Origin of the sequence: Streptomyces sp. NPDC048584 (genome assembly GCF_043199595.1) — a bacterium.
Lineage (GTDB): Bacteria > Actinomycetota > Actinomycetes > Streptomycetales > Streptomycetaceae > Streptomyces > Streptomyces edwardsiae.
In genome coordinates, this window is the sequence record NZ_JBICWF010000023.1 from 1 (window position 1) to 57,671 (window position 57,671).

Here is a 57,671-nt window from a genome sequence, read left to right on the forward strand (position 1 = left end):
AGTACGAGGCTCTGGGGCCGGCACACCGAGAGCACGCACCTGACGCCGCGCGGCCGCCCTTCGGGCGACGACGCGAATTGTCAGACAGGCCCTAGTCGAAGAGGTCGGGATCGGTGCGCGAGATCTGTTCGAACAGGGGCTGGAACTGGAACCAGCCCGCCAGCTCGAACCCCACCTGCCCGTACGTCAGCTTCGCTTCCGCGGGCGGGATCAGGGTGGTCTCACCGGCCGCCTTCGCGGCGAGCTGGGCCTGGGCCGACCGCTCCATGGTGATGAACCACCAGGCCGCCGCGTCGACGGAGCCCGCGCCGGTGAGCAGCCCGTGATTGCGCAGGATCACCGCCTTGTACGGGCCCAGCGCCCCGGCGATGCGCCGGCCCTCCTCGGGGTCGTCGGCCACCCCCGAGTAGTCCTCGTGGACACCGTGGTCCTCGTAGAAGGCGCACGCGTCCTGGGTGAGGGGTTCGAGTCGCTGGGTGGTGGCGGACAGGGCCTTGCCGTACACCGAGTGGCTGTGGGCGGCGCCGATCACGTCGGGGCGTGCCGCGTGCACGGCGGAGTGGATGGCGAAGGCGGCCCGGTTCACCCGGTGGCGCCCCTGGACGACGTCGCCCTCGTGGTTGACGAGAAGGAGGTCACTGACCCTGATGTGCTTGAAGGACATGCCGAACGGGTTGACCCAGAAATGGTCGGGGAATTCGGGGTCACGCGCGGTGATGTGGCCGGCGACCCCCTCCTCGAAGCCGAACCGGCCGAAGAGGCGCAGCGCTCCGGCGAGCCGTTCCTTGCGGTGGCGCCGCTCGACGGCAGGGTCGGTGAACGGGGTGGGGAGCCGGAAGATCAGGTTCTCCTCCGGGATCGGTGTCAGGTCCTCCCGGCTCAGCGGTTCGGCGACGACGTCGTCCTTCTTGACGGTTCCCTGGGTCACAGCTCGCTCCCCGGACGCGTACGGTCCTTGTTCCTCGCGGAGTCCGTCGTCACGTCCGCGGCACCTCGAGGGTGGCCAGGGGGACGTGGTGCTGGCCGGCGTGGATGTCGCGGTCGCGCACGCCGGCCTGGGTGACGGGGCGCGGGAAGGAGATCTTCACGACGTTCAGCGAGGGGATGCGGAAGAACTGGACCTGGGCGGCGTCGACTCCGTACAGGTCGGCGATCACCTGCTCGTTGAGGAAGGTGTCGTCGGCGGCGATGGCGTAACCGGCGCTGTCCTTCATGAACGTCTCCATGGTGACCCAGAAGGGTCCGGCGTTCTTGGACCGCACCTCGATCGCGAGGTCACCGAGGACGGACGGGGCGGGGGTACGGTCAGACATGGGTGTCCTCGTGGGCGTGGTGGGTGCGGAACATGCTGGTGGGTGAGTCCACGTCGACGGCGTGGTTGAGGACGAACTCGTAGGCGGGCCCGCGCTCGGTCTCCGCCGGGGAGGTGGCGAAGGCGAAGCTCGGCAGGTACTGCATCTCGGGCAGCGGCAGGTGCAGCATCAGCGGGTTGGCGACCTTGGCGATGGCCGTGGCGGTGGCCTGGGAGGGGGCGTTGACCAGCAGCATGACGCCTACCTCACGGGGCGGGGTGGTGTCCGGGTCGCTGTCCTCGAGGATGGCGTTGTGGCCGTAGAGGCGGATGTCCAGGGCGTAGTCGTCGTCGCTCAGGCCGAGGGTCTGACGGACCCGGTCGGTCACGATGGTGCGCAGGAGTGCGGCCCAGCGGTCGATATGGGCGGTGATGTAGGGGTCGCGGATACCGGTGAAGGACACGGTCTCGTAGCCGGTGACGCGGGCGCCCTCCAGCTTGATGGTGTGCTGGGCGGCGGGCTCGAAGCGGGAGCCCTCCACCCGTACGCGGCGGTGGTCCAGGGCGGTGTAGGTGGCGTCGGAGACGTCGAGGGTGCCGGCCGGTTCGCGCATGCGGAAGGGGTTGGCCGTCTCGTAGAGCATGTGGGCCGCGACGGATGCGGGGGTGCAGATGTTGGCCGGGTCGAGGGGTTCGATGACGAAGCCGTCGGCGTCGATGGTGGCCAGGACGCCGCCGGCCCGCGGGTCGGTGGTGCACTGTCCGCCGCATTCGACGACCTTGGCGGCGTGCCAGGTGGGACCGGCCGGCATGCCGCGCATCAGCGGGACGGCGGCGGCGAGCGCGGTGTCGGTGGCCCGTCCGGCCAGGACCACCTGGGCACCCGCTTCGATGGCGTCGGCGAAGGGTTCGTGGCCCATCATGCCGACGATGTGCGCGCAGCTCTCCAGGGTGTCGGGCTCCAGCGGTCCGTGCGGGGCCAGCGGCCGGATGCGGCCGGCGCCGAGCTCTTCCTTGAGGAAGGCGGGGTCCTGCTCGCTGTAGACGCGGGCGATCCGCAGATCGAGGCCGGCCTCGGCCATGACGCTCTCGGCGATCCCGGCGACCCAGTCGACGCCGGAGTCGGTGCCGCTGGTGCCGCAGGAGCCCACCAGCAGCGGGATGCCGGCGTCGGCGGCGGCCCGCAGCAGAATGTCGAGGTCCCGGCGGACGGCGGCCGCCGTGGTCTTGGCGACGCCGGCGCCGAGGTAGTACGGGCCGGAGTCGGTGGAGCCGCCGTCGATCGCGATGACGTCGGGGTTCAGGGTCAGGCCGTACTCGATGGTCTCCGGGGCGAACCCGGCGCCGAGCATGCCGCTGGGTGACAGGACCCGGACCTGCGGGGCGGGGTCAGTGGACGGAGGCATGCGGGTTCTCCTCGTGCGAAGGGGCGTCCTCGGGGACGTCCATGGGGGTCTCCTCGGGGAAGACACGGATGTCCTCCGGAGGGAGGCTGATGGTGAGTTCGCCGCCGGCGACGGGGCGGGTGGTGGTGACCGTGACCGGGGTGGCGCCGACGCGGACGGTGTAGCGGTAGTGGTCGCCCAGGTAGGCCCGGTTCTCCACCGTGACGGTCAGCGCGTCCGGTGGCGTGCTGCCGGCGGCGCCGGGACGGTGGATGTCGATGTTCTCGGGCCGGATACAGACGCGTGCGCCGCCCAGGTGCCTGCCGGTGTGCGGGACGCGCAGCGGCCGGCCGATACCGTCGACGCGGATCAGGGCGTGGCTGCCGTCCGCCTCGGTGATGGTGGCGGTGAGGATGTTGGCGGTGCCGACGAAGTCGGCGACGAACAGGTCGGCGGGACGGTCGTAGATCTCTTCGGGGGTGCCGACCTGGTGTACCCGGCCCCGGTTCATGACGGCGACACGGTCGCTGACCGACAGGGCCTCGTCCTGGTCGTGGGTGACGAAGACGGTGGTGACGCCGACCTGGGACTGGAGGTTCTTCAGCCACTGGCGTGAGCGGTCGCGGAGCTTGGCGTCCAGGTTGGAGAACGGCTCGTCCAGCAGCAGCATGTCGGGCGGGTGGGCGAGCGCGCGGGCCAGGGCGACCCGTTGTTGCTGCCCGCCGGAGAGCTGATGGGGGTACGCCCCGGCGTGGTCCCCCAGTTCCACCAGGTCGAGGACCTCCCGCACCCGCCGCTCGCGCTGCGCCTTCGGTGTCTTGCGGAGCTTGAGGGGGTAGCCCACGTTGGCGGCGACCGACAGGTGCGGCCAGATGGCGTACGACTGGAACACCACGCCGCAGTTGCGGTGCTCGGGCTCGGTGTCGACGCGGCCGTGGTCGAAGACGACGCGGTCGCCGAAGGCGATGCTGCCCGAGTCCGGCCGGTGCAGCCCGGCGATGGACCACAGCGTGGTCGACTTCCCGCAGCCGCTGGGTCCCAGCAGGGTGAAGATCTCACCGTCGTGGACGGTCAGCGACAGTTCGTGCAGTGCGGTGTGCCGGCCGAACCTCTTGGTGAGGCTGTTCAGGTGGAGGTCAGGCACGCGGACGCACCCCCAGCAGGGCGCGGCCCGCGCCCAGTACGACCAGCGTGATGACCATCTGGATCACTCCCAACGCGGCGACACTCCCGCCGATGCTTGTCGCTGCCAGTTGCAGCATGGTGAGCCCGAGCACGGGCGTCTCGTCGGTGACGAGGAAGACGGCCGGTTCGGCGTCGTTGAGCATGGCGACGAACAGCAGCACGAAGGAGGCGCCCATCGCGGGCGCGACGAGGCGGAGTACGACCGTGCGCATGGCCGTCCACCAGGAGGCACCGGAGGTACGGGCGGCATGGTCCAGGTCGGCGCCGATACCGGCGAGTGCCGGGTAGAAGGCGCTGTAGCCGAGAGCGAGACTGCGCACGGCGAAGGCGATGCCGATCCCCCACAGGCTGGCCCGGATCGCCCCGGACCTGTCCAGCAGGGCGAAGCTCCAGAAGAACGCCATGCCGGTGACCAGGGCGGGCATCATGCGCGGCCACAGCATGCCCTGCTGCAGCGAGCCGCGGAACCGGAACCGCGAGCGGTGCGCGACGACGGAGAGCACGGCGATGACCAGGGTGGTCAGGGCGCCGCCGACGCCGGCGATGAGCAGGCTGTTGACGATGGAGTCGGTGTACAGCGAGTTGTCGAGGACGGCGGAGAAGTTGTCCAGCGTCAGCACGCTCCACGGCGAGATGAAGGGCGAGAGGATGGAGGTGAACGCGGCGAGCACCACTCCGGCCAGCGGTACGACGACGAACACGGCCAGGAACAGGGCCAGTACGCCGCTCATCAGCCAGCGCACCGGCCCGAGCCGCAGTACGCGGACGCCGGTGGGTTTGCCGGTGGTGGTGGTGAACCGGGCGGTGTCGCCCACCAGTCGGTTGCGCAGGACCAGCAGCGCGGCGACGGCCACGAGCAGGAACACGGCACCGGCGGAGACCAGGCCCTGCTGGGAGTCGTTGGTCCAGTGGTCGTAGAGGTAGGTGGAGATCAGGCTGATCTCGCTGGAGAAGCCGAGGACGAGGGGAAGGCCGAGGACCTCCATCGACAGGGCGAAGACCAGCAGGGCCGCGTTGGTGATCGCGGGCCGCATCAGCGGGAGGCTGACGGAGAGCAGACTGCGCAGCGGACCCGCGCCGAGGGTGCGGGCGGCGTCCTCCAGGGCGGGGTCGATCGAGAGCAGGGTGCCGCGGCACAGCAGGAACACCGTGGGTGAGGCCACCGTCATGCCGACCATGGCCATGCCGGGGATGCTGTAGAGGTTGACCGGCATGCTCAGGAACGTGTGGGTCTCCAGCCACGAGGACGCGAACCCGGCGGGCGTCCACATGGCCGCCCAGCCGATGATCAGCACGAGTCCGGGCAGCGCGATCGGCACCAGCAGCAGCGTGGTCAGGGTGCGCCGTCCCGGCAGGTCCGTGCGGGTGAGCAGGACCGCGCAGGCGACCCCCACGACGATGGATCCGGCGGTGTTCAGTGCGGCGAACAGGACCGAGTTGCCGACCGCCGTCCACCAACCGCCGTCGGTGAACAGCGCGTCGAAGTTGTCCCAGGTGAAGTGGCCGCCGGACTCGTACAGCGGTGTGGACCACAGGGAGGCGGCGACGACGGGCACGATGGGGCCGACGATGACCAGCAGTGCGAGCGCCCACAGGACGTAGTGGCTCGCGTTGGTGGACAGCGGCCGCCGGCGGGGTTTCACGGGTGGTGGGGGGCTGTACGGCCGCAGTGGGGTGGCGGTCACCGGCCGAACGCCTTCTTCCAGCGGGCGACGATCGTGTCCTTGTTCTCGACGATGTCCTTCGGGTAGCCGCCGAGCATCAGGTTGTCGGCGCCGACGACCGCTTCGACGGCGGGAAGTCCGTACGCGCACTCCACTCCGTCGCGGTACGGGGTGAATCCGCCCTCGCAGGCGGCCTCCTGTCCCTCGACCGACAGCAGGAAGTTCACGAACAGCTTGCCGGCGTCGGGTGAGCTCGCCTTCCTGGTCACCGCGACGGCGCGGGGCAGCAGCGGTGTGCCGTCCGTCAGGTACGTGTAGTTGAGGACCTTCGCCGCGTCCTCGCCCTCGATCAGCGCACGGACCGAGCCGGCGACGAAGTAGGTCGCCTGGTACTCGCCCTGGGCGAGCTTCTGCATCAGGTTGCCGTTGCCGGACTCGACCCCGGTGTTGGGACCGAGGGCCTCGATGTTCTTCCAGCCCGCGTCGCCGTGCTCGGTGACGTAGCTGCTGACGGCGCCGAAGGACTGCGGATTGCCGATGTCCGTGGTGCCGACCTTGCCCTTGATCGACTGGGAGAGTTTCGCGAGGGAGGCGAGGTCCGCCGGCTGCTTGTCCTTGGGGATGAGCGCGGTGTTGTAGACGGCGACCAGCGGATCCTCGGACATGGCCACGACGCCCGGGGCGAGCCGGGCGTACTCGGGAAGGTTCGCGAGGTTGGGGTCGGTGTAGTCGAGCACATGGCCGTCGCCGACGAAGTTCAGCATCCCGACGGCGTCCGTGGCCATGACGACGTCCGCCGTGCGGACGCCGGTGGCCGTCTCCGTGGCGTAGCGCTGGAACGTCTGCGGGTCGTTCATGTTCAGCACGCGCAGCTTGATGCCGGCGTACTTCGCCTCGAAGGCCTTGGCGATCGGTGCCATCTGGTCGGCGTCCGCGTTGGTGTACAGGAGCACCGACCCCTGCTTCCTGGCCCGGTCGACCGTCGCCGCGTCGAGGGGCGTGACGGACGACGCCTTGCCCACGTCGACCGACGCCGTAGGGGTCGCCGACGCTCCCCCGCCGGAGGAACCTCCGCAGGCGGTCAGAGCGACCGCGCAGGCAGCGGCCAGAGCGCATGCCTTCGAAAGCGAGATCATCGTCGATCCTCCACTATTTGCTATAGCTCGTTGGGCGGAAAGCCGGGCAGCTTTCCGCGCCGCGCGTCCGGCGGTGCCGGGCACAGGTTCTTGGAATGCACCACCCCCGCGCGGCGATACGCGCAGCACATCAGGTAGGTGAGAGAGGTCCGCAGGGATTCCGGGCGGGTCGCGGGCTGCCCGCCCGATCTCTTGAACGGGGCTTGCGATGCTCGACACGCCCAAGAGGAATGGTATTTGCTACAGCGTCACTGTCAACCGGTTGCGCCGAGGTAAACCCGGGTCCGGTCGGGGTGGGTTCCGCGCGTCCCCGGGTGCGGCTCGCCGAGCCGGGTCACGAAGGGGTGGACGGGGGTCGTGCCGGGCTGCACGAGCCCGTGTTCGTAGGCGAAGGCGATGGCGTGGCCACGTCGGTGCACTCCGATCTTGGTGAGCAGATTGGCTATGTGGGTCTTCACGGTGAGGGGGCTGATGCGCAGTGCGGCCGCGATGGCGGGCCCTTCGTGGCCGTCGGCCAGCAGGGTGAGGATCTGACGTTCACGCAGGGACAGCGTCCCGGTCACCTCGGGTCCCGCCGTCCGGCGCTGGTGTGCCGCGAGGACGGGCGCGGTGCCGAGCACCACGACGAGGCCGCCGCGCAGCACCGTCTCCAGGGCCGCGACGAGCTGTACGGCGGTGATGTCGGCGGCGAGGACGCCCGTGGCGCCCGCTCGCAGACACGCGTCGGACTCCCCCACGTCGGCGACACCGAGGACGATCGTCCGGGCGGTCGCCGACACGGCGGAGACGGTCTCCGCGACGTCGGTGATGCTCCGGCCGGTGCGGTCGAGCAGGACGACGTCCGGCCGGACGCCCGCGGGGAGTCCCACACCGGGCCGAGCCGTGTCGCCGGCCTGGGCCACCACGTCGAAGAGCCGGCTCGCCTCGATCACCCGCGTGACGGCCGTGCGCACGAGGGCGGGTCCGCCGGCCAGGACGACGGTGGTCATGACCGGTCCCGCTCGCGTGGCAGCCGGATGGTGACGGTCGTCCCCACTCCCACGTCCGACTCGACGTCCACATGCCCGTGGTGGGCGTGGACGATGGCTTCGACGATGGCAAGGCCCAGGCCGGAACCACCGTAGGCGCGGCTGCGGCTGGCCTCGGCCCGCCAGAAGCGTTCGAAGACCCGCGGCAGGTCCTGGGCGGAGATGCCGGGGCCGTCGTCGGCCACGCTCAGCCGTACGTCGTCGCGCATGGGGGTGATCTCCACCAGGACGCTCGTCCGCGCGGGGGTGTGCTGGACCGCGTTGCCGACGAGGTTGCGCACCACCTGCTGCAGCCGGGGGGCGTCGCCGACGATGCGGGCGGGCGCCGCGGGTGCCATGGTGATGCGGCGCCGCGGGTAGATGATCTGGGCGTCCTCGACGACGGCGGCGGCCAGGGCGGTGAGGTCGAGGGGGTCCTGCTCGACGGGCCGGCCGGCGTCCAGACGGGCGAGCAGCGCGAGGTCTTCGACGAGCAGGCGCATGCGCCCGACCTCGTTCTCTATGTGCTCGAGCGCGGTCTCCAGGCCCGGTCCGGTGACACCGCCCTGCCGGTGCAGGTCGAGCCAGCCGGAGATCGTGGCGAGGGGGGTGCGCAGTTCGTGCGAGGTGTCGGCGGCCATGGAGCGCACGGTCGCCTCCGCGCGGGCCTGGGCGTCGAAGGCGCGGTTGACGGCCTCGGCGAGCAGGTCGGTCTCGCTGCCGCCGCGGCGCGTGGGCAGCCGTTCGCTGAGGTGGCCCTCGGCGATGGCGTCGGCGGTGCGTGCCATGCGCGCCAGGGGCCGCATGCCGAGCCGCAGCACGAGCGTCGCGAGCGCCAGCAGGGCTAGTAACGCGACTCCCACCAGCGCGAGTTGCCGCTCGACGAGCACGCGCGTGGTGCTGTCGTCGATCGAGGTGTCGATGGCCAGGATGAGAGCGGCCGGTTCCCTCGTCTCGGTGCCGGGCGACCGGTCGACGATGGTGAGTCCGGGGCTCGGGACCCGGACGGCCGCGAGGCCGTGCTGGTCGTCGTGCCCGTCGTAGGTGACGATGCGGCCCGCCGGCAGGCCGGTGCTGAGTTCGGCGAGTTCACCGGCTGCCGAGGTCGCGGACCCTGTGCTCTCCAGGACCCTGTTGTCCCCGTCGACGGCGACGATGCCCAGCGGGGGCCCGAGCAGGGCGGCGAGCTGGTCGGCGTCGGCGCTCTGCGGACCGCGGGCGATCACCTCGGTGAGCTGGCCGGCGCTCACCCGCAGGGTGTTCTCGTAACGCCTGTCGAGGAAGTCCTCGAGGAGGAAGGCGCTGGTGACGGTGCTGGCCGTGAGACCGAACACGAGGAGGACGGCCAGGCCGGCCAGCAGGCGCAGCCGGACGCTGGAGCGGGACCAGTTGGTACGGCCTTTCGGGCTCACTTGGCGGCCCGCTCCCGGAGGGTGTAGCCGACGCCGCGGACGGTCTGCAGCAGCGGTGTGCGGCCGTGGTCGATCTTGCGGCGGAGGTTGGAGACGAACCGCTCGACGACGACGGTGTCCCCGCCGAAGTCGTACTGCCAGACCGCTTCGAGGATCTGGGCGCGGGAGAGGACCTGGCCCTGGTGGGTGAGCAGGTAGTGCAGCAGCCGGTACTCGGTGGGTGAGAGTTCGACGAGGTCGCCCGCGCGGCGGACCTCGTGGCGGGGGTCGTCAATCTCCAGGTCGGCGCAGCTCAGCCGGGCGGTCTCCTCCGGGGCGGGGGCACCGCCCCGGGCGCGGCGGAGCAGGGCCTGGAGGCGGGCACCGACCTCGACGACGCTGAACGGCTTGGTGACGTAGTCGTCCCCGCCCAGGCGCAGTCCCCGCACCCGGTCCTCGACGGCGTCCCGGGCGGTGAGGAAGAGGACCGGGACGTCGACGGCGCGGGCCCTGAGCAGCTGGAGGATCTCGAAGCCGTCGGCGCCGGGCAGCATGACGTCGAGGACGACGACGTCGGGGGTGCGTCGGTCGACCTGTTCCAGGGCCTCGGTGAGGTCGCCCGCCACGTCGACGTCGAAGCCGGCGAAACCGAGGGCCGAGATCAGCAGGCGCCGGATGCCGGGATCGTCGTCGACCACGAGGACGTGGTCGGTGGTGCGGGGTGCCTCGACGGCGTTCATACGTGCTCCTCGTGCGGGGGCCGCACATTCCTCATCGGGTGGTGGCCGATGCCTTTGACGCTGGTGATGCTTCCGAGCGGAGTTGACGGCCCGCCCACGGCGAACCTGACGGTTTCCTGACGGTCCCCCGCCGGCCCTCCGGTGCTTGATGCGGTGTTTGATTCCGGACGCTGTAGCAAATACCATGCACGGTATGGGCCAGCTTCCTCAACTCTCTTCGCCGGTGACTCTCGGCGATCAGGCGTACGCCGCCATCCGTGAAGCGATCGTCTCCGGCGTGCTGAAGCGCGGGGAGAAGGTCACGGAGCGGGGACTGGCCGAATCCCTCAGCATCAGCGCGACTCCCGTCCGCGAGGCGCTGCGGCGTCTGGAGCAGGACCGGCTGGTGGAGCGGACGGGTCCGCGGTCCGTGCGGATCGCACAGTTCGGCAAGGAGGAGCTCCGCGAGTTCACGATGATCGAGGACGTGCTCCGGGCGCTGTCCGCCCGGCTGGCGGCCGAGAAGTCGACGGCGGCCCAGCGGCGCGAGATGGCCGCCTGCCTGGACCGGGCGGACGCCCTGCGCGGCGAACTGCGCGACGAGGCCGCCGGAACGGACCGGGAGCGGGACCTGGTGCTGAGGATCCAGCACCTCATGGCGGAGTTCCACGCCCTCGTGGACGAGGCCAGCGGGAACGCGACCCTTGTCCAGATGCTCCGCACGGTGGACGCGTTCGGTTCACAGGAGCGCCGCGACAGCACCCTGTCGCAGGTACGCAGCGGACACGCGAAGATCGTCGAGGAGCGCTACCGTCAGCACCGGGCCATCTTCGAGGCCATCGCCGCCGGCCATGGCGACAAGGCCGAGGACCTGATGAGGGCCCACAGCCACACCTCGAACACCTCGCGCATCAGGACGCGCTTCCCCGGAGCGTGATCACGCCCGCTTTTCGCCGCATGCCAGGGCGGGGTCAGCAACCGCCGTTCCACACACCGGTGTTCGTGTTCACCCACCACGCGCGGGAGCCGCGGCCGATGGCGGGCGGCACCACGTTCCGCTTCGTCACCGACGGCATCGGACCGGCACGGGCGCGCGCGGCGGCCGGCGGAACCGACGTCGCCGTTCAGGGCGGTACGACCACCGTCAACCGGTACCTGCTCCGCCGGACCGGTCGACGAGTCGCGGCCGCACCTGACGCCGGTCACGCTCGGCCGCCGGAACGCGGCTGTTCGTCGGCGCCCCGGCCGGAGCAGGTGAGGTCGCGGCCGGCGAGTCCGGTCACGCAGGTGACCCACCGGGCACCGCGCTGAGCACGGCGCGCGTGAAGCCCCGCGCCGTGCTCATCCCGCACGACCGCCCCGGCCGTCGGCGCGTCCGCGTCACCGACGGCCGGGGCAACCTCAGTTGACGTAGACCTCGGCCCGGTCGACGCTCACGAAGGACGCTCCGGACTGGGAGTTGTGCTCTCCCGTCACCCGGACCCGGAGGGTGTGGCCGCCGTACGCGAGACGTGGGCTGGTGTACTGCGCCGCCTCGCCGATCCGGATCGAATGGTGGAAGTCCACCCGCTGTTCGGGCCCGCCGTCGACGCTGACGGCCGCGTAGCCGTTGCCGGTGTCCTTGACGGACAGCAGGACGATACGGGTGCCGGTGAAGGAGAAGGTCGCCGTGGCGCCGGCCCGGTCGCTCCAGTGGTCGTCGCCCCAGAAGCACTGGGTGGCGCAGCCGGTGCCCGAGTTCCAGGTGCCGCCGTAGGTGACACCCCCCGGGCCGCTGGAGCGGCCGTCGTCGTTGATCCAGTAATTGCCGGATCCGGGGTCCCCCGACGGCAGGTCCTGGGTGGCACCCATGGCCAGCGGGCGGCCGAAATCGGGGCTGCCGTCGGCCCGCCAGGTGAACTTCTGCGCGCGGGTGGTGCGGTTGCTGTAGGTGTTCTGGGACGTGGTCTTGGCGTGGTAGACGATCCAGTCCTCGGTGCCGTCGGGAGAGCGGAAGAAGGCGTGGTGGCCCGGTCCGAACACGCCCCGGTCGTCGACCCGGGAGAACACGGCGCCCTGGTGCTGCCGCCAGTTGCCGGGCACGAGCGGGTCGGCGGTCAGCGGCATCGACATCATCCAGACCTGGTAGTCCGGCTTGCCGGTGTCGCACGCGGAGTAGGTCATCCACACCCGGCCGCCCCGGTACAGGAACTCCGGTCCTTCCCGCACCTCGGGGCAGCCCCCGGCGGCGTCGAGGGCGACGGCGTTGCCGGAGACGGTGTACGGGTTGGACATCGGGGCGATGTTGAGCCCGTTGTGCTGGTACTGGTTGATGCCGCTGTACGCGAGGTAGAGCCGGCCGTTCAGCTCCAGGATCCCCGCGTCGATGGCGAAGTCGTTCGCGTGGTTGGGCGGGGCGAGTTTCGCCTTGAAGCGGTACGGGCCGGCCGGGTCGTCGCGCTCCGACTCCAGGACGTACAGGCGGTGATGGTCGTCGACGCCGTCGTCGGCCGTGTAGTACAGGTACCAGCGGTCACCGAAACGGTAGAACTCCGGGGCCCAGATGTTGCGGTTGCGGGAGGGGTCGGAGTCCGTCCACACCGTGATCGGGTCGGCCGTCGCCAGGGTGCCCAGGGACGGGGAGCGCCACATCCTGATGCTGTTGCCCTGGGTCGTGGTCAGGTAGTAGTTCCCGTTCCAGTGGGTCATGAACGGGTCGGGTCCGGTGTTGAGCGGATTGCGGAACGTTCCGGCCGCCGCGGCGGCGGCCGCCTGTTCGCGAGCCTTGGGTGAGGCCGCGGTGGCCGGTCCGGCGGCCAGGGGCAGGAGGCCCAGGACGAGCCCGAGGAGGGCGGCGAAGAGCGGACCGAAGCGTAGGCCGGGACGCGGGAGGAGCCTGGAAGACATGGGGGGTCCTTTCCGGGAGCGGATCTCGGCCGGAAGGCCATGGGGGCGTGGAGTCGCTTTTTACATCGATGTAATGACGGGGCGCCATGCTAGGGACGGCATCCCTCCCCGTCAATGGCTGTCGCCCCGTGCCGAGTTGACCGCAGCCCCGTCCGGCACACCGCACTCGTATGGCGTGACGTGCCGCATGGTGGGACCCTGGAAATGGTGCTGTGTGCCGCTCCACGCTCCCGCGAGGAGGGATGGTCATGGCCAAGCGTCTCGTCGTCTGCTGCGACGGCACATGGAATTTCGCGGACCAGCCGAGCAAGACCAACGTCGCCAAGGTCGCCCTGTCCGTGCTCCCCGGGTCCGCCGCCGGGAAGGAACAGCGTGTCTACTACCACAGTGGGGTCGGCACCCTGCGGCGGGAGCGGCTGCGCGGCGGCGCCTTCGGTGCGGGGCTGTCCCGGAACGTCGTGGACGCCTACCGGTTCCTCGTCGAGACGTACGAGCCCGACGACGAACTGTTCCTCTTCGGCTTCAGCCGTGGCGCGTTCACCGCGCGCAGCCTGGCGGGGCTGGTTCGCAACAGCGGCATCCTGCGCAGGGACCACACCGACCGGATCCCGGAGGCCTGGGCCCTGTACCGGGACCGGTTGGAGCAGCCGAACGGCGCGGCCGCCACGCTGTTCCGTCGCTCCTACGCCCGCGAGACGGAGATCCGGTTCGTCGGGGTGTGGGACACCGTCGGCGCCCTGGGCATCCCGGTGCCCGACGCGAAGTGGCTGCGGCCGGCGGCGAACCGTTCCAACCGCCGCTGGGCGTTCCACAACACCGAGCTGAGCGGCTGGGTCGGGGCGGCCTTCCACGCACTGGCCGTCGACGAGCAGCGATCGGCGTTCCGGCCGGCCCTGTGGCATCGGCAGCCCGGTTCCGCCGCACGGGGCCAGGAGCTGAAGCAGGTGTGGTTCGCCGGGGCGCACAGCGATGTCGGCGGCGGCTACGAGGAGACGGGGCTGTCCGACATCGCCCTGCTGTGGATGGTCGATCAGGCCCGCCGGCACGGGCTGGAGTTCGACACCGTCGCGCTCGGCACGGGCGGGCCCCGGGTGATGGCACCGCAGGGCAGCGTCGACTTCCGCGTACGACCGGACGGTTCGGGCGCCCTGCACGTCTCGCGGACGGGCATGTACCGACTGGCCAGGCCGCTGCACCGGCCGCTCGGCGGGGCGGTGGACGACAACGGTGAACCCGACGGCGACGAGTTCCTGGCGGTGCCCGCCAAGGAGCGCTACGACCGCGACACGGACTACCGGCCGGCGGAGCTGGAGGGCTACCTGGGCAGGCAGGACCGGGTCCGGCTGGAACCCGTCCTGCTGCCGGACCTCGCCGCGGGCCTGCCGCCCATGCCCCGGGCGGCCGGCGACCGGGACCGGCTCCACCGCACCCCGTGACGCCGGCGGGCGGCCATATCCCTTTGCGCGGCCCTGCCCGGCCTGGTTGGCTCGCGCCCATGAACTGGCTCCCGCACGACTTCGTCCACCCCCTCCACGTCGGCATCCCCGACGGCGGAGGCCACCGGCTGCGCCCGATCAGCGGTGCCGACGCGCCGCTCGACTATCCGACGGTGATGGGGTCGCGCGAGAGGCTGTGGTCGGTCTTCGGTCCCGCGTGGGGCTGGCCGTCGGAGACGATGTCGTACGAGGCGAATCTCGCCGATCTCGAGCGGCACGCCCGGGAGATCGAGGCGCACGAGTCGTTCAACTACACGATCGAGACACCGGACCGCACCGCCCTGCGCGGCTGCGTGTACATCGACCCGCCGGAGAAGCAGGGGGCCGACGCGGAGATCTCCTGGTGGGTGGTGGACGACGAGGTGGGCAGTGCGCTGGAGCGGGCGCTGGAGGCGTTCGTGCCGCGCTGGATCGCCGAGGACTGGCCCTTCGATCGGCCCCGCTTCATCGGCCGGGACATCGCCTGGGACGAGTGGCTGCGGCTGCCGGACCGTTCTTGACCGCTGCCCGGATTCACCCGTGCGAGTGTGCGCCTCGCCGGCGCGGTGGGCAGTCATGTCCCGTACCGGCGTACGAGCAAGGGGGCACAGGTGACGCGGAGCATCGCCGACGCGGTGGAGTCGATGGAACAGCTCGCCACGGTGTGGCGTGCCATGGTGCTGGACCGGAGTCCGGACGCGGACGTACGGGATCTGCCGGGCCTCGCCGTGCGCTGGGCGGAGAGCCGGTTCGGCTTCTGGAACTGCGTCACGCTCACCGAGACCGGGGCGGACGCGGCCCTGATGGAGAAGCGGCTGGGTCAGGTGGCGGACCTCATGCGGTCGAAGGAGCGCACCGGTTTCCTGTGGGTCTTCGAGGACCTGCTCCACGACGGGGCTCGCGCGAGCCTGATGGAGGCGGCCGGGCGGGCCGGCCTGGAGCACGCCTTCTCGGGCACCGGTATGGCGGGGGACCTGCTGCCGGTCCCCGAACCGGCGCACCCGGAGCTGACGTTCGTGCGGGTCGGCACGGACGAACAGTTGCGGGCGTACGCCGATCTCAACTCGCGCGCCTACGACATGCCCCTCGAGTCCGGCCGCGACGGTCTCCTCGGCTCCCGGCTGTGGAAGACGGGGGTGCACGCCTATCTGGGCCTGCGCGACGGCGTTCCCGTGACCTGTGCCGGGACCGTGGAGGCGGAAGGCCGCCTCTTCGTCGCTCTGGTGGCCACGGACCCGCGGTGGCAGCGCAGGGGATACGGGGAGGCGGTGACCCGCAAGGCCCTGTACGAGGGTGCCCGGGCCGGCGGACCGACCCGGGCCACGCTGCACGCGACCGCCGCGGGAGCACCCGTGTATCCACGGATCGGCTTCGAGCCGAACTCTCCGCTGCACTTCTTCACCCTGGGCGGCTGAGACCGGGCAAGGAGCGTGCGTGCGTCATCCCTCCGTCAGGGCAGGGTCCACTTCTGGTTGGCTCCGGTGTGGCAGGTCCACAGATGCACGGGGGTTCCGTCCTCCCAGGTCCCGCCCGAGGCGTCCAGGCACTTGGCCGACTGCGGGTTGCGCACCGTGCCGTCCGACTGGGCCGCCCACTTCTGCGCCCCCGTCCCGTTGCACGTCCACAACTGGATCCGCGTACCGTCGGCGCTCCCGCCACCGGACACGTCCAGACACTTGCCCAGCGCCCTCAGCGAACCGTCCTCCGACACCGTCCAGCGCTGCGCCGCCGACGAGTTGCACGTCCAGACCTGCACCTCCGTACCGTCCGCCGTGCCCGCGTTGTCCACATCCAGACACTTCCCGCCGACCCCCTTCACCTCACCCGTACGGGGGCCGGTCGGGGGTCCGTTCTGCTTGATGCGGATGTTGCGGAAGGCCACGTCGTCGCCGTCGCCGTGGTTCTGCAGGCCGATGTGGCCCTGGGCCAGGCCGCGCGCGGGGTCGGTGTTGGTGAAGTCGTTGATCCTGCTGCCGTTGAGGAAGATCTCCAGCCGCTCCCCGGTGACCCGGATCTCGTACGTGTTCCACTCCCCCGGCGGGTTCAGCGCGGCGTCGCGTGCGGGCAGGTCGGCGGACCGGAATCCGTACACGGAACCCGTGGTGCGGTCGGCCGCGTCGGTGGCGTCGATCTGGATCTCGTAGCCGTTGTCCACCGCCGACCAGGGGTCGTCGGATGCCGGGAAGCCCACGAAGACACCGGAGTTGTCGTCGCCACTCGCCCTCCAGTCGAGCTTCAGGGAGTAGTCACCGGTGAACTCGCGGGCGTCGTACCAGAGCAGGCCGAGTCCGCCGTGGGAGGTGAGGGTGCCGTCGGCCAGGGTGAAGCCGCCCGGTCCCGCCTGCTTCCAGCCGGTGGTACCGCTGCCGTCGAACAGGGGTGTGTAGCCGGTCTCCGGGCGGCAGTCGGCGTTGACGGTGCCGGCGGCCCAGCGGATACCGCCGAGCAGATGCCTGCGGAAGGCGGGGTCCGCGTAGGACTCCTCGGTGTGACCGCCGCCGGTGTAGAAGGCGCGTCCGCCCGCGTAGTCCTTGCACCAGGCGATCGGATGGTCGCCGGACATGGTGCCGCCCGAGTAGCTGGACTCGTCGAGTGAGGCCAGTACATGGGCGGTGGTGCGGGGGTTGCTGCGGTAGTTGTACCACTCGTCGGTGCGCTGCCAGGTGCGGGCGAGATGCGCGGTGGCGTCGTGCGCCCGGTCCTCCACCTTGACGGTGGCGGGCTGGATGGCGGGGTGGGACTGGAAGAGGGCACCGGCCAGTCCCTCGTAGAAGGGCCAGTCGTACTCGGTGTCGGCGGCGGCGTGGATGCCGACGTATCCGCCGCCCGCGCCCAGGTACTGCTCGAACGCGGTCTGCTGGGCGGGGCCGAGGACGTCGCCCGTGGTGGAGAGGAAGACCACGGCCCGGTACTGGGCCAGGTTGCCGGTGGTGAAGGTCGCCGGGTCCTCGGTGGCGTCGACGGTGAAGTTGTTCGCCGCCCCGAGGTCGCGCAGTGCGGTCACGCCCTCGTCGATCGAGGAGTGGCGGAAGCCGGCGGTCCGGGAGAAGACGAGGATCCTGTACGCGGGGTCGGCCGCCGCGGACGGCGCGAGGTCCGCGCCCTGGTGGGCCGCCGGCGCGGCGCCGGGGAGAGCCGCTGTCTGGGGTGTCAGGCAGAGCACGGCGGCGGCGGACAGGCCGAGCGCGGTCTTGAAGAGGGTACGCATCGTGGGTCGCCTCCTTTCTACGGCAGGGTCCACTTCTGGTTGGCTCCGGTGTGGCAGGTCCACAGATGCACGGGGGTTCCGTCCTCCCAGGTCCCGCCCGAGGCGTCCAGGCACTTGGCCGACTGCGGGTTGCGCACCGTGCCGTCCGACTGGGCCGCCCACTTCTGCGCCCCCGTCCCGTTGCACGTCCACAACTGGATCCGCGTACCGTCGGCACTCCCGCCACCGGACACGTCCAGACACTTGCCCAACGCCCTCAGCGAACCGTCGTCCGACACCGTCCACCGCTGCGCCGCCGACGAGTTGCACGTCCAGACCTGCACCTCCGTACCGTCCGCCGTGCCCGCGTTGTCCACATCCAGACACTTCCCGCCGACCCCCTTCACCTCACCCGTACGGGGGCCACCGGTGGAGGTGGTGAAGGAGAACTCGTCGACGTCGAACAGGGCGCCGCTGCCGCCCTTGAAGACGAGGTAGAGGGTCGTCGTGCCGGCCGGCCGGCTGCTCAGTGCCGCGGTGACGTCCTGGAAGGTCTCCCAGTCGCCGGTGACCGGTGCGGTGGCCGTGCCGAGCAGGGTGCCGGTCGGTGAGCCGGCGCGGACCTCGAGGGTGCCGCCGGTGCCGGCCGAGGAGACTCGGGCGGTGAAGCCGGTGGTGTTGTCGAGGCTGTACGGCGTGAAGGAGATCCAGTCGCCGTTCTGGATCTCGCCGACGGTCTTGCCGCCGTGCGCGGCGGTGTGGTTGATGACCTGGACGCCGGCGGAGTCGCCGTAGTGCTCGGCCTGCCGGTGGCTCGGCTGGGTGATGTGCTGGTCGTGTGCGGTGAGCGCGGGCTGGCCGTTCGCGCCGTTGTCGGTGTACTCGGCGTCGAGGACGCCGAAGATGTTGGCGTTGGGGTCGTGTTCGCCGTCCGCCAGGGTGTGCAGGGTGCCGGTGCAGCCGGTGGCGGAGGTCTGCGGGTGGCCGTGGCTGTCGTGGCCGACGATGAAGGTGACCTTCACCTTGGCGCAGTCGACCGTGCCGTCCTCGGGGTCGGTGACGGTGACCTTGAACGGGATGGCTGCGCCGAAGTCGTAGATCCGTCCGTCGGCGGGTGTGTCGAGCCGTACGGTGGGTGCGGTGTTGCCGACGGTGATCTGTACGGAGGCCGTCGCGGACTTGCCGGTGGGGTCGGTGACCTTCAGCGTGGCGGTGTACTGGCCGTTGGCGGTGTAGGTGTGGGACGGGTCTGCGGCGGTGGAGGTGCTGCCGTCACCGAAGGTCCAGGCGTGGGTGAGCGCGCCCCCGTCCGGGTCGGAGCTGCCCGCCGCGGAGAAGTCGACGGTCAGGGGTGCCTTGCCGGAGGTGGTGTTCGCCTCGGCCTGGGCCAGCGGGGCGCGTCCGCCGGTCACGTGCTCGATTCGGTAGAGAGCCGAGTTGGCGTCGCCGTTGAAGTAGCCGGTGCCGTAGTCGAGGACGTAGAGGGCACCGTCGGGGCCGAACGCCATGTCCATCACCTGGGTGCCGGTCCAGGGGAAGGCGTTGATGGACTGCACGGTTCCGTCGCCGCCGGTCTCGATACGCTTGATCCAGCGGCGGCCGAACTCACCGGCGAAGAAGTCGCCGTCGTACTCGGCGGGGAACTTCACCTCGGACGCGGAGTTCGCGTCGTACCGGTACACGGGTCCGCCCATCGGTGACTCCGATCCGTTGCCGAACTCGGGAACGGATCCGCCGTCGTAGGGGATCCAGGCGGGCTGGACGGGCGGCAGGTCGGTCAGGCCCGTGTTGCGCGGCGAAGTGTTCCTCGGTGCCGAGCAGTCGAAGGCGGAACCGGATGCGCCGGTGGCGAAGTCGTAGTCGACGTAGGCGTCGTTCTTGCCGGTGCAGTAGGGCCAGCCGAAGTTTCCGGCCCGGGTGATCCTGTTGAACTCGACCTGTCCGCCGGGCCCGCGGGAGCCGTTGGCGGTACCCGCGTCGGGGCCGTAGTCGCCCACGTGGACCGTGCCCGTGGCCTTGTCGACGCTCATCCGGAAGGGGTTGCGGAAGCCCATCGCGTAGATCTCGGGCCGGGTCCGGGCGGTGCCGGGCGCGAAGAGGTTGCCCGCCGGGATGCCGTAGCTGCCGTCGGCGTTCACCTTGATACGGAGGATCTTGCCCCGCAGGTCGTTGGTGTTGCCCGAGGAACGCTGGGCGTCGTAGGCGGGGTTGCGGGAGGCACGCTCGTCGATGGGGGTGTAGCCGTCCGAGGCGAAGGGGTTGGTGTCGTCGCCCGTCGACAGATACAGGTTGCCCGCCGCGTCGAAGTCGATGTCGCCGCCGACATGACAGCACAGCCCGCGGGAGGCGGGCACGTCGAGGATCTTCTTCTCGCTGCCCGTGTCCAGGGTGCCGTCGGTGCGCAGGACGAACCGGGACAGCCGGTTGACACCGTCGAACGGGGTGAAGTCGGACGCCGTTCCGTCGGCGGGTGCGTCACCGGCCGGGGTGTCCGACTGGGGGGCGTAGTACAGGTAGACGAAGCGGTTGGAGGCGAAGCCGGGGTCCGCGGCGACGCCTTGCAGGCCCTCTTCGTCGTGGCTGTAGACGTTCAGCCGGCCGGCGACGGTGGTGGTGCCGGCCGCGTCGGTCCGGCGCAGGGTGCCGTCACGTGAGGTGTGCAGTACGGAGCGGTCCGGCAGGACGGCCAGGGTCATGGGCTCACCCGTCTCGGCGACGCCCTTGGCGAGGGTGACCTGCTGGAAGTCCTCGGCCGCCGCGGCGGCGCCGACCGGTGTGGCCGGGGCGTCGGGCGTCGCGGCGGCCGGCCCCGTCGGCAGCGCCAGGCCCATGGCACACGCCAGGGCCGTCAGCAGTATGCGGACACGTCTGTGTCCGAGCGGTCTCGTGCGCACGAAGGTCTCCAGGATATGGGGGGTGGCGGCAGGCCGCGGGGCCCACCGTGTGGAGTACGGGCGCGCGCCGTCGCGCCGTGGGACACCGGCCCGTCACCCCCGACAGGGGCATGACCGGTTCATTTCAAGGAAGTTAGCGGGCCTCGCGGGAACGCGTAACCCCTTTCGCGCAGAGTCCCGCCTCTTCTTCCTCGCATGGGACAAAGTGCCGGTGCGGGGTCAGCGGAGCGGGCGGCAGTACAGGGCGTCCGGGGTGCGTGAGGAGCCGATACGGCCGGTGTAGGCGAGGCCGGCGGCGTACTCTCCGTCCGCGCACTGGCCCTTGTAGTGGCCGTGTGCGAAGTCGCCGCCCTTGGGCGCGCCGCCCCGGTTGTCGCCCCGGTCGAACCAGACCGTACGACCGCCCGTGCCCGTGATCCCGCCGGGCTCGGCCTTCGTGCACAGGGCGGCCGAGAGGGCGGCGCCTCGGACGCTGTAGCCGGTGAGGAAATGACCGTCGGGGCACTGGAGTTTGGTGTATCCGGAGGCCCAGTCGCCGCCCGGCGGGACGTACCGCTCGTCCTTGACGACCGCGTGTCCGCCGGCCGGGTCCCCGAGCGGTCCGGCGGTCACGTCGGAGCACAGGCCCCGGTTGCCGGTGTGGCCGAGGCCCAGGAGGCGCTGCCCGTCGGGGCAGGCGGCCTTGCGGGCGCCGGAGTCCCAGTCGGGCAGTGCGCGCATCCGCCGGGAGGCGATGAAGTCGCCGTGGTCGGGGCTGAGCATCGACCAGTGGGCCACGGTGGCGACAGGTCCGGTGCGGCCGGTGGCGCCGATGAGCCGGGTCCACGCCCCGGCCCGCCAGTCGTCGCCGTCGTACAGGCCCATGCGGTGGCCGGCGGAGTCCCAGTGGAGCAGCGCCCAGCCGTTGCCGCGGCGGTTCTCGTGCAGTCCGACGAGTGGCCAGTAGGCGAAGTCGGCGTCGGTGCGCACGAGTTGGTCGACGAAGTTCTCGAACCAGGCGCGCTGGGCGGCGCCCGTCTCCTCTCGGCCGCCGACGCCGAACTCACTGATCCAGACGGGGGCGGTGAAATGCCGGTCCGCTTCGGCGGTGGCGAAGAACGCCTGGCGGTTCAGCACATCGACGAGTTCGGCGGGTGAAAGGTCCTGGTAGCGGGGGTCGGTGGTCTCGCCGATGCCGGTGGCGCCGCTGTGGTTCGGGCCGGTGTAGCCGTAGAAGTGGGCCGCGTACACGAGTTTGCCCGAGTCGACGAGGGTGTGCGAGAGACGGCGTACGGGCTCGAGGGTGGGGCGGCCATGGGCGAACCCGTCGACGGGGATGCCGGTCCAGTTGATGCCCTCGACGATGACGAGCAGATCGGGGCTGGCCTCGGTGAGAAGACGGTCGCCGAGGTGCTGGGAGGCGCTGAACCAGTCGTGGTCGTCGCCCAGGCCCCAGTTGGGGTCGTCCCAGACGTCGCGGCGGACCTCGTTGTAGAGGTCCGCGCCCACGACACGCTTGTTGTCCCGGTAGCGGCGGGCCATGAACAGCCAGTCGTCCTCCCATGCCCCGGTGGACCGGCTCGCGTTCCAGCGCTCGTTGCCGTCCACTCCGCAGCACCAACGGGTGGTGTTGGTGTGGTTGTTGAGGATGACCGCGAGGCCGGCGTCGGTGAGTCCGCGTACGACGGCGTCGTACACCTGGAGCGGGGTGCTCCCCCGCAGTCCCGGGTTGGCGGTGACGGCGTCGTCCGTGACCGGGCGCGTGTCGTGGATCATCTCGTTGGAGAAGGGGAGCCGGACGCTGTTGATCCCGATCTCCTGGAAACCGGCGATGATCTCGGCCATGGGGGCGCGGTCGAGGCCGAGCGGTATCCGGTGCGCGTTCTCCCCCGCGTGATGGTTGGCGTCGTCGTCCGCGCTGCCGGATCCGTTCCACGTGCCGCTGGCGCCGTGCCAGTTGCCGGAGCGCAGTTTGAAACGGTTCCCGTCGGCGTCGACGATCCAGCGGCCCCGGGTGCTGAGCGGCGCCGCCCAGTCCGCGGCGGCGGACGGGGAATGCGCGGCGGCTTGCCGGGGTGGTGCCGCCGCAGCGGGAACGGGCGCCAGGAGCGCCGACAGGAGGACCGCGGTCAGTACCGCCTTGCCCAGGGAACCGCGCACGGTCACCGTCCCGGTGGTCATCGCGACAGAGTGGTTGTCATGCAAGGGTCATGATGCGACACGGAGTCGCCGTGGTCCAGACCTGGAGCCCGGCGGCCGCGTTTCCGTGAAAGCGGCTGATCGTGCGCGCACGGCCCACATAGGCTCGGTGTGCGCGCCGCCGAGGCACGCGGGGCCGGGCCCGAAGACCGGAGGAACGGAGCCGTTTCACTGTGACGCGTTCTCACGAGGAAGAGGTCCTGGCCCGGATCGCCAAGGGGCTCGTCTACACCGAGTCGGAGGCCGCCTTCCAGTCTCCCCGGCGCCGCACGGAGGAGATCTTCGCGTACAACCACACACCCCCGGGCCAGGAGGAGAGACGGCGGTCGCTGCTGACCGCGATCCTCGGCTCCGTCGGTGAACGCACGGTGCTGCTGCCCCCGTTCCACGCCGGGTTCGGCGGCAACGTCCACATCGGGGACGACTTCTTCGGGAACGTGAACCTCACCTTCGTCGACGATGTCGACATCCGCATAGGTGACGGTGTGATGATCGCTCCGAGCGTGACGCTGACCACGACGGGACACCCGGTGCATCCCTCGCGGCGCACCGACTTCGGTCGGTTCTCGGAACCGATCGTGATCGAGGACAAGGTGTGGATCGGCAGCAACGCGGTGGTCCTGCCCGGCGTCCGCATCGGATACGGGTCGGTCATCGGCGCGGGCAGTGTGGTCAGCCGCGACATTCCCCCGATGACCGTAGCCGTCGGCACCCCGTGCCGGGTGGTCCGCGCCATCACCGACAAGGACCTGCTCACCCGCACCGCCGGCGGCTAGGGCCGGTCAGGGTTTCCGTCCCCACGCGATCAGCATCCCGGCGGACAACGCGGCGCAGTCGTCGGAGTCCAGGTACCGGACCGCCTCGTCGACGGCCGTGTCGTCGACGAGGCCGGTGGCGAGCATCGCCGCCCTGCCGCGTCGCCAAGTGTCGGCCCAGAAGCGGCTGATGGGGCTGCCCGGCAGCAGGGGCGGCACATGGATCTCGGCGCCGACCGACACCAGCCCGGCGCCGCGCAGCAGGTGGGGGTACGACGGTACCCGGGAGACGTCGGTGCCGATGGTGGCCCGCAGTCCTTCCCACATCGCCCGCATCGCCTTCGTGTACGGCGTGCCGGGCGGCCGCTCGCTCGTCAGGTCGACCGCGTCACCGAGCACCAGCACACCACCGGGTTCGACGAGTCCGGCCAGCACGGTGATCAGGCGTTCACGCTCGGGCAGATGCATCAGTACGAAGCGGGCGTGGACGAGCCGGAACCGGCCGGGTGCGAAGTCCGGGGCGGTGACGTCGGCCTCCAGCACCTCGAGCCCCGGCACGGGCCGTGCGGTGAGGAAACGTACGTCGCGGTCGACGGCGAGGACGCTCGTCACCCCGGCCTCGTCCAGGAGCCGGCGGGAGACGGTGCCCGTTCCGGCGCCCACGTCGAGGCAGCGCCATCCGGGGCCGGCGCCCAGCGCCCGCAGCCGCGCCATGGTGATGTCGTCGTAGGCGAGGGCGCCGAGGTCGATGCGCTCGTCCTCGTGCGCCTGACCGGGGCGGAAGACGGCCTCGCCGTAGCGACCGCCGCCCGGCGCGTCCCCGCGCGGAGCCGGGGACGGCGGATCGTCGGACGATGTCATGGCGGGGCCTCTTCGCGCGGTGGACGGTGCCGGGCGGCCCGTCGTCCCACAGATCCTCCCTCCACCCGCACCCGCCCGCACGGCGCGGGCGCGCCGCGCCCGGGCCGATCGGCCCTCGGCCTTCTCAGGCCGGGGGTACGTCGGGGACGCGCAGGGCCAGCAGGGCGACGTCGTCGTCGTTCTCGGCGGGGCGGACACGGCGGAGCAGTTGATCGGTGAACGAGGGGAGGGGGCGGCGGGCGAGGGCGGCGGCGTGCTGGCGCAGCCGGTCCAGGCCCGCGTCGAGGGACTGCCCGGGCACCTCGATGAGCCCGTCCGTGTACAGCACCAGGGTGGACCCCGGCGGGAGCAGCACGGTGGCGTCGGGGCGGCGCAGGCCGGCCTGGGTGCCCAGGAGTATGCCGTGGCCGTCGGTGAGATAGCGGGCCAGGCCGTCCCGGCCGACCAGCAGCGGCGGCGGGTGACCGGCGTTGGTCCAGGCCAGCTGCCAGTGACCGTCGTCGGCCGCTTCGATCCTGCCGAAGATCATGGTGGCCATGCTGACGTCGGTGATGTGCACGATCGCCTCGTCGAGCCGTTCGACGATACGGCTGGGAGGTTCGTGCTGGGACCAGGCGTAGGCGCGGAGCATGTTGCGCACCTGCGCCATCCCGGCCGCCGCCTCCAGGTCGTGGCCGACGACGTCCCCGATGGCCAGCGCGGTGGAGGCGTCGGCCAGGGGGAAGGCGTCGTACCAGTCGCCCCCGACGTGTGAGGCGTCGGGCGCGGGCAGATAGCGGACGTTCATCTCCAGGCCCGAGACACCCGGCATCTGGGGCAGCAGATGGTTCTGCATGGTCTCGGCCACCTTGCGCTGGCGCTGGTAGAGGCGGGCGTTGTCCAGGGCCAGGCCGGCCCGGCGCGCCACGTCCTCGATCAGCGGAAGGTCCACGGGGGCGAACGGCTCCTGATTCTCGGCGCGGCCCAGGGTCAGCGCGCCCAGGACGGCGCGCGGGCTGCGGATGGGCGCGATGGCCGCGGAGTGCATCCCCGTGGCCCGGAACAGCCGGCCCTGCTCGACCGCGATGCCGGAATCCGGTGTCCCCTGGTAGTTCTGCGGACCGGCCAGGGTGGAGGCGACCCCGCGCAGGGCTCGGGACAGGGGCATCGGGGACTCCTGGGGAATCGGCGGCATGGGCCCCTCCAGCTCCTCGTGGCGGACCGGCGCCTCACCGTCGACATGGGCCACCACGGCACGCCACACCTCGTCCCGCTCGGTGATCAGGTCGACGACCACCCAGTCCGCCAGCCGGGGCACGACCAGGGACACCAGCCTGCGCAGCGCCTCGTCGGCGTCGAGGGTGGACGTCAGCTGCGCGGTGGTCTCGGCCAGCAGGGCCAGCCGCTGCAGTTCCGACAGCGACTGGGCCCGTGATCCCGGCTGCAGGCCGGTGCGGGGCGGTTGTTCGGGAGTGTGGAACACGACCAGCGTCGTGGCGGTCCCGTGGTCGCCGGTGGCGTACGGGGTGATCATCCAGGAGATGGGCAGTACGGAACCGTCGGCGCGGGCGAAGAAGTCGTCGTCGGCCTGCGCCGGGATTCCGGCGTGGAACGCCTGCCGCATCGCACACTGGGTTCTCGGCAGCTGGTGTCCCTGCGCGTCGCGGTGCAGCAGGTCGTGCGCGTCATGACCGACCAGCTCCGCCGCGGTCCGGCCCAGCAGTTCCTCGGCGCGGGCGTTGACCGCGATGATGCGGCCCTGCTCGTCGACGGCGTAGGCACCGGCACCGATGGCGTCCAGCGCCTCGGAGGCGGTCGGCGCGCACAGCCCGTGGACCCCCGAATGCTCCGACCCTGTCATCGCGACCTCCTCACTGACCGGGCCCGCGCCCCGTCCGCCGCCCGTGTGGGCCTTTCCGCTCTTCCGCCTTCCCCGTATGCCCATACGCGCGACGATCCCACGTCATCCGGCATGAAGGACACCGTCGCGCCCGTGGAGAACGACCAGGGGGTGTCGTTCGGATCAGGTCGGCTCCAGTGAGCGGTGCGCTGCAGCCAGGCCGGGCGGGGTCTGGTGGTGGGGGTACCTCCCACGCCCTTCAGGCAGTGGGGGAGCATCGCAAGGCGGAGGAGGGCGACAGGGCGGAGCCCTGACAACCGACGACAACGCGGCGAGGTGCGGTGCCGGCCCCCGCGACCCGGCGGGTCTTCGCCGCCGAGGTCGTCGAGCGGACCGCGCTGCCGGTCGGGGAGGCCCCGTCGCTCTGCGGCGGCTCGGGAACAGAACGCCGTCCGGCCGACGACACGGCCCGGGGGCTGAGCCGCGTCCTCCTCGACCGGCCCTCGCCGTGGGCGGGTTGGCCGCGCCCTCCGGCACAGCGTGGTGTTCCCGTTGCGGGATGCTCCGGACAGGTGAAGAGTGGACGCATGGCGGCTCCGCGTTCTTCCGGCTCCGCATTTCCCGGAGCCCCCGTCCAAGGGAAGAACCGGTGACGGACGGAGCGGCACGGCGCACAACGTATCTGGGACCGACATGGCCAGAATCTCCCGGCGGTACGTCATCCACGCGGTCAACGCCTCCCTCCTGGCCACCGCGCTCGCGGTGCCGGCGGGTATGACGGTCGCCACGGCGGAGCCCCGCGGTACGAAGGGCGGCACCGCCGAGGCGGTCGTTCGGAGCACGGAACCTCCGCCGAGCGATCCGGGCGACGGCCCCACCACGACACCGCCCGCCCCGCCGCCGAGCGAGCCGGGCGAGCCCGACAGCCCCACGACGTCGTCCACCGCCACGCCGGACGGGACGTCCGACGACGCCACGCCGCCGACATCCGACGACGCCACGCCGCCGACGTCCGGCGAGACGGACGGACAGACCTCCGAACCACCGCCCGAGCAGGAGACGGAGACGGACGAGGTGACGACGGGTCTGGCCGAGGAGAAGGAACAGGTCCCCGAGGAACTCGCCCCGGCCGTGGACACCTTGCTCGGCATCATCGGAGCCCTCGACACCCCTGAGACGTCGCCGCAGGACAGGGAGGGCGTCATCGAGAGCGCGGAGAACCTGTCCACCGCGCTGGCAGCCATCAACGACCCGCGGACTCCTCCTGAACTGCGCGAGCGACTGATCGCCATCGTGAAGCAGGTGACGTCCACGCTCGAGGTGGTCGCCGGCTCCGGAGTACCGGACGAGGAACAGTCGTTGTTCATCCTGGTGGTCAAACGGACGACGTCCGCCCTGGACATCATCTGCGATCCCGGGACACGGGAGGAACTGCGGCGCCGGCTGATCGCCGTAGTGGGAGAGACGAACTACGCCCTGGAGCGGGGCGAGGAGCAAAGGCTGTCCGGTTCGGCGAGCGCGTGGCGGAGCCGGAAGGCGGACACGGTTCAGTCGACCGGCATGCTGCTGGGCGCCTCCGCGGACATCGTGCACGACCGGCGGACACCGCCGAAGGAACGGGAAGAGCTGGCGGAAGTCAGCCGGCAGGTCAGCTCGTCGCTGAGGAAGATCACCGATCCGCGGACGTCCCAGAAGGAGCGGTCCGAAGCCGAGAAGGAGATGGAGGACCGGACCGCTCGCATGAAGGACCAGCAGGAGGAGTCGGCCTCCGCCCGGAAGGGCCCGAAGGAGTCACTCGGCGAGGCGGCCGCCGTCTGCAGCAGCGCCATATTCGAGTCCGTCCGGGACTCGAGCCTCATGGGCGGGCTGCGGAGGCTGGTGCCCGCGGCATGGGAGGACGAGGGGGTCAAGGACTTCTGGAAGGCCCGGGAGAAGAGCGACGACCAGCTCGAGGTACTGGCCCAGCTGCGCAACAACGAACGCTCCGAGGCCCCGTTCGAGGTCGTACCGCTCATCACCGCACTCGCCGAACTGGTACCGCGCGACAAGCTGTACGGGAGTCTGGGCGGCTCTTCGCTCTCCTGCACACAGACCGCCAAGTACCTGGAGGAGAGGTTCGGGGTCACGGCGGGCTCCTGGCTCACCCGGTCCGGAGGGTGACCGGGTCAGATCCCCGCGGAACCCATCAGTTCGGCCATGGAGATCTCCGCGTCGACTCGGGCCTTGGCGGCCCCGTACCGTTCCAGTTCCCTCCGCTCCTCCCGGTAGTCACCCGGCCCGGAGTAGTCGAACGCCAGAGAGGAGATGGAGGAGATGAACCTGCCCCCCGGAGACCAGACGGCCGTCACATAGCGGGGTGTGCGCGTCATGTTGATGAGGTTGTTGTTGTGTCTGACCCGTCCGCGGTAGATGATCTGCTCCCCGCAGATCGCCGGCGCACAGTAGTAGCGCCGGTCGTTCCTGTTCCAGGTCGGGTGGGCGAAACCGAACTCCTCCACGTCGAGCTTTCCGCGGTCCTTTCTCATGTAGGCGATCTGTAATTCGACGCCCACGGTGTCGTACCGGCTGTCACGGGGGAGCTGGAACACCCGCTTCATGGAGTATTCCTGCCCGACGTCGAGCGAGCTGCCGGGATCGTGGAACCGCCCGCTGCTGACCGTCGTGTACTTGAGCCGGTCGACGTAGAGTTCCGCCTCCCCCTCCTGCTGCCCCTCCCGTCCCACCGTCCTCATCCACTCCGTCGCGAGGTCCTCCTCGCCGCGTGTGTACAGGGGCGCCCTGCCCCGGACGGTGTAGATGTCATTGATGATGTACACCGGAATTCCTCCGGTGTTCTTCATGCGCAGCGTCAGCGGGACGTGCACATAGGGGAGGTTCTGGTCCGCCCACGCCTTCCCGAACTCGGCCTCCAGGGTGAAGTGCATGGGTGCCGCGGCGGGCTGGTACATGGTGGAGTACGCGAGGCTGACGGCCGTCAGCAGTGCCGTGGCGACCACCCCGGCCGCGAACTTCCTCGGCTGCGGTATGCCCCTCCACGCCTTCTCGCGTACGAGAAGAACGAGTGCCCATACGGACCAGCACCACAAGGGCATGAAGAGGAACAGATAGCGCGTGTACTCCCGTTCCTCCAGCCAGAGGAAGAGGAGAAGACTGTCGGTGGCCAGCACGATGACGGCGCCGAGCAGCACGACGGCGCCGGAGGCCTTGAACTGCCGCCGCCCCCAGTGGTCGAGTGCCGCGATCGCCGCCGCGCCCTGGACCACACCCGACAGGACGAACAGGACCCCGGTGATCCGTTGGGCGAAGGTCAGGGCTCCCGAGGCGTCCGGCCATCCGATGGCCGCACCGAAGACCATGGAGACGAGCAGGCCGGCCGTCATGAGCGACATGACCGTGCGTCTTCTCCAGGGCCGGTCGGGCCAGGTCCCGCCGTCGCCGCCGCGCCAGGACACGGATGCCGGATCGTCCAGGTCCATGTTCTCCGGGTAACCGGAACGGCCGAGCAGCCTTCGCAGCTCGGCCCTCGACCAGGCGCTGCCGACCGTGCCACTGCCGATGGTGACCCGGCGAAGACCACGACTGTCGGGCGCCTCGACGATGACCCAGGGGCGGATACGCATGTCCTCAGACTCGAACCCGCGCCGATGGGGTGCACATGGGACTACCCCGTTCGGAGGGGGCCGCCGCGGGGCGGACGAGGCCGGGATCACACCGGACGGCAGTCACGGCGACTGGCCCAAGCGACAGGCGCCCCGTCAGGTCGCACAGCACAGTGGGACCATGAACCGTCACCGACGCCCGCCCAGGCGTGCCCCGTGGATCGTGGGCGGTGCCGCTGTGCTCGTCCTCGGTGGCGTCGGTGTGTGGGCGTGGGTCGCGCAGGACGACGGCACGCCCAGCCCCCGCCCCTCGGCCTCGAACGACCTGTCCCTTCCGACGCTGAACCCGCTGCCGTCCTGGACGTTCACGACCGAGCCGTCGAGTACGGAGCGACGGACGCCCACGTCCAGGTCCACCTCGTCCGTGCGCTCGCCGGGGCCGACGTCCCGGCCCCTTCAGCCGACCCCGCCGGGCGGTCGGCCGACGACCGGACCGACCCCTCCGGGGCAGCGGCCGACGGCCGTACCGCCGCCGCCGACCGGGAGACCGGCCACCGAGCCGGTTCCGCCGGGGCAGCGGCCCACGGCCGGGCAGGAGTCACCCGGCGGCCTGCCGGTGCCACACGGGACCGCGCCCGGCGCGTCGACCCTCCGCACCCCGGGTGCGGCACCGGCATCGCCGTCCGCGCCCGCGCGGTCCTCGGCGCCCCGGCGCACGCCACGGCCTCCGGCGCCCGAGACCACGCCCCGGCCCACGGCACCGAAGCCGCCGTCACAGTCCACGAAGCCGAAACCGCCGCCACGGTCCGGCGCGCCCGAACAGCCGCGGAAGTCCGCCACCCCTGAGCGCCCGCCGAAGCCCGCCACACCCGGACACGCGCAGCAGCCCACCGCACCCGGACTTCCGCAGAGGCCGACGGCGCCCGGGCGCTCGCCGAAGCCCACACCCCCCGGGTCCGCGGCGCCGCACCCCCCGGTGTCATCCGCCCGGCCCGCGCCCACCCGGACACCCTCGGCCACGCGACCCGCGCCCTCGAAGCACGTACCGAAGCCGTCCGCCACCTCCGCCGGGCCGACGGCACCGCACACGACCGGCCTCGGCACGCCGGTGCGGACCACCACCACCTGGTACACCTCGTCGGCTGCCACGGCCGCCGCCCACCGCATGGCGGACGCCAGAACGGTCGGTGATCCCGCCTGTTCGATGGCGGCCGCGGGTGCGGCCGATCCCGGGCTGGTTCCGGGGAACGGCCGTATCGGCATCGGGCATTACGGCGCGTACTGGTGCCTGATCTGGTGAGTCGGGACGCGTTCACCCGCCGGCCGGTGCTCCGAGCGCGTGCGGGGCGAGGATGTCGGCCACCGTCCGGTTGCGCGGGGCGGGAACACCCAGCCGGTCGGCGAGGTCGGCCACTCCCCCGCTGAGCCAGGGCAGTTCGAGACGGTGGCCGTGCTCCAGGTCGTTGTGCATGGAGGACGTCATGTCGGCGGGCAGGGTGTCACAGAACGCCAGCTGGCGCTCGGCGAACGTGTCGTCGAGCGCGACACCCGACGCCCGTGCGAGCGCCACGGTCTCCTCCATGATCTCGCGCAGCAGTACCCGCGAGCGCTCGTGGGAGCGGACGACACCGATGGGCCGGCGTACGGCCGCCGTGGTGGCGGAGAGGCCGACCAGGAAGACAAACTTCTCCCAGATCACCCGGTCGATGTCCGTGCTGATCGCCGCCTCCGCACCCGCCTCCTGACAGGCCGTCAGAAACCGTTCCGCCACGTCCTTCTGGCTCGGGTGCCGGGCGCCGAAGACCATGCGCTGCAGCACGCCGTTGTGCCGGACGACGCCGGGTTCCTCGATGAACGCGGAGATGAAGCACGTTCCGCCGAGGACGGACTCCTCGGGGAGATGGCGGCGGAGGATGGCGTCCTTGTGCACCCCGTTCTGCAGCGAGAGCACCGGGGCGCCGCCGGTCTTCGCGGAGGCCAGCTGCGCGGCGACGTCCTCCGTGTCCCAGAGTTTCACGGCGACGACGACCAGGTCCGCCGGCCCGAGCCGGGCGATGCTGTCGACGGCCGAGTCGGGTGAGGTCCGTACATCGCCCAGAGGGCTGCGCACGAGGAGCCCCGAGCGCCGTACGGCTTCCAGATGACGGCCGCGCGCCACGAACGTCACCTCGTGGCCCGCCGCGGCCAGCCGCGCTCCGAAGTAGCCACCGACTCCACCCGCTCCGACGACCGCGATCCGCATGTGCACCCATCCCCTTCACAACAGTTCAGGGGTCACTTTGAACGCATGGGAGGCCCACCGCAAGAACGTTGTACGAGGGTCATCGCCCGGACGCGGGACCTTCGCTCCGACGCCGGCGCGGTGTCGCCGGAAACCGAAGGCAAGGCACCCGGACCGACACGGATCACCGCGTAGGCTGGCCTCGGCACCGGAACGGCTGGGTGGGGGAGCACATGACGGCTGGTACGGCCCCGAGGTGGGCGTCGACTCTCGACTCGGTGGTGGTGTACGCGCAGGGCGCGCTGTGCCGCCGTCTCGCCCGGGGCACCGTTCCCGCGGACGGACGTGTACGGGTCACGGGACTGCCCCGTTCACTGGACGCCGACTCGCTGCGGGCCCGCGTCGTCGGCGCGTCCGAGGCGCGGGTCACCGAGGCCCGGGTGGAGGTCGAGGCCGAGCCCGTCGGCACGGAGCGGGCCGACGCGCTGCTGCGGGAAGTGAAGCGGCTGCACGACGACTGCGAGGCCGTACGGGCCCGCCGGGACCGGCAGCAGGGCCTGATCGACGAGGTCGCGGCGCTGCGTCCGGTGCCGCCGGCCCGCAAGCGGGACGATGGGCACCGCCGCACTCCGGTCGACGCCTGGCTGGAGCTCTCCGCGTTCGTCGACGACCGGCTGACCGGGCTGCACGGCCGGCTGCGTGAGCTGGAGGAGGAGCTGCGCCGGGCCGAGCACGAGCTGACGGTCGCCGAGGACCGGCTCGACCGTGCCTCCACCGACACGACGTCGACGCCGGTGGAGCGCTCGCTGGGCGCGGTCCTGACCCTGGACGGCACGGGCGAGGTGGAGGTGGAGGTGGAGTACGGGGTGCCGGGCGCCGTCTGGGTGCCCGCCTACCGGCTCACCCACCGTCAGGGCGACCGTGAGGCGTCCCTGCTGCTCCGTGCCTCGGTCGCCCAGCGCACCGGTGAGGACTGGACCGGCGTGCGCATCGCGCTGGCCACCGCCGATCTGCGCCGTCGTACCGACCTGCCCCGGCTCCGCTCGGTCCGCATCGGACGCAGCCAGCCCGCCCCGGCGGCTTCGGGCTGGCGTGGGCACCCGGCCGGGCTCACCGATCTCTTCGCCGGTTACGACGCGGCCGGCCCCCGCCCCGGCACGGGCGGCGGGTACGCCTCCCGGGTCGGCGGCGCTCCCCCGCCACCGCCCGCACCGGCGGGGTACGGCGCGCCCCCGGAGCCCCAGTTCTTCGGGGACGCCTCGGTGACCAGGGAGCGGTCGGGCGCCAGGCCGCGTACCGGCGCACGGCCCGCCGCGCCCGGCGCCGCCCCTGCCTTCGCAGCCGCTCCCGCGGCGGCGCCCGTCGCTTCCGCGGCCCTCGCCGAGCCGGCGAGGCCGGCGCCCCCGCCCGGCCCGCCGCGACCGGGCGGCGCCGAACTCGACTACTCCGCGCTCGTCCTGAGCGGCCCGGACGAGCCCGGCGGCCGCCGGGGCAGGCTGTTCCCCGGCTCCGGCACCGACCCGGTGACCGCCGAGTACCGCCGCCGTGCGCAGACGGTGGCCGCGCTGCCCCTTCCCGGATACGCCGTGCGGCCGCGCGAGTCGGCGGGTTCGTTCGACCACCGGTTCGACGCCGCCGCCCCGGCCGACATCCCCTCCGACGGGACGTGGCACACCGTCACCGTCGGCGGGATCCCGGTCGGTCTGCGCACCGAGTACCTCTGCGTCCCGTCCGTGGAGCAGACCGTGTACATGACGCTGGTGCTCTCCAACGCCACCGGACGGGCGCTGCTGGCCGGGCCGGTGGAGGTCACCCTGGACGAGGAGTACCTGCTGACCACGGCCCTGCCCACGCTCGCCCCCGGGGGTGTCAGCCGGGTCGGGCTCGGCCCCGCGGAGGCCATCGGGGTCACCCGCCGGGTGAATCTCCACGAGTCGACGGCGGGGCTGCGCAACAACGTCACCGTGCTCGAACACCGCGTGCACGTGGAGCTGGCCAACCGGCTCCGGGAGCCCGTCTGCGTGGAGGTGCGCGAGCGCGTGCCCGTCACCTCCGACGCGGACGTCAGGATCGAGGAACGCGCCGACTGGACGGTGCCCGAGGACGACCCGGGCCCGACACCGCACGCGCCGGGCACCCGCCTGTGGCGCGTCGAACTGCCCGCCGGCGGCACCGCCGTACTCGACGGCGGCTACGACATCAGGATCCCGGCCGGCAAGGCCCTCACGGGCGGCAACCGCAGGAGCTGACACAGCCACATGTCTACGTCAACCGAGACCGTCCCCCTCCCGGTCACCGCCGTCACCTGCACGGAGGACCGCGCCCACGTCGAGCGCACCGCCGTACTCGAGCTGCGGGCCGGCACCCAGCGGCTGCGCCTCGGTCCGGTCAGCGCGCTGGCCGTCGACCGCACCCTCCACGCGGAGCTGACCGGCGACCGTCCGGCGGCGGTGCTGGACGCGCGGATCGTCCGCACCTGGACACCGCGCGGCCCGCTTCCCGCCGACGGCGACTCCGCACTGCGCCGGCGCACGACCGAGCTGGAGGAGGAGCACACGGACCTGGAGCAGCGGCGCGACCGGCTGCGTACCCGGCTCGATGTGCTGGGCCGTCTCGCCACCGATCTGCTGCGGGAGATCGGTGAGGGCGCCGGCTTCGGAGAGGCCGACAGGGAGCGCTGGGCCCGGGAACTGGACCGGGTCGACGGTGAACGCGACGCCCACGGCGAGCGGTTGCGCGCGGTGGAGGCGAAGGCGGCGGCCGTCACCGCCGAACTCGCCGAGGTGCGGCAGGTCATGGACCTCACCGAGACGGAACCCGCCGAGCTGGTGGCCCACATCGAGCTGACCGTGGACGCCTCCGCCGCCGGACCGGCCGGACTGCGGCTGAGCCATCTCACACCGTGCGCGGTGTGGCGGCCCGCCTACCGGGCCGAACTCGACGGCGAGGCCCTCACGCTGGAGACCGAGGCCGTCGTCTGGCAGCGCACCGGCGAGGACTGGTCCGACGTACGGCTGACCCTGTCGACGGCCCGTTCCGCGCGGGCCGCGCAGCCGCCCCTGCTCGGCGAGGACCGGCTGACGCTCCAGGACCGCACCGCCGCCGAACGCCGTACCGTCCACGTCGACCTGCGCGAGGAGGAGATCGCCGAACTCGGCCCCGCCGGCGGGCTGGGGCTGCCAGGCGTGGACGACGGCGGCGAGGTGCGCGTGCTGCGCTCCCCGGCGCCGGTCTCCGTGCCGGCGGACGGCCGCGCCCACCGTGTCCCGCTCTCCTCCTTCACCGCGCCGGCGAGAAGGGAGTACGCCTGCTCGCCCGAACTGTCGCCCCTCATCAGCCAGGTGGCGCGGTTCGACAATCTGTCCGGGCACGCGCTGCTCGCCGGGCCGGTCGACCTGATCCGGGGCGGTGGGTTCGGCGGACGCGGCACACTGGAATTCGCCGCCCCCGGCGCGCCGGTCGAGCTCGCCTTCGGCAGCCGGGACGACCACCGGGTCCTGCGCGAGACCGAGGAGACCCGCGACACCACCGGCCTCACCCAGCGGACCGTGCTCACCCGGACGGTCCGGCTGCGTCTCTCCCGTTTCTCCGCCCCGGGCGAGCAGGGCGACAGGGTGATCACCGTCCGGGAACGGGTCCCGGTGTCCGAGGTCTCGGCGGTGGAGGTACGGCTGCGCCGGGACGCCTGTTCTCCCGCGCCGGACGCGATCGACGCGGACGGCATCGTGCGCTGGGACGTCCCGCTGGCCCCGGGCGGCCGGCGGACCGTCACCCTGGTCTACGACATCTCGGCGAGCGGCAAGGTCAGCGGTCTGTGACGCGCAGGGGGCGCCGGCTCAGAACCTGGGTGCCGGCGCCTGTGACCGCACCAGCTCCGCCGCCTCCTCCTGCGTCTGCACCGAGGGGGGCGAGCCCTCCAGCGGCTGCTGGGCCGTCTCCTTCATGCAGGCCACCGCGATGACACCGACCAGGGCGGCGGCCATCGAGTAGTACGCCGGCATCATGTCCGAGCCGGTCACGCCGATGAGGGCCGTGATGACCAGCGGTGTCGTGCCGCCGAACAGGGACGCCGACAGGTTGTAGCCGACCGACAGGGACCCGTAGCGCACATGCGTCGGGAACATGGCCGGCAGCGCCGCCGACATGGTGCCGAGCAGACAGACCAGGGACAGGCCGAGCATCAGCATGCCGGCCGAGACGGCGGGCAGACTGCCCTGCCGCACCAGGAGGAAGGCCGGGGCGGACAGGAAGAAGAAGCCCAGCATGCCGGTCATCAGCAGCGGCTTGCGGCCGAAGTGGTCGTTCAGCCGCCCCACCTGGTTGATGATCAGCATCAGCAGCACCATGGTGGCCACCAGGATCAGCAGACCGTGGGTCTCGCTGTAGTGCAGTTCGTCCGAGAGATACGTCGGCATGTACGACAGCAGCATGTAGTCGGTGACGTTGTACGCGCCGACCAGCGCGATGCACAGCACCAGCGTCGGCCAGTACTGCCGGAAGATCCTGGCGAGGTCGCCGTGGGCGGTGGTCTCCACGGCGTTCGCGGCGTCGCCGATGTGGACGTTGCCCTGCTCCAGCTTCAGATAGGCGGGAGTGTCGTCCAGCCTCAGCCGCAGATAGATGCCGACGATGCCCAGCGGCCCGGCGACCAGGAAGGGGATGCGCCAGCCCCAGGCGTCCATCGTGTCGTTGCCGAGCCAGGCGGTGAGCGCGGTGACCAGGCCGGCCGCGCCGGTGTACCCGGCCAGCGTGCCCAGTTCCAGGAAGCTGCCGAAGTAGCCGCGCCGTTTGTCCGGGGCGTACTCCGCGATGAAGGTGGAGGCGCCGCCGTACTCGCCGCCGGTGGAGAAGCCCTGGAGCAGCCGGAAGAGGATCAGCAGCAGGGGTGACCAGAAGCCGACGGCCGCGTAGGTGGGCAGCAGGCCGATCGCGGCGGTGCCGATCGCCATCAGGATCATGGTGAGGGCGAGCACCTTCTTGCGGCCGATCTTGTCGCCCATCGGCCCGAAGACCATGCCGCCGAGCGGGCGCACCAGGAAGGCGACGGCGAAGGTGGCGAACGACGACAGCAACTGCGCGGTGTCACTCCCGGAGGGGAAGAAGACCCGGCCGATGGTGCCGGCCAGATACGCGTAGATGCCGAAGTCGAACCACTCCATGGCGTTGCCGAGCGAGGCGGCCTTCACCGCGCGCTTGACCGCCCGTTCGTCCGTCACGGTGATGTCCGAACGGCGCAGGGGCGGGTTCCGCCGGCGGCGGACGGCACGGAACAGGGCGGGGTGCCGCCTGACCGCTGCGGAAGGGGGTGTGGGCTCGCTGTCGGTGGGGGACGTGGCGGGGTCCTTTCCAGGTCGGACCATGACAAACGGAACGTACCAGCGTCTTCGGGACGACGCCGGGAAACGCGCTCGCCATCGCGTCTTCCCGGTGATCGCCCGGATACGCCGGCATGTGATCACGGCGGGCGCTCACCCGTGTGCCTCCGCTGCGCTGGTAGCCCGGGCGGACCGGTGGTGCGGTGAGAGGACAAGGGCACAGAAGCGCTCGGGGCAGGTCGGCGCCGGGGCGCCCGTCCCATCCACAGGAGGCACTCGTGACCACCCCTCGCCCGATCGTCCGCTCGTCCCGTGTCCTGGCCGTCGTACTGGCCACCGGGACCCTGCTCACCACGGCGGCCTGTTCCGACGCGGACAACGGCACGTCGGCCGGGTCGGAGACCGGCGCCGCGGCGGTCGCGCAGACCGAATCCCCCACGTCGACCGACACGTCCCCGACGTCCTCGCCCGGTGCGGTGCTCAGTGAGACGGGTGCGCGGAACGCGCTGATCACCGCGGCGGACCTGGAGGGCGACTGGACGCAGGTGGACAAACCGCAGCAGTGGCGGGACTCCCTGCTCGTCGGGCAGGTCGACGTGGCCGCCTTCCTCGACGGGAAGAGTGACGCCGCGGACTGCCAGCAGCTGATCGACTCGCTGTACGACGAGACCCTGCTGGGGACTCCGTCCGGGGCGTCGGCGCTCAACGGGTTCGAGCAGGGCGACTCCCGGCTGCTCTACCAGGTGGCGGGCTATCAGCAGCCCGACCTCGACAAGTCGATGAAGTCGCTGCGGTCGCTTCCCGACACCTGCGACCAGTTCACCGTGACCGGTGGTGACCACGGTGACCGCACCGTCCAGGTCGTCGAGATGGCGCTGCCCGAGGAGGGTGACGCGCGGCAGGGGATGACCGTGACGGTGAAGGGGGACAGCGGGGGCGAGTCCGTGACCCTCACCCTGGACGTGGCCGTGGTGCAGATCGGCGCGGACGCGATCACGGTGACCAACGGCGGGCTCGGCGGAGCCGGCCACGACGCCACCAAGGCCGCCGTCCAGCAGGGCACGCAGCGTCTGAAGGACGTCCTGGCCGGCGGTACTCCGACACCCACCCCCAGCGGCATCGAGTGACCACGGGTCCCGTCCGGACGCCCTGACGCCGCGGTGGCGGGCCCGGTGCCCTTCACTCGCCCGGTCCCTCCGGCGGTGCCGGGCGAGCGGGCGGCGTGCGGTGTCGTCACCAGTCGATCCCCTCCCGGAAAGAGTGGTCATGATGCGCATACGGCACGCCGCCCGACGGGTGTTCCCCCTGGCCGTCCTCGTCCCCGCCGCGGCCCTGCTGGCCGCCGCCCCGTCCCTGGCCTCCGAGAGCGGGGGCGGCTCCGGCGCCAAGCCGACCGTGGTGCTGGTGCACGGGGCCTGGGCGGACGACTCGGGCTGGGACGAGGTCATCCGCAGTCTGCAGGCGAAGGGGTACCCGGTGGTCGCCACCGCCAACCCGCTGCGCGGCCTCGACGGCGACTCCGCCTACCTGGCCGCCCGGCTGAAGACGATCGAGGGCCCGGTCGTCCTTGCCGCGCACTCCTACGGCGGGGCCGTCATCACCAATGCGGCGGCCGGCAATCCGAACGTCAAGTCCCTGGTCTACATAGCGGCGTTCGCGCCCGACAAGGGCGAGACGGCGCTGGAGCTCGCCGCCAAGTACCCCGGCAGCCATCTCTCGGACGATCCCGACGCGCCCTTCCCCACCGCCCTGGCGGCGGTCCCGCTCAGCAGCGACCCCGCCGACATCGACACGTACATCAAGCCGGACAAGTTCGGTGACGTCTTCCTGAGCGACCGGCTGGCGGCGGACGAGACGGCCGCGCTCGCCGCCCGGCAGCGCCCCGCGCACGTGGCGACCACCACGGAGGCGACCTCGGCCGTCGCGTGGAGGAGGATCCCGTCCTGGTATCTCGTCGCCACCGACGACCGCACCATCGGCACCGACAACGTGCGCTTCATGGCCGAGCGGGCCGGCGCGACCACCGTCGAGGTCGACGCCCCGCACGCGGTGCTGGAGACCGACCCGGACGACGTGACCGACCTGATCCTGCGGGCGGCGCACGACTCCGGTCCCGCCCTCGCCGAGACCGGCACGGGCGACCGTGCCGCGGTCCTCGGCGGCGCGGCGGTCCTGGCCGTGGCCGGCGGTACGGCCCTGGTGGTCCGGTCCCGGCGGGGCTGACCCCACCCCCGGCGTCCGGTGGCGGCCCTTTGCTACTTGGGGGTAGGAACCCGGGCCCTCTTGCTATACAGTTCGTCAGCAACGCGGTTGGTTACCCGCGGTAAGACTGACCGGACTCGAGGCGAGGAGCCCTCGGCATGGGGAACACGACCTCCGGCGACGATGTGGCCCGGCGGCTGCTGGACTCGTCGGCGCAGCTCTCCTACGACCCGCTCACCGAGGTCGACTGGGACACACCGCTCGACACGGACTTCCACGGCGCCAGCCCGGAGTGGAGCACGCTCTACGGGACGGCGTACTGGAACGAACTGACCGACGCGCAGCGCAAGGAACTGACGCGGCAGGAGGCGGCGTCCGTCGCCAGCACCGGCATCTGGTTCGAGATGATCCTGCAACAGCTGGTGCTGCGGGACATCTACGCCAAGGATCCGACGGACGACGCCGTCCAGTGGGCGCTCACCGAGATAGCCGACGAGTGCCGGCACTCGATCATGTTCGCCCGCGGGGCGAAGAAGCTCCGGGCGCCGGCCTACCGGCCGCACCGGATCGCGCTGGAACTGGGCAGGTTCTTCAAGACCGTCGCCTTCGGTGAGGCCGCGTACGCGGCGATCCTGGTCGCCGAGGAGGTCCTCGACGTCATGCAGCGCGACTGGATGCGGGACGAGCGGGTGGTGCCGTTCGTGCGCACCATCAACAACATCCATGTCGTCGAGGAGTCCCGGCACATGAGGTTCGCCCGCGAGGAGACGCGCAGGCATCTCGCGCGCGCCGGGCGGGTGCGCCGCCGGGCGCACGCCCTGCTGATCGCCGTCGCGGCGTACGTCATCGTCACCAGCATGGTGAACCGGAAGGTCTACGCGAACGCCGGCCTGGACGAGGCACGCGCGCTGCGCGAGGCCAAGGCCAACGAGCACCACAAGTCGATGCTGCGGGCGAGCTGTTCGGGTCTGATGGAGTTCCTGGACTCGGTGGGACTGCTCACCGGTCCCGCGCTCCGCTTCTACCGGCGCGCCCACCTCGTCTGACGACCCGCACCTGTCCCGGCCTTCAGCGGAGTGGACGACCATGGCCTTCGCGATCACCCAGACCTGCTGCAGCGACGCCACCTGTGTGTCCGTCTGCCCGGTCAACTGCATACACCCCACGCCCGGCGAACAAGCCTTCGGCAGCACGGAGATGCTGTACATCGACCCGAAAGCCTGCATCGACTGCGGGGCCTGCGCCGACGCCTGCCCGGTGGACGCCGTCCTTCCGGTCGACCGGCTGCCGGACGGACAGCGCGAGTACGCGCGCATCAACGCGGACCACTTCGAGCGGGCCCTCCCCGGGGAGGGCGGGACACCGGCGCGTTCGGGGCCGAACTTCCACGACTGGGGCGAGCCGTCCTTCGACCGGGTACTGCCCCCTGACTTCGGGCCGCTGCGGGTCGCGATCGTCGGCACCGGCCCGGCCGGCCTGTACGCCGCCCGGGACCTGCTGCTGCACACCCGGGCCGAGGTGACGCTCGTCGACCGGCTGCCGGCCGCCGGCGGTCTGGTGCGGTACGGCGTGGCACCGGACCATCCGGCCACGAAGAAGGTGGGCGAGAGTTTCGCCCGCTTCCTCACCCATCCGCGCGCACGGACGTACCTGGACCTCGACGTGGGCACCGACGTCACGGCGGGGGAACTCGCCGCCCACCACGACGCGGTGATCTACGCGGTCGGCGCCGCCACGGACCGGCGGCTGGGCATCCCGGGCGAGGACCGGCCGGGCAGCCTCTCCGCGACCACGTTCGTCGCCTGGTACAACGCGCATCCGGAGGTCGCCCCGGACGCCGTCGACCTGTCCTGCGAGCGGATCGTCGTGGTCGGCAACGGCAATGTCGCCCTGGATGTCGCACGGCTCCTGGTCCGCGACCCCGGGACGCTGGCCGGCACCGGGATCGCGGACCACGCGCTGGCGGAACTGCGCCGCAGCAAGGTGCGCGAGGTGGTGCTGCTCGGACGCCGCGGACCGGAGCACGCGGCGTACACCGGACCCGAGGTGCTCGCCCTGAGGCATCTCGACGGCGTGGACCTGCTCGTCGACGACCACGATCCGCGCATCGGTGCCGCGATCGACGCCGCCGGCGAGCGGGACAAGGCGGGGGTCCTGCGGGGACTGGCGCGGGAGCCGGTCGACTGGTCGCTGTCGCCGGTCACTTCGGGACGGCGGCGTATCGTGTTCCGCTTCCTCTCGGCTCCCGTGGAGGTGTACGGCGGTGCCCGGACGTGCGCCGTACGGGTCACCGGCGGCACAGGTGAACGGGAGATCCCGGCCGGGCGGGTCCTGCGGGCGGTCGGCTACCGCGGGGTGGCGCCGGCGGGGCTGCCGTTCGACGAGGCCACCGGGACCGTGCCGCACCGGGCGGGCCGGGTGACGGGCAGGCCGGGGACGTATGTCGTCGGCTGGATCAAACGCGGCCCGTCGGGCGGTATAGGCGCCAACCGGGTGTGCGCGGCGGAGACCGTCGGCTCCCTGCTGGCCGACGCGGTGGCCGGCGCCCTTCCCACACCGGCCGGCGGGCCGAAGGCGTTCCGCCGCCTCGTACGGCGCCGGCGCCGCTGACTCAGCGGCTCACCGCCGTCGGGTCCGGGGCGTGGTGGGCGCGGCGGTAGGCCAGCGGGGAGAGGCCGAGGTGGGCGGCGAAGTGCTTGCGCAGGGCAACGGGGTCGCCGAAGCCGCTGGCCGTGGCCACCCGTGCGACGGTCAGCTCGGTGGACTCCAGCAGCCGCCGCGCCTGGTTCAGCCGGCACTGCAGCAGCCACCGCAGGGGGCTGGTGCCCACCTCGCCGCGGAAGCGGCGGGTGAAGGTGCGCACGCTCATGTGCGCGTGCCGGGCCATGTCCTCCAGGGTGAGGGGTTCGGCCAGCCGGTCGAGGGCCCACTGCCGGGTGGCCGAGGTGGAACGGCCGGCGTCCTTCGGCACCGGATGCTCGATGAACTGCGCCTGCCCGCCCTCGCGCCACGGGGCGACCACACAGCGGCGGGCCGCCGCGCCGGCCACCGCCGCGCCGTGGTCCCGGCGGATCAGATGCAGGCACACATCGATGCCGGCGGCACCGCCCGCCGAGGTCAGGACGCGTCCGTTGTCGACGAACAGGACGTCCGGGTCGACCTCGATCCGGGGGAAGAGCCGCGCGAACGCGTCGCAGAGCGCCCAGTGGGTGGTGGCGCGCAGACCGTCCAGCAGCCCGGCCGCCGCGAGCAGGAACGCCGAGGTGCACAGGCTGACGACGCGGGTGCGCGGGCCGATCCGGGCGAACGCCCCGGCGACCTCCGGGGGCAGCTCACCGGTGGCGAGCAGATGCCTCTCGGGCTCCTGGGTGGCGATCACCACGGTGTCCGCGCTCTCCAGGAGGGACTCGTCGTGGTCCACGACGATCCGGAATCCCTCGTGGGTGCGGACCGGCCGCCCGCCGAGCGAGCAGGTCGTCACGGAGTAGAGCGGCGTGCCGGCCGGATCGCACGCGGCGTCGAAGACGCGCGCGGCGATGCCGAGGTCCATGGCGAGGACGCCTTCGAGGGCGAGAACGGCGATGCGATGGGCCATGGCCGGAATGGTACGACAGGTGGCTCCCCAGCCACTCACCGTGGGCCGGGGGGAGGAGCGAGGCTGAGGATCACCGGGCCCGGCCCGGTTCTTGCACAGGGCACAGGGACAGGAAAGAGGAGAACATGAGCGAGCACACCATGCGGGCCGTCACCGTCGGCGAGTTCGGCGGGCCGGAGGTGCTGACCGTCGGGCGGGTGGCGCGTCCCGTACCGCTGCCCACCGAGGTGCTGGTGCGGGTGCACGCGGCCGGGATCAACCCGGTGGACTGGAAGACCCGCGCGGGACAGGGCATGGCGGGGTTGCAGACGCTGCCGCTGATCCTCGGCTGGGACGTCTCCGGAGTCGTCGAGGAGGTCGGCTTCGGCGTCACCACGCTCGCGCCCGGTGACGAGGTGTACGCGATGCCCTGGTTCCCGCGCCCGGCCGGCGGCTACGCCGAGTATGTGACGGCGCCGTCCCGCCAGTTCGCGCGCAAGCCCGCGTCGATCGGCCACGCCGGGGCCGCCGCCCTGCCCCTCGCGGTGCTCACCGCGTGGCAGGCCCTGGTGGACACGGCGGGTATCCGGGCCGGTCAGCGGGTGCTGGTGCACGCGGCGGCCGGCGGTGTGGGCCATCTGGCGGTGCAGATCGCCCGGCATCTGGGCGCCGAGGTGGTCGCGACCGCCCGGGAGCCCCGGCACGCCTGGCTCAAGGAACTCGGCGCCGACCGGACCGTCGACTACACCCGGCAGCGGTTCGAGGACGTGGCTGGTGAGGTCGATGTCGTCATCGACCTGATGGGCGGCACGGACGCCACCGACGTGCGGTCGGTGGCGGTGACCCGGCCGGGCGGCCTGATCGTCTCCGTCCCGGGCGGTGTCTCCCCGGCCCTCGCCGAGGCGGCCGGGGCGGCCGGGGTGCGCACCAGCCCGGTCCTGGTCGAGCCGGACGGCGCCGCCCTGACCACCGTCGCCGGCCTGGTCGACGCGGGCGCGGTCCGGGTGGAGGTCGAGCAGGTGTTCGCGCTGGAGGACGTCGCCGAGGCGCACCGTCGGGGCGAGACCAACCGCACCCGCGGCAAGCTCGTCCTGGATCTCGCGCCGTGACCCCGGCGGCGGTGTCGGCCGTGTCTTCGACGGCCCCGGCGTAGTAGACATCCTGGGAGGGACACAGGGTACGAGGCCCATCGTCCCGGCGCTGAACGCGCCGCGAGAGACAGGGAGTGCCGCGTGCTGCTGAAGACGTTCCGCTGGGCCTTCGCCGTCACGGCCCTCGGCCTGGTGGCCGGGGTGCTCTACGACGGCTGGACGGCGCTGGGGCTGGTCGCCATCCTCGCCGTCCTGGAGGTCTCGCTGTCCTTCGACAACGCGGTGATCAACGCCGGCATCCTGAAGAAGCTCAACGCGTTCTGGCAGCGGATCTTCCTCACCGTCGGCATCCTGATCGCCGTCTTCGGGATGCGGCTGCTCTTCCCCATCGTCATCGTCGCCGTCAGCGCCCGGCTGTCACCGTCCCAGGCGGTCCATCTCGCGCTCACCGACAAGGACCGCTATCAGGAGCTCGTCACCGACGCGCACCCGTCGATCGCCGCGTTCGGCGGGATGTTCCTGCTGATGATCTTCCTGGACTTCGTCTTCGAGGACCGGGACGTCAAGTGGCTCCCCTGGCTGGAGCGGCCACTGGCCAGACTCGGCCGGGTCGACATGCTGTCGGTCTGTCTCGCGCTGATCATCCTGCTGGTCTCGTCGATGACGTTCGCCGCCCACGCCCACCAGCACGGCGGCGGTCACGCCGACAAGGCGCAGACGGTGCTCGTCTCGGGCATCGCGGGCCTGATCACCTATCTGGTCGTGAGCGGGCTCTCGGACTTCTTCGAGAGCAGGCTGGCCGATGAGGAGAGCACGAAGAGCGAGGGGGCGGGGCGGCCGGCGGTCGCCCTGGCGGGCAGGGCGGCGTTCTTCACGTTCCTCTATCTCGAGGTCCTGGACGCGTCCTTCTCCTTCGACGGCGTGATCGGCGCGTTCGCCATCACCAACGACATCGTCCTGATGGCCCTGGGCCTCGGCATCGGCGCCATGTACGTCCGGTCCCTCACGGTCTACCTGGTCCGCCAGGGCACCCTGGACGACTACGTCTACCTGGAGCACGGCGCCCACTACGCCATCGGCGCGCTCGCCCTCATCCTGCTCGCCAGCATCCGGTACCAGATCAACGACATCGTCACCGGCCTCATCGGCGTCACCCTGATCAGCGCGTCGTTCTACTCCTCCGTGCGCCGCAACCGCGCCGTGCGGGAGTGAACCCGCGCCGCGTCACCCGGTGGGGGCCGGGCCGTGCGGCATGGCGAGGTGGGCGAGGTCTCCCGGCGGCGGGGTGCTCACCGGCCACAGCGGCGCGGGTACGCCGTCGGCCACCGCGGCGGGCGCGTCGGTGAGATTCATCCGGTCCCGGAGGCGGCCGTAGAAGTCCATCGGGCCGAGCCGTGCGACCCGCAGCCGGCGCGGTGCCGCGTACACGCCGATCCAGTCCCCTGGCCCGAGCACCCCGCGCAGCTGGCCGTCGATGCTGACGGCGGCGCGGCCCGAGCGTTCGAGCACCCGCAGCCCGACCGGTTCGTCGGGGGCGGCCACGACCGAGCGGTTGAAGGTCATGTGCGGGGCGACCGGGGTGAACACCAGCATCTCGGCGCGCGGCGAGACCACGGGACCCCCGGCGGCGAAGCTGTACGCGGTCGAGCCCGTCGGTGTCGCCACCAGCAGCGCGTCGGCGGAGTACGAGGCGAGCAGCCGGCCCGCGATGTAGACGCCGACGGAGACCTGCCGGTCCCGGGCGAGCTTCTCCAGCACCACGTCGTTGAGGGCGGCCACGTCGAGCGGGACGCCCCACTCGCCGCCCGTCTCGCAGTCGGAGCGCACACTGGTCGGCGGCAGCAGCGGGCCCCTGCCGTACTCCATGAGCGCCTCGATGTCCGAGGGCACCTCCAGACGCCGTGAGGCCCGCATCGTCAGCAGCATGCGCCGCTCCACGTCGAGGCGGTTCTCGCGTACGGCGTCCAGGGCCGCCCGCACCAGGGCCGCGGGCACCTCGGTCAGGAAGCCGACCCGGCCGAGGTCGACGCCGAGGACCAGCGCGTCGACGGCGGCGGCGAGCCGGGCCCCGCGCAGGAAGGTGCCGTCCCCGCCGAGGGTGACGACGAGGTCGGGGTCGCCGGCCGCCGCCACCTCCTGCCGGGCGCTGCGGCGTCCGCCGTCGTTCCACACGTCGATGTCCGCGCACGCCACCGCGTGTTCGGCACACCAGGCCCGGACCGTACGCGCGGCCTGAGCGGCCTCGGGGCGTCCGCCGTGCACGACCATGCCGACCCGGTCCACCGTCATCTCCGCCTCCACAACGTCCGTCGGGGCCCCATCCTGGCCGTGCCGCGGTTCGCGCGGGGCCGTGCCACGCCGCGGGTACGGCGGACGGCCCGGTACCGCGGGTGGCGGTACCGGGCCGTCCGGTGGAGGGGGCGGCTCGTCAGTGCCGGCTGCCGTAGCGCCGCTCGAAGCGCTCCAGGCGGCCCGCGGTGTCCACGGCGCGGGAGGTGCCGGTCCAGAACGGGTGGCCTGCCGACGAGATCTCGACGTCGACGACCGGATAGGTGGCGCCGTCCTCCCACTCGACCGTGTGCGACGACTCGATCGTGGAGCGGGTGAGCAGCCGGAAGCCGGACGCTCGGTCGCGGAAGACGACCGGGCGGGAGACGGGGTGGATGCCGTGCCTCACGGGATGTCCTTCCTGGGGGTCCTCCGCCGCCGTGGGGCGGCGGAGGCGGGGTCATCGTTCTTCGCGGAAGAGGACGTGCCGGCCGGCGACCGGGTCGTACTTCCGCAGGAGGAGCCGGTCGGGGTCGTTCAGACGGTTCTTGCGGGTCACGTAGGTGATTCCCGTGCCCGCCGTCGACCTGAGCCTGACGACCGGGCGTGCGGTGCCGCGTGCCATGGGGTGCTCCTTCCGCCACCACCCGAGCTGCTTGACTCGAGCATGTCAGACGTCTCAACACGTGCCCCCTCACCGTTGTTCCCGGGATCCGGCAGAACGTTCGAACGCCCGGATTCCACATCAAAAGCCGCGGAGAAGGGAAGAAACGGACCATGCCCACAGGAGTGCAGGTGTGTTCCCTGAAGCGGGACACCCCCCAGACGATCCCGGCCAACAGCCCCTACACGGTCATACGGTTCCCGTTCGGGTCCGCCGAGTCCACCGACAGCTTCAACATGCACCAGGTCAACCAGCCGGACGGGTACGTGGTCACGAGCTGGGACACGGACGCCCGGTCGGGGCTGATATGGCCCGGCGTGGCCGGCTGGGGTGCGCTGTACGCGATGATCCAGTGGGAGGCCGGGGGCTATGACGAACTGCGTGACCAGTTCGTCCGGGACCCGCTCGGTCTCACCTCCACACCCAACGACACCACGGCGACGGAGCACCGGCCGCCGAGCCCCGGCATGCAGTGCTGGACGAAGCACTGGGGCATCTTCGTCGACCCGGCCGTCCCGCTCGCCGTACGCGCCACCCATGACGACGGCGTGGCGCGGAACATCGTCCTGGCCGAGTTCAAACTCGTGGTGCACCAGGCGGCCTGACCGTACCGGAACCGGCCGCCCGTGACCGACGCCGAGCAGGACGCACCCCGCGTCCCGGACGGCGCGGCGGCGAAGCCCTCGGCGCCAGTACGTCACGGGTGCCGGGCCCGGTGCCGGTCGCGGTAGGCACGGGGTGAGCTGCCGGTGACCCGTTTGAACGCGGCACTGAGGGCGCTCTCGGAGCCGTAGCCGACGGCGCGGGCGATGGTGGCGAGGGTGTCCGTCCCCTCGCGCAGGCGGGCGGAGGCCAGCTCGATGCGCCATCCGGTGAGGTAGTCGAGCGGTCCCTGTCCGACCGCGTCCTTGAACCGGGCCGCGAGCGTGGAGCGGGAGACGGCACCGGCGCGGGCCAGTCCGGCCACCGTCCACGCCTGTCCGGGTGCGGTGTGCATCGAGGTCAGGGCCGTGGCCACGACCGGGTCGGCGAGGCCGGCCAGCCAGCCGGAGACGGCGCGCGGCTCGCGGGCGAGGTGCAGGCGCAGCACATGGACGAGCATGACGACGGCGAGGTGTTCGGCCACCAGCGTCGACGCCATCTCCCGGTCTCGCAGCTCCCGGTCGATCTGGGTGAGCGCCCAGCTCAGCGTGCCCGCCTCGTCGGATCCTGCCGGTATGTGGATGACCGGCGGGAGCGGGTCGAGCAGCAGCGCACGCGCGCGCTCGCCGAACGAGAACCCTCCCCCGATGAGCACGGTGTCCTCGCCCTCTCCGGCGTGCGCGGGGCCTCCCGCGGGCGCCGAGAAGAGCGTGGCGGCCGCCACCGGAACCGCTTCGTCGTCGCCGCGGAGGGTGAAGCCGAGCGGCCGGGTGAGGAGATAGCAGTCCCCCTCGGACAGGGAGACCGTCGTATCGGTCCCCTCCACGCTCAGGAGGCATGTGCCGCGCCGGACGGCGTTGAACTTCACTCCGTCCGGCGCGTCGAAGCGGACGGCCCAGCGGCCGCCGGCCACCAGTCCGGCCGACAGGTGACCACGTGTCTCGAGGAGTGCCAGGACGTCTTCGAGCGGATCCACCGCCCTCCCACCCTTCTGGACGCTGAATCAAGTTCTCCGGACTTTCCAGCATAGACCGTCCGGACGCGGGTGTTTACGTTGACGAGGTGAGCACATTCCCCCGTACGAAGGGCCCGACCGTGAACCACGCCGTCCGCCTGACCACACCGTTCCACTCGCACTCCACCACCGCCGAAGTCATCGACGGTGCGGACCTCTCCGGGCGTCGCGTGATCGTCACCGGTGGTGCCTCCGGTATCGGCGTCGAGACCGTACGCGCCCTGGCCGGCGCCGGGGCCGAGGTCACCGTCGCCACCCGGAATCCGGCGGCGGCCGAACCGCTGGTACGCGAACTCGCCGCCGCCCCCGCAGCGGGTGCCGTGCGTGCGGCGGCACTCGACCTGGCCGATCTCGCCTCGGTGGCCGCCTTCGTACGGTCGTGGCAGGGGCCGCTCGACGTCCTCGTGGCCAACGCGGGGATCATGGCGGTCCCGGAGCGGCACGTCACCGCCGAGGGCTGGGAACTGCAGCTGGCGACCAACCACCTCGGCCACTTCGCCCTCGCCCTCGGGCTGCACGACCGGCTGCGGGCGGCAGGCTCCGCCCGGATCGTCGTCGTCAGCTCCGGCGCGCACCGCAACGCGGCGTTCGACTTCGACGACCCGCACTTCGTGCGCCGCCCCTACGACCGCTGGACGGCATACGCGCAGTCCAAGACCGCCGACGTCCTGTTCGCCGTGGGCGCCCGACGCTGGGCCGCCGACGGCATCACCGCCAACGCGCTCAACCCGGGCTGGATCAGCACCAACCTGCAGCGCCATGTCGACGACGCCACCATGCGGGCCCTGGGGGCGATGGACGAGGACGGCAACCTCATCAGGACGCCCTACTACAAGACGCCGGCCGAGGGCGCCGCGACGTCCGTCCTGCTCGCGGCCTCTCCCCTCCTGGACGGCGTCACCGGGCGCTACTTCGACGACAACCAGGAGGCGCCCCTCGTCGCCGCCGACGACGAGCAGGCCGGCGGTGTCGCGGCCCACGCCCTGGACCGGGAGGCCGCGGACCGTCTCTGGGAGTACGCCGCCGGCACCGTGCGCTGAGCGGCGTACCGCCTCTCACGGGATCGGGACCGCCGGCGCGGCGGCTCCCCAGGCGGCCGCGCACAGGGCCCGTTCGACGGCGTCGGTGTAGACGGCGGCGGCGAGCCAGGCTCGGGCGAAGCGGTCCGTGTCGGCCGGGAGGAGCCGGCCGAAGGGGTCACGGGAGCGGTCCGCGGCAGCCGCGTGGAGGTCGTCGAGGAGGTCCCCCGCCGTGGCCAGGCCCAGGCGGCGCAGCCGGGCGGCGTCACCCGGCCCGCTCCCGGCGACGGCGAGGACCCGGCGGCCTCCCGGCACCGCCTGGTGGACGCGGCGTCGCAGCAGGTGCAGCGGGGCCTCGTCGACGGCCCGCGCGGGCCGGGACCGCGGTGTGACCGCGCCCTTGGGGAGGTCCGCGTGCTGGAGACGGTCGAGGCCGAGGTCCACCCGGGCGTCGGGGTCGGTGGGGTGCTCGGCGGCGAGCAGCAGGGCCCGCGGGGCCGGTCCGGGAGCCAGGCGTGCGACGATCCGCAGCCGTCGGCCCCCGGCGGCGGCGAGCAGGCGCAGGTTGTCGCGGTACGGGAGTGCCGGGTCGTCGTGGGCGGTGACCAGCCGCAGAGGCAGGCCCGCACAGTCGGCCAGGACACCGTCGCCCGTGGCCTCGCGCACCGGGCCCGCGAGGGTCACCTCGAGGAACAGCAGGTCCTGCCCGCCGCCCAGGGCGCGGGCCACCTGCTCGGCGGCGGATACGGTCCACAGCCGGTCCAGCGGCTCGGCGCGCCAGGCGGCGCCGGAGGCACGGACCGCCCGCACCCCCGCTCCCGCGCCGAGACGGCCGGTCGGGGAGACGGTGGCCCCGGACACGGCGAGGCCGGCGCGGGACAGTTCGCGGTGGGTCAGGGCGGTGTCGCCGATGCGTACGGCCCGGTCGGCGGCGCCGGTCGCGCGGGCGGGCCCGCCCGGTGCCACGTCCGAGACCGTGTACAGACGTCCGTCGGCGTCGGCGGTCCAGGTGACCGCGCCCGCGTATCCGGTCGCGGTGAGGACGGGCTCGGAGAAGAGGCCGTACAGCCGCAGGGAGCCGTCCGTGCGGTACGGCTGACGGACCGTGCCACGCAGTCCGGTGAGGCCGGGGCCGGTGGTGTGCGGGATGCGGTGGGCGACGCCGAGAACGCCGGAGAGCGCGCCGGCGAGGTCGGTGAGGCGGTGTGCGGGGTCGGCGGAGCGGGCCGCGCGCACCCCGGTCACCACGGAGACCGCGGCGGCGGAGGCCCGTGGGAGACCGGCGAGGCGGGCGGCGTGCGCGGCCTGCAGGAGTTCCGCCTGGAGCACGGCGCCGGCACCGTCGGTGCCGGCCTCCAGGACGGCGGCCGCCGCGTCGAACACGGCGCGGGCGGCGGCGCGTTGCTCGGGGGTGACGGCATCGGGCTCCGCCGGTGCCGTCTCCGCGTCCTTCTCCGTCTCCGTGGCCTCGGCGGGGGCCGGGGTGTCCTCGGCGACCGGTGCGGCGGAGGCCGCCGCCGCACGGTGCAGGCAGCCGGGAGCCAGCAGGCATCCGCAGTGGATCGCGTCCGCGTCGGTCACCGTCCCGCCGGGCGCCCGCAGTTCGACGTCGGTGTCGTCGTCGACGGCGATCCGTACGGTGTCGCCGTCCCGGACGACCGGACGCGCCAGCAGCTTGGTCACGCCCGCGTCCAGCCGTTTGCGCAGCCGGGGCGAGAGGGCCGCGACCAGTTCGGCGGTGACGGACGGGACGACCGGAGGCAGGTCCGGGCTCATGAGATCTTCTCCCCTACCCAGCGGGCGAGTTCGAGCGGGCTGAGGGCGGCCACGGGCATACCGGCGGCGACGAGCTGCCCGGCGACGCCCGTGGAGTAGCGGGGCCGGCCGGTGTCGTCGAGGCTCGCGCAGCCCAGGACATGGCAGCCGGCCCCGACCAGGGCGCGGACCTCGGCGAGGAGGCCGCCGAGCGGGTAGCCCTCCTCGAAGTCGCTGACGACCACGACGAGGGTGCGCGACGGCACGGTGACGAGTTCGCGCGCGTGCCGCAGTCCGGCGGCGATGTGGGTGCCGCCGCCGACGCTGACCTCGAGCAGCAGCGACAGCGGGTCGTCCACGTGTCCGGTGAGGTCGATGACCTCCGTGGAGAACGCCAGGAAGTGGGTGGAGAGCGTCGGCACTCCGGCCAGGACGGAGGCGGTCAGGGCGGCCCACACCGTGGACGCCTCCATGGACCCGGAGACGTCCGTGACCAGGACGAGCCGCCAGTCGGCGGCCTTCCGCGCCCGGGTCCTGAAGACCGGGTGTTCCGGAATGACCTGCACCGTACCGTCCGGGGTGCGGCGGGCGGTCGCCAGGTTGGCGCGCAGGGTGCGCGGGAGGTCCAGGCCGCCGCCGGGCCGCCTGCTGGGACGGGGCAGGGCGGTGCCGTGCAGGGCGGGGCGCAGCCGGGTGGCGAGCTGCCGGGTCAGCGCGTCGACGAGCCGTCGGACGAGCGGGCGCAGGGCGGCCAGCCGGGCCTCGGGCAGTCCGCCCGCGTGCCGCAGCACGGTGCGCAGCAGGTCCACCGAGGGCCGGGCGCTGTCCGCGTCCAGTTCGGCGAGGACGTCCTTGCGGCCGGCCGCGGCGGCGGTCGCGAGCACCTCCTCCCGGATGCCCGGTCCGAACAGCGCGGCCAGTTCCTCGGACCACTCCCGCACACCCGGGTACGGCGCCTGCCGTCCGCCGCCGTTTCGGGGGCCGGTGAGGTCGCCGCGGCTGCCTTCGCCGCGTCCGCTGCCGTACAACTCGTCCAGGGCGGTCGCCAGGGGTGCGGCGGACGCCGGGAGCCGGTCGGTGCGGCGGCCGAGGAGGAGACGCCAGCGGTCGGCGGGGGCGAGGCGCCGCTCCTCGGTGTCCCCGGGAGCACCGCTCTCCGGGCTGTCCGCCGTGTCCTGCGCCACGGGGCCGCCGCCCGGTGCGGGAAGCAGGCCCAGGGAGCGCAGGGTCTCGCGGGCCGCGAAGTCCGCTTCCGTCCAGATGGCGAGGGCGGCCGGGTCGACGTCGTCGGTGCCGGTGACGTGCCGGGGGCCGAGGCGTTCCTCGACGGCGGCGAAGAGGCGGTCGCGGGCCGCGGGACTCAGGGTGTCGAAGCCGCCGCGCAGTGCGGGGAGCCGGTCGAGGAACGCCCGGTCGGGCAGGTCGGTCACCCGGGCGAGCAGGGGTTCCAGTGCGGGTGCGGCCGCTTCCAGGAGGGGTCCGGCGGCGGTCAGCAGTCCGGTGAGCCGGGCGGTGAGCGCGGCGCGGGAGTCCGGGCCGGTGGCCGCGTCGATCCAGGAGGCCACGCGGTCGCCGAAGGCACGGGCGTCCTCGTGCCCGAGCAGGACGCGTACGGCCCCGGCGGCGCCCCGCATCAGCGGGGAGCCGCCGGCGGCCAGCCTGCCGAGGGCGTCGGTGAGCCGGATGCCGCCCAGCGGGTCGGCGCGATGGGCGAGTTCGAGGAGGGCGTGGGCGTCGGCGGGGTCCTCGGACCCGGTCAGTCCGTCGACCTGCCGTACCGCCGCCGCCGTGATGAGCTCCGCGGCGGCCGCGGCCCGGTCCTCGCGGTCCGGTTCGGCGGGCAGGCCGGGGACGTGGCCGGCCCGCAGCCGGTCGAGGAGGGCCAGTGCGGCGAGGAGTTCCGGCAGGGTGCCGGCGCCCGGCAGGACGCCGGCGACGTCGTCGAGCCGTTCGTCCGCGAGGCCGGTCAGGCCGCACTCCGCCGCCCGGGCGAGCCCTTCGAGGGCCTGTGCGGCGGTAGGTCCGCCGTCGTCGCGTTCCTTGCGCCGCCGTTCGCGCAGAACACCCTCGGCGGCCTGCGCGGGGGTGACTCCGCGCACGCCGGCCGTGGTCAGTACGGCCGCCGTGGCGGGGGTCCAGCGCACCTCCCAGCGGGAGGTGAGAGCCTCGGCGCCGCCCGCGCCGACGACCTCCTTGGCCTCGCCGTAGGGGACACCGCACACGGTGAGCCGGCGCAACAGCAGTTCACGGCGCCGGTCGAGGTCGGACCGCAGCGGGTCGAGCCGCATGTCCCGCGGGACTCCGGGGCCGTCCGTACCGGGGCCGGGCAGGCCGAGGCGGGACACCTCGGCCTCGACCGCGGGGACGAGTCCGCTGCGCGGCGCCCCGGGGGCGGGGCTCCCGGTGCGGGTGCCGACGAGCACCCGCTCCATCGCCCGCGCCACGGCCCGCCCGCGCCCGTAGGGCTCGCCCTGGGCGAGCACCGTCTGCACCGCTTCGACCAGTTCACCGCGTCCGGCCGCGGGCAGGCCGCGCAGCCGGGCGAGATCCGAGGCGAGCCGGCTGATCTCCCGGGCGTCGGCGGGCCCCGACGGGTGGCCGAGGCCGCGCAGTTCGGCGCAGACGCGCACGGCCGCACGGGTCAGCGCCTCCTCCAGGGCCGCCGGATCGCCCGCCGCGCGCAGGACCATGTCCTGCCACTCCGGGTCCCGGATACCCGCGGGGTAGCCGGACCGCTCGTCCAGGAGGGCGTAGGTGTACGGGATCAGCGAGGTGTTCCACACGGGCCGGTGCGGTTCCGCGGGCGTGGTCGCGTCCTCCTCCCCCGTGTTCTGCCGTAGGAGCGCCGGGGCGTGGAAGGCGCCCACCACCACGGCGGCCCGCTCCCCGCCCGCGGTGGCCTCCGCCAGCCGGGCCCGCATCCACGCTTCGCGCCGCAGGTCCAGCTCCGGTACGCCGCCCGAGGCGACCGCGTCCTCACGCAGGGCCCAGCCGGTGAGCAGGGCGGCCCGGCGCAGCGCCTCGGGCGCGGAGCCGGGGGCGGTCGCCTCGACGAGCCGGTCCCACAGATCGTCCCCCGCCCGGCCCGTCAGCCGGGTCCGCAGCGCGGCGGCGAGACCGGGGGTGCCGTCCCCCGCCCCCGGGGCCCGGCGTCCGCCGGTCCAGGCACGGTCGGCGAGCGGCAGGTCGCAGGCGACGACCGGTACGCCGTGCCGGACGGCCCAGCGCACGGCGGTCAGTTCGGGCGAGAAGTCGGCGAACGGGTAGAACGCCGGTCCTCCGGCGCCCTCGCCGGGGGCGGCGGCGAGCGCCACCGGGGCCCTCGTCTCCTCGTGCCCCAGCCAGGGCAGCCACTCCTGCGTCTCCGTGGGCAGTTCGACGAGCAGGACGTCCGGCTTCGCCTCGTCCAGCAGCGCGGGCACGGCGGCGGCCAGGGAGGGCGCGTGGTGCCGTACGCCGATGAGGCAGGGCGCGGACGGGCCGGTGAGGGCGGCGAGCGCCTCCTCGGGCGGGGCGGCGGCCCCGTGGGAGAGGGACACGGCCGTCAGCCCTCCAGGACCGTACGCAGGTCCCACAGGGTGCGCCAGGTGGCGGAGCCCTGTTCGGCTCGGCGCCGGACGGGACCGTCCCAGTAGCCGCGCAGCCGGGCGGCGTCGGCGGGGTCGTCCTTGCGGACCACGCCGAGCAGATGGCCGGGCAGCAGTCCGAGGACGTCGCGGTCGCCGGGGAAGTAGGCCGCCGCCAGGGCGAGCGCGCCGGCGACGGACACCGCCTCGGCGGTGCTCATCACCGTCGACGGCCGCTCCACCTCCCAGCCCTCCGCCGAGCGGCCCTCGCGCAGGTCCCGGAAGGCGGTGACGAGGGCTTCCAGCACGGCGTCGTCGACCTGGAACGGCGCCCCCGCGCGCTCCACGGACGCCCGTGCCTGGCCGCGCACCAGCGCGGTCTCCGCGTCGAGGTCGCCGATGGGGCCGACGGTCTCGAAGTTGAAGCGGCGCTTGAGGGCCGCGGACATCTCGGAGACGCCCTTGTCGCGGAGGTTGGCGGTGGCGATGAGGTTGAAGCCGGGTGCCGCGTGCGCCAGGGCGTCGTCGGTGCCGGCCAGTTCGGGTACGGCGATGCGCCGCTCGGACAGCAGCGACACGAGCGCGTCCTGCACCTCGGGCAGGCAGCGGGTGACCTCCTCGACGCGGGCGAGCGCGCCGCGCGACATGGCGGTCAGGACGGGGGACGGCACGAGCGCCTGCCGGGTGGGGCCCTGGGCCAGCAGCAGCGCGTAGTTCCAGCCGTACTTGAGCTGGTCCTCGGTGGTGCCGGCGGTGCCCTGCACGACCAGGCCGCTGGTGCCGCACACGGCGGCGGACAGCAGTTCCGACAGCATCGACTTGGCGGTGCCGGGCTCGCCGACGAGCAGCAGGCCGCGCTCACCGGCGAGGGTCACCACACAGCGCTCGACCAGGGCCCGTTCGCCGACGAACTTGTCCTCGATCACCAGCCGGCGCGGCACCCCGTCGGGCACCTCGGCGTCGTCGGGCAGCTTCAGGGCACTGCCCGCGCTGCCCATGACGAAGGTGACGACGGCGCGCGGGGTGAGCCGCCATGCGGGAGGGCGCGGCCCGCTGTCGTGGGCGGCGAGGAAGGCGAGTTCGGTCGCGTACCGGTCCTCGGGCGGGACGATCTGGCGGGCCGGTGCGGGAGCGAGGGTGGTGGTCATCGGCGCGGGTTCTTCCGGGTGCGGGTGGACAGTGGTCATCGGCGGCGGCCCTTGCGGGTGACGCGGGTGGTGAGTTCCTCGTAGGCGGGTGCGTCGCCGGCGCGGACGCGCTCCCAGGCGCGGGTGAACAGCTCGGGCACCGGCATCAGGGGCACCGCGCGGGCGTGCTCCTCGACCGGGTGGAGACCGCGCTTCCAGAGCTCCACCGGCAGGGCGGGGGACTTCAGTTCGAGCCATCCGCACGGCAGGAAGAGGGTGCGTCCGGCGCGGGCCCGCTTCGCCTCCACGACCAGGTCGGTGGCGGCGAGTTCGGTGCGGGCCTTCTTCGCGCGGGCGGGCTTCCAGCCGGTCCAGCGGGCACGGTTGCGGTCCGTCGGGTCGGGCAGGGCCAGCAACTGCAGATAGAGGACCGCGGCGTCCTCGCTCAGGCCGTGGGCCCCGGCGACCTCGGCGACCAGTCCGGGCACGCTCAGGGCCGGGTCCTGGGCGTAGCCGGCGGGCCCCTCGGGGTCCGTGCCGGCGGTGAGGGCGCGGGCGAGTCCGTCGTCCAGGATCGTCCGCAGCGCCCGCAGACCGCTGCGCCGGCCCTCTGCGACGAGTCCCTCCATCAGTCCGAACAGGGGGTCGTCGGCCGTCGTGAGAGCGCTGGTGCGGAGCAGTACGGCCTCCTGGTCCCCGTACCAGGGGCGCAGCACCAGCGCCTCACCGACGGGGGTGAGTCCGTGCTCGTCGGCGCCGCCGGTGGCGGGCAGTCCGTACGCCTTGCGGAGCTCGACGGCGGTGGAGGTGCCCTTCTCGGTCCACTCCAGGTCGAGGTCGACGAGGAGCCCCGGGTCCGTGAGACGGCGGCGCAGCACGGCCAGCGCGTCGGGCAGCGCGGCACGCAGGGGGTGTCCGTACGGCAGTGCGTAGGCGAGCCCGGCCAGGGCGGCGACGGCGTGCGTGAGGCTGTACCGTCCGGGCACCGCCTGGGGATCGTCCGCGGCCAGGTTGCCGTCCTTGTCGGGCCGCTGCACGGTGGTGCGGCTCATCCAGGGGGTGCGGTGCGGGTTGAGCACCTGCTCCACGGAGCCGGTGGACAGCCCGGCCAGGGTGAGTTCACCGGCGAGGTCCTCGGGGAGGCGGACGACGCCGTCGAGGCGCTCGGCCCACACCTGGCCGGCCGCGTCCGTGTCCGGTCCGGTGGTCCACAGGTCACCGGGGTTGTCGGGGAGCAGTGCGCCGACGAGCGCCTTCAGGTCGCCGTTCTCCAGCGAGCCCAGCAGCGCGTCGCCGAGCTGCTTCTGGCGGGGCTTCAGACCGGTGGCGGCGGCCACCTCGTCGGTGAGCTGCGCGGGCTCGCCGGCGAGCAGCAGGGCCGCCTGGACCGGGCCCAGCCCGTCCCGGGTCGCGGCGGACAGGGCGGCGGTGGCCTCCGGCTGCCAGGGCGCGGGGCCCTTGTCGCGGATCAGGCCGGTCACGGCGGCCAGCGCGTCGGCCGGGAACACCGGCGGGTACGCCTTCTCCCGCTCCAGGGTGAAGTGGGCGACGGCGCCGAAGACGCCGGCCGGGTCGTGGTCCAGGGCCAGCCAGTTGACCCGTCCGGTGCGGTGGTCGACGTTCTGGCGGCCGAGGACGACGACGGTACGGCCCTCGCGGCGCAGCACCTGACCGTTGCGCTCCTGCCGTTCGTTCGGCTCGCTCAGCGTCACCTCGCGCAGTGCGGCCCCGGGCGCGGCCAGCGGGCCCTCCGTGATCGCCTCGAACAGCAGGAGCAGCG

At 72.5% G+C, this 57,671-nt stretch carries 45 protein-coding genes (1 of these 45 running past the window's edge); 17 read left to right on the forward strand and 28 right to left on the reverse strand.

The window, feature by feature from the left end; all coding sequences use genetic code 11:
• Positions 1–91 precede the first annotated feature (91 nt).
• The 9 genes from ACGFR9_RS34015 to ACGFR9_RS34055 form a co-directional block, all read right to left on the reverse strand.
• Positions 92–883 carry a class II aldolase/adducin family protein gene (locus ACGFR9_RS34015; RefSeq protein ID WP_393216683.1) on the reverse strand — a complete coding sequence of 264 codons (792 nt, stop codon included), beginning with the start codon at positions 881–883 and terminating at the stop codon, positions 92–94.
• A gap of 94 nt (positions 884–977) precedes the next feature.
• The gene (locus ACGFR9_RS34020; RefSeq protein ID WP_393216565.1) at positions 978–1,313 is read right to left on the reverse strand and encodes a DUF4387 domain-containing protein; all 336 of its coding nucleotides are present in this window, start codon (positions 1,311–1,313) and stop codon (positions 978–980) included.
• Entirely contained in the window at positions 1,306–2,697 is a 1,392-nt protein-coding gene (locus ACGFR9_RS34025; protein WP_393216567.1) for an acyclic terpene utilization AtuA family protein, read from the reverse strand. The genes ACGFR9_RS34020 and ACGFR9_RS34025 overlap by 8 nt, the downstream gene beginning before the upstream one ends.
• Positions 2,681–3,820, reverse strand: a complete 1,140-nt coding sequence (locus ACGFR9_RS34030; RefSeq protein WP_393216569.1) for an ABC transporter ATP-binding protein — start codon at positions 3,818–3,820, stop codon at positions 2,681–2,683. The genes ACGFR9_RS34025 and ACGFR9_RS34030 overlap by 17 nt, the downstream gene beginning before the upstream one ends.
• Entirely contained in the window at positions 3,813–5,546 is a 1,734-nt protein-coding gene (locus ACGFR9_RS34035) for an ABC transporter permease (RefSeq protein WP_393216571.1), read from the reverse strand. The genes ACGFR9_RS34030 and ACGFR9_RS34035 overlap by 8 nt, the downstream gene beginning before the upstream one ends.
• A complete protein-coding gene (locus ACGFR9_RS34040) occupies positions 5,543–6,661 on the reverse strand; it encodes an ABC transporter substrate-binding protein (RefSeq protein ID WP_393216573.1) in 1,119 nt (372 codons plus the stop codon). The genes ACGFR9_RS34035 and ACGFR9_RS34040 overlap by 4 nt, the downstream gene beginning before the upstream one ends.
• Positions 6,662–6,915: 254 nt before the next feature.
• Positions 6,916–7,650: a LuxR C-terminal-related transcriptional regulator gene (locus tag ACGFR9_RS34045; RefSeq protein WP_393216575.1), complete on the reverse strand. Its 735-nt coding sequence runs from the start codon at positions 7,648–7,650 to the stop codon at positions 6,916–6,918.
• Complete coding sequence (locus tag ACGFR9_RS34050; protein WP_393216577.1) at positions 7,647–9,080, reverse strand: sensor histidine kinase; 1,434 nt, start codon at positions 9,078–9,080, stop codon at positions 7,647–7,649. The genes ACGFR9_RS34045 and ACGFR9_RS34050 overlap by 4 nt, the downstream gene beginning before the upstream one ends.
• Positions 9,077–9,799 carry a response regulator transcription factor gene (locus tag ACGFR9_RS34055; protein ID WP_393216579.1) on the reverse strand — a complete coding sequence of 241 codons (723 nt, stop codon included), beginning with the start codon at positions 9,797–9,799 and terminating at the stop codon, positions 9,077–9,079. Before ACGFR9_RS34055 ends, ACGFR9_RS34050 begins: the two co-directional genes overlap by 4 nt.
• A 193-nt stretch (positions 9,800–9,992) precedes the next feature.
• On the opposite strand from ACGFR9_RS34055, the gene ACGFR9_RS34060 reads away from it, so the two are divergent.
• Positions 9,993–10,715 (forward strand): GntR family transcriptional regulator, encoded by a 723-nt coding sequence (locus tag ACGFR9_RS34060; RefSeq protein ID WP_393216581.1) that lies wholly within the window; start codon positions 9,993–9,995, stop codon positions 10,713–10,715.
• Positions 10,716–11,179: 464 nt separating this feature from the next.
• Here ACGFR9_RS34060 and ACGFR9_RS34065 read toward each other — a convergent pair whose 3' ends face one another.
• On the reverse strand, positions 11,180–12,664 hold the full coding sequence (locus tag ACGFR9_RS34065; protein WP_393216583.1) for a family 43 glycosylhydrolase: 1,485 nt from the start codon (positions 12,662–12,664) through the stop codon (positions 11,180–11,182).
• A gap of 248 nt (positions 12,665–12,912) precedes the next feature.
• Between ACGFR9_RS34065 and ACGFR9_RS34070 the strand changes: the two genes are divergently transcribed.
• The 3 genes from ACGFR9_RS34070 to ACGFR9_RS34080 all read left to right on the forward strand — a co-directional run bounded on the left by ACGFR9_RS34070 (position 12,913) and on the right by ACGFR9_RS34080 (position 15,554).
• On the forward strand, positions 12,913–14,100 hold the full coding sequence (locus ACGFR9_RS34070) for a DUF2235 domain-containing protein (protein WP_393216585.1): 1,188 nt from the start codon (positions 12,913–12,915) through the stop codon (positions 14,098–14,100).
• Between the two features lie 59 nt (positions 14,101–14,159).
• Positions 14,160–14,660: an N-acetyltransferase gene (locus tag ACGFR9_RS34075; RefSeq protein ID WP_393216587.1), complete on the forward strand. Its 501-nt coding sequence runs from the start codon at positions 14,160–14,162 to the stop codon at positions 14,658–14,660.
• A gap of 123 nt (positions 14,661–14,783) precedes the next feature.
• Positions 14,784–15,554 (forward strand): GNAT family N-acetyltransferase, encoded by a 771-nt coding sequence (locus ACGFR9_RS34080; RefSeq protein WP_393216685.1) that lies wholly within the window; start codon positions 14,784–14,786, stop codon positions 15,552–15,554.
• A gap of 35 nt (positions 15,555–15,589) precedes the next feature.
• On the opposite strand, the gene ACGFR9_RS34085 is transcribed toward ACGFR9_RS34080, so the two are convergent.
• The 3 genes from ACGFR9_RS34085 to ACGFR9_RS34095 form a co-directional block, all read right to left on the reverse strand.
• Positions 15,590–17,347, reverse strand: a complete 1,758-nt coding sequence (locus ACGFR9_RS34085) for a lectin (protein ID WP_393216589.1) — start codon at positions 17,345–17,347, stop codon at positions 15,590–15,592.
• 17 nt (positions 17,348–17,364) lie between these two features.
• Positions 17,365–20,220 (reverse strand): lectin, encoded by a 2,856-nt coding sequence (locus ACGFR9_RS34090; protein WP_393216591.1) that lies wholly within the window; start codon positions 20,218–20,220, stop codon positions 17,365–17,367.
• Positions 20,221–20,439: 219 nt separating this feature from the next.
• Positions 20,440–22,380, reverse strand: coding sequence for a glycoside hydrolase family 5 protein (locus tag ACGFR9_RS34095; RefSeq protein ID WP_393216593.1), 1,941 nt, complete (start codon positions 22,378–22,380; stop codon positions 20,440–20,442).
• A gap of 191 nt (positions 22,381–22,571) precedes the next feature.
• Here ACGFR9_RS34095 and ACGFR9_RS34100 point away from each other — a divergent pair, with 191 nt between their 5' ends.
• Complete coding sequence (locus ACGFR9_RS34100) at positions 22,572–23,174, forward strand: sugar O-acetyltransferase (RefSeq protein WP_393216595.1); 603 nt, start codon at positions 22,572–22,574, stop codon at positions 23,172–23,174.
• A gap of 6 nt (positions 23,175–23,180) precedes the next feature.
• On the opposite strand, the gene ACGFR9_RS34105 is transcribed toward ACGFR9_RS34100, so the two are convergent.
• Both ACGFR9_RS34105 and ACGFR9_RS34110 read right to left on the reverse strand, forming a co-directional pair.
• Positions 23,181–24,014, reverse strand: coding sequence for a class I SAM-dependent methyltransferase (locus ACGFR9_RS34105; RefSeq protein WP_393216597.1), 834 nt, complete (start codon positions 24,012–24,014; stop codon positions 23,181–23,183).
• Between the two features lie 124 nt (positions 24,015–24,138).
• On the reverse strand, positions 24,139–25,854 hold the full coding sequence (locus ACGFR9_RS34110; protein ID WP_393216599.1) for a SpoIIE family protein phosphatase: 1,716 nt from the start codon (positions 25,852–25,854) through the stop codon (positions 24,139–24,141).
• Between the two features lie 672 nt (positions 25,855–26,526).
• Between ACGFR9_RS34110 and ACGFR9_RS34115 the strand changes: the two genes are divergently transcribed.
• Complete coding sequence (locus ACGFR9_RS34115; RefSeq protein WP_393216601.1) at positions 26,527–27,993, forward strand: hypothetical protein; 1,467 nt, start codon at positions 26,527–26,529, stop codon at positions 27,991–27,993.
• Positions 27,994–27,998: 5 nt separating this feature from the next.
• On the opposite strand, the gene ACGFR9_RS34120 is transcribed toward ACGFR9_RS34115, so the two are convergent.
• The gene (locus ACGFR9_RS34120) at positions 27,999–29,453 is read right to left on the reverse strand and encodes a hypothetical protein (protein WP_393216603.1); all 1,455 of its coding nucleotides are present in this window, start codon (positions 29,451–29,453) and stop codon (positions 27,999–28,001) included.
• A gap of 435 nt (positions 29,454–29,888) precedes the next feature.
• Positions 29,889–30,581, reverse strand: coding sequence for a hypothetical protein (locus ACGFR9_RS34125; RefSeq protein WP_393216605.1), 693 nt, complete (start codon positions 30,579–30,581; stop codon positions 29,889–29,891).
• A gap of 16 nt (positions 30,582–30,597) precedes the next feature.
• On the opposite strand from ACGFR9_RS34125, the gene ACGFR9_RS34130 reads away from it, so the two are divergent.
• Positions 30,598–30,732 (forward strand): hypothetical protein, encoded by a 135-nt coding sequence (locus ACGFR9_RS34130; RefSeq protein ID WP_393216607.1) that lies wholly within the window; start codon positions 30,598–30,600, stop codon positions 30,730–30,732.
• A 12-nt stretch (positions 30,733–30,744) separates the two neighbouring features.
• On the opposite strand, the gene ACGFR9_RS34135 is transcribed toward ACGFR9_RS34130, so the two are convergent.
• Positions 30,745–31,674: a ketopantoate reductase family protein gene (locus ACGFR9_RS34135; protein ID WP_393216609.1), complete on the reverse strand. Its 930-nt coding sequence runs from the start codon at positions 31,672–31,674 to the stop codon at positions 30,745–30,747.
• A 212-nt stretch (positions 31,675–31,886) separates the two neighbouring features.
• Between ACGFR9_RS34135 and ACGFR9_RS34140 the strand changes: the two genes are divergently transcribed.
• Entirely contained in the window at positions 31,887–33,902 is a 2,016-nt protein-coding gene (locus tag ACGFR9_RS34140) for a DUF4139 domain-containing protein (protein ID WP_393216611.1), read from the forward strand.
• Between the two features lie 9 nt (positions 33,903–33,911).
• Positions 33,912–35,471: a mucoidy inhibitor MuiA family protein gene (locus ACGFR9_RS34145; protein ID WP_393216613.1), complete on the forward strand. Its 1,560-nt coding sequence runs from the start codon at positions 33,912–33,914 to the stop codon at positions 35,469–35,471.
• 18 nt (positions 35,472–35,489) lie between these two features.
• Here the strand turns inward: ACGFR9_RS34145 and ACGFR9_RS34150 are convergent, their stop codons facing one another.
• Positions 35,490–37,013 carry an MFS transporter gene (locus tag ACGFR9_RS34150; RefSeq protein ID WP_393216615.1) on the reverse strand — a complete coding sequence of 508 codons (1,524 nt, stop codon included), beginning with the start codon at positions 37,011–37,013 and terminating at the stop codon, positions 35,490–35,492.
• 233 nt (positions 37,014–37,246) lie between these two features.
• Here ACGFR9_RS34150 and ACGFR9_RS34155 point away from each other — a divergent pair, with 233 nt between their 5' ends.
• The 4 genes from ACGFR9_RS34155 (at position 37,247) to ACGFR9_RS34170 (ending at position 41,780) form a co-directional block, all read left to right on the forward strand.
• Entirely contained in the window at positions 37,247–38,095 is an 849-nt protein-coding gene (locus tag ACGFR9_RS34155; protein ID WP_393216617.1) for a hypothetical protein, read from the forward strand.
• A 139-nt stretch (positions 38,096–38,234) separates the two neighbouring features.
• Positions 38,235–39,191 (forward strand): alpha/beta fold hydrolase, encoded by a 957-nt coding sequence (locus ACGFR9_RS34160; RefSeq protein WP_393216618.1) that lies wholly within the window; start codon positions 38,235–38,237, stop codon positions 39,189–39,191.
• 137 nt (positions 39,192–39,328) lie between these two features.
• The gene (locus tag ACGFR9_RS34165) at positions 39,329–40,216 is read left to right on the forward strand and encodes a diiron oxygenase (protein WP_393216620.1); all 888 of its coding nucleotides are present in this window, start codon (positions 39,329–39,331) and stop codon (positions 40,214–40,216) included.
• Positions 40,217–40,256: 40 nt separating this feature from the next.
• Entirely contained in the window at positions 40,257–41,780 is a 1,524-nt protein-coding gene (locus tag ACGFR9_RS34170; protein ID WP_393216622.1) for an FAD-dependent oxidoreductase, read from the forward strand.
• A gap of 1 nt (position 41,781) precedes the next feature.
• Here ACGFR9_RS34170 and ACGFR9_RS34175 read toward each other — a convergent pair whose 3' ends face one another.
• Complete coding sequence (locus ACGFR9_RS34175) at positions 41,782–42,765, reverse strand: GlxA family transcriptional regulator (RefSeq protein ID WP_393216624.1); 984 nt, start codon at positions 42,763–42,765, stop codon at positions 41,782–41,784.
• Positions 42,766–42,890: 125 nt separating this feature from the next.
• On the opposite strand from ACGFR9_RS34175, the gene ACGFR9_RS34180 reads away from it, so the two are divergent.
• Together ACGFR9_RS34180 and ACGFR9_RS34185 are read left to right on the forward strand one after the other, a co-directional pair.
• Complete coding sequence (locus ACGFR9_RS34180) at positions 42,891–43,853, forward strand: NADP-dependent oxidoreductase (RefSeq protein WP_393216626.1); 963 nt, start codon at positions 42,891–42,893, stop codon at positions 43,851–43,853.
• Positions 43,854–43,976: 123 nt separating this feature from the next.
• The gene (locus ACGFR9_RS34185) at positions 43,977–45,047 is read left to right on the forward strand and encodes a DUF475 domain-containing protein (protein WP_393216628.1); all 1,071 of its coding nucleotides are present in this window, start codon (positions 43,977–43,979) and stop codon (positions 45,045–45,047) included.
• 12 nt (positions 45,048–45,059) lie between these two features.
• Here the strand turns inward: ACGFR9_RS34185 and ACGFR9_RS34190 are convergent, their stop codons facing one another.
• The 3 genes from ACGFR9_RS34190 to rpmG all read right to left on the reverse strand — a co-directional run bounded on the left by ACGFR9_RS34190 (position 45,060) and on the right by rpmG (position 46,728).
• Positions 45,060–46,124 carry an NAD(+)/NADH kinase gene (locus ACGFR9_RS34190; RefSeq protein WP_393216630.1) on the reverse strand — a complete coding sequence of 355 codons (1,065 nt, stop codon included), beginning with the start codon at positions 46,122–46,124 and terminating at the stop codon, positions 45,060–45,062.
• A 139-nt stretch (positions 46,125–46,263) separates the two neighbouring features.
• Complete coding sequence (locus tag ACGFR9_RS34195) at positions 46,264–46,512, reverse strand: type B 50S ribosomal protein L31 (protein WP_311646691.1); 249 nt, start codon at positions 46,510–46,512, stop codon at positions 46,264–46,266.
• Between the two features lie 51 nt (positions 46,513–46,563).
• On the reverse strand, positions 46,564–46,728 hold the full coding sequence (gene rpmG, locus ACGFR9_RS34200) for a 50S ribosomal protein L33 (RefSeq protein WP_393216633.1): 165 nt from the start codon (positions 46,726–46,728) through the stop codon (positions 46,564–46,566).
• Between the two features lie 152 nt (positions 46,729–46,880).
• Here rpmG and ACGFR9_RS34205 point away from each other — a divergent pair, with 152 nt between their 5' ends.
• Positions 46,881–47,372, forward strand: a complete 492-nt coding sequence (locus ACGFR9_RS34205) for a hypothetical protein (RefSeq protein ID WP_393216635.1) — start codon at positions 46,881–46,883, stop codon at positions 47,370–47,372.
• 92 nt (positions 47,373–47,464) lie between these two features.
• On the opposite strand, the gene ACGFR9_RS34210 is transcribed toward ACGFR9_RS34205, so the two are convergent.
• Positions 47,465–48,385 (reverse strand): AraC family transcriptional regulator, encoded by a 921-nt coding sequence (locus ACGFR9_RS34210; protein WP_393216636.1) that lies wholly within the window; start codon positions 48,383–48,385, stop codon positions 47,465–47,467.
• A gap of 86 nt (positions 48,386–48,471) precedes the next feature.
• Between ACGFR9_RS34210 and ACGFR9_RS34215 the strand changes: the two genes are divergently transcribed.
• Entirely contained in the window at positions 48,472–49,464 is a 993-nt protein-coding gene (locus ACGFR9_RS34215) for an SDR family NAD(P)-dependent oxidoreductase (RefSeq protein WP_393216638.1), read from the forward strand.
• 15 nt (positions 49,465–49,479) lie between these two features.
• Here ACGFR9_RS34215 and ACGFR9_RS34220 read toward each other — a convergent pair whose 3' ends face one another.
• The 4 genes in view from ACGFR9_RS34220 to ACGFR9_RS34235 are tightly spaced (at most 35 nt apart) and all read right to left on the reverse strand, a layout consistent with a single transcriptional unit that may run on beyond the window.
• Positions 49,480–51,219 (reverse strand): hypothetical protein, encoded by a 1,740-nt coding sequence (locus tag ACGFR9_RS34220; protein WP_393216640.1) that lies wholly within the window; start codon positions 51,217–51,219, stop codon positions 49,480–49,482.
• Complete coding sequence (locus ACGFR9_RS34225) at positions 51,216–54,737, reverse strand: DUF5682 family protein (protein ID WP_393216642.1); 3,522 nt, start codon at positions 54,735–54,737, stop codon at positions 51,216–51,218. Before ACGFR9_RS34225 ends, ACGFR9_RS34220 begins: the two co-directional genes overlap by 4 nt.
• A 5-nt stretch (positions 54,738–54,742) precedes the next feature.
• Positions 54,743–55,912, reverse strand: a complete 1,170-nt coding sequence (locus ACGFR9_RS34230) for an AAA family ATPase (RefSeq protein WP_393216687.1) — start codon at positions 55,910–55,912, stop codon at positions 54,743–54,745.
• A gap of 35 nt (positions 55,913–55,947) precedes the next feature.
• Positions 55,948–57,671, reverse strand: partial view of a hypothetical protein gene (locus tag ACGFR9_RS34235; protein ID WP_393216644.1) — the 3' end only. 3,289 nt of this gene lie beyond the right edge of the window; 1,724 of the gene's 5,013 nt are visible here — the last part of the coding sequence; the start codon falls outside the window, past its right edge — the gene reads right to left on this strand; the stop codon is at positions 55,948–55,950.

Coding starts and splice junctions, on each gene's coding strand:
- ACGFR9_RS34085 (WP_393216589.1), bottom strand. CDS start 17,347: ATGCGTACCCTCTTCAAGACCGCGCTCGGCCTGTCCGCCGCCGCCGTG.
- ACGFR9_RS34065 (WP_393216583.1), bottom strand. CDS start 12,664: ATGTCTTCCAGGCTCCTCCCGCGTCCCGGCCTACGCTTCGGTCCGCTC.
- ACGFR9_RS34170 (WP_393216622.1), top strand. CDS start 40,257: ATGGCCTTCGCGATCACCCAGACCTGCTGCAGCGACGCCACCTGTGTG.
- ACGFR9_RS34020 (WP_393216565.1), bottom strand. CDS start 1,313: ATGTCTGACCGTACCCCCGCCCCGTCCGTCCTCGGTGACCTCGCGATC.
- ACGFR9_RS34095 (WP_393216593.1), bottom strand. CDS start 22,380: ATGACCACCGGGACGGTGACCGTGCGCGGTTCCCTGGGCAAGGCGGTA.
- ACGFR9_RS34105 (WP_393216597.1), bottom strand. CDS start 24,014: ATGACATCGTCCGACGATCCGCCGTCCCCGGCTCCGCGCGGGGACGCG.
- ACGFR9_RS34205 (WP_393216635.1), top strand. CDS start 46,881: ATGCCCACAGGAGTGCAGGTGTGTTCCCTGAAGCGGGACACCCCCCAG.
- ACGFR9_RS34180 (WP_393216626.1), top strand. CDS start 42,891: ATGAGCGAGCACACCATGCGGGCCGTCACCGTCGGCGAGTTCGGCGGG.
- ACGFR9_RS34120 (WP_393216603.1), bottom strand. CDS start 29,453: ATGCGTATCCGCCCCTGGGTCATCGTCGAGGCGCCCGACAGTCGTGGT.
- rpmG (WP_393216633.1), bottom strand. CDS start 46,728: ATGGCACGCGGCACCGCACGCCCGGTCGTCAGGCTCAGGTCGACGGCG.
- ACGFR9_RS34130 (WP_393216607.1), top strand. CDS start 30,598: ATGGCGGACGCCAGAACGGTCGGTGATCCCGCCTGTTCGATGGCGGCC.
- ACGFR9_RS34080 (WP_393216685.1), top strand. CDS start 14,784: ATGGAACAGCTCGCCACGGTGTGGCGTGCCATGGTGCTGGACCGGAGT.
- ACGFR9_RS34140 (WP_393216611.1), top strand. CDS start 31,887: ATGACGGCTGGTACGGCCCCGAGGTGGGCGTCGACTCTCGACTCGGTG.
- ACGFR9_RS34175 (WP_393216624.1), bottom strand. CDS start 42,765: ATGGCCCATCGCATCGCCGTTCTCGCCCTCGAAGGCGTCCTCGCCATG.
- ACGFR9_RS34025 (WP_393216567.1), bottom strand. CDS start 2,697: ATGCCTCCGTCCACTGACCCCGCCCCGCAGGTCCGGGTCCTGTCACCC.
- ACGFR9_RS34060 (WP_393216581.1), top strand. CDS start 9,993: ATGGGCCAGCTTCCTCAACTCTCTTCGCCGGTGACTCTCGGCGATCAG.
- ACGFR9_RS34220 (WP_393216640.1), bottom strand. CDS start 51,219: ATGAGCCCGGACCTGCCTCCGGTCGTCCCGTCCGTCACCGCCGAACTG.
- ACGFR9_RS34230 (WP_393216687.1), bottom strand. CDS start 55,912: ATGACCACCACCCTCGCTCCCGCACCGGCCCGCCAGATCGTCCCGCCC.
- ACGFR9_RS34070 (WP_393216585.1), top strand. CDS start 12,913: ATGGCCAAGCGTCTCGTCGTCTGCTGCGACGGCACATGGAATTTCGCG.
- ACGFR9_RS34160 (WP_393216618.1), top strand. CDS start 38,235: ATGATGCGCATACGGCACGCCGCCCGACGGGTGTTCCCCCTGGCCGTC.
- ACGFR9_RS34045 (WP_393216575.1), bottom strand. CDS start 7,650: ATGACCACCGTCGTCCTGGCCGGCGGACCCGCCCTCGTGCGCACGGCC.
- ACGFR9_RS34040 (WP_393216573.1), bottom strand. CDS start 6,661: ATGATCTCGCTTTCGAAGGCATGCGCTCTGGCCGCTGCCTGCGCGGTC.
- ACGFR9_RS34165 (WP_393216620.1), top strand. CDS start 39,329: ATGGGGAACACGACCTCCGGCGACGATGTGGCCCGGCGGCTGCTGGAC.
- ACGFR9_RS34190 (WP_393216630.1), bottom strand. CDS start 46,124: ATGACGGTGGACCGGGTCGGCATGGTCGTGCACGGCGGACGCCCCGAG.
- ACGFR9_RS34135 (WP_393216609.1), bottom strand. CDS start 31,674: ATGCGGATCGCGGTCGTCGGAGCGGGTGGAGTCGGTGGCTACTTCGGA.
- ACGFR9_RS34150 (WP_393216615.1), bottom strand. CDS start 37,013: ATGGTCCGACCTGGAAAGGACCCCGCCACGTCCCCCACCGACAGCGAG.
- ACGFR9_RS34075 (WP_393216587.1), top strand. CDS start 14,160: ATGAACTGGCTCCCGCACGACTTCGTCCACCCCCTCCACGTCGGCATC.
- ACGFR9_RS34145 (WP_393216613.1), top strand. CDS start 33,912: ATGTCTACGTCAACCGAGACCGTCCCCCTCCCGGTCACCGCCGTCACC.
- ACGFR9_RS34115 (WP_393216601.1), top strand. CDS start 26,527: ATGGCCAGAATCTCCCGGCGGTACGTCATCCACGCGGTCAACGCCTCC.
- ACGFR9_RS34055 (WP_393216579.1), bottom strand. CDS start 9,799: ATGAACGCCGTCGAGGCACCCCGCACCACCGACCACGTCCTCGTGGTC.
- ACGFR9_RS34110 (WP_393216599.1), bottom strand. CDS start 25,854: ATGACAGGGTCGGAGCATTCGGGGGTCCACGGGCTGTGCGCGCCGACC.